Raw genomic sequence first — 57,303 nt, 5'->3', positions numbered from 1 at the left:
ACCCCGAAGGGGTTTTCAACCTGGCGGGATGGTCGCTCGGCGGCAACCTGGCGATGGATGTCGCGGCCCGGCTGGAGCAGCGTGGGCGGCAGGTGGCTTTCGTCGGCTGGATCGATGCGCCGGCACCGGTCAGGGTCGAAGCGTTCTGGAACGAGATCGGGCCGACGCCGGAGGCAGTCCCGAACCTATCCGTGGGCGAGATGCGGGTGGAACTGCTCGGTGTCATGTTTCCGGAGCGGGCCGAGCATATCGAACGGGCCTGGTCATCGATCTGCTCCGCCACGACGGACGATGAGCAGCGCTGGACGAGGATGAGCGACTGGGCGGAAGCGGAGATCGGCGCCGAGTTCGCGACACTGCGCAGCGAAATCGTACAGAGCAACGAACTGGAAGTGTCCTGGGAGTTGAAACAGATCCTCGACGAGCGCCTGAAAGCGATGGATTACCCGCGTCTGACGGCGAAGGTCAGCCTCTGGTGGGCCGCGCGCAGCACCAATGCCATCCAGCGGAGCGCGGTGGAGCGCTCGATGGCCGAGGCGATCGGGGCTGAGCGTGTCGAACCGGTGCGGGTGCTGGATACCCGGCACGACAAGATCATCGACCACCCTGAGTTTGTGCAGAGCTTCCGGGCCGCCCTGGAGTATGCCGGGCGCTGATCTCAGGTCCGTTCCGTTCAAAGCCCGCCTTCAGGCGGGCTCTTTGTTTCTGTACAGGAATCATTTGGTGTCGTGCCGACAGGCGTCTTCGGCGATGGGGCGCGTGGGGTAGCCGAGAAGCAGAACGCCCCGCATTGCGGGGCGTTCTTTTTCGCAGCCGGGCTCAGAAGTCCCAGCGAGTGCTGAACATCAGGTTCCGTGGATCGCCATAGGATGCCGAGGTGTAGAAACCGATGTTGGTGTAGTAGGTCTTGTCGAAGACGTTGTTGACGTTGACGCTGGCCGACAGCTTGTCGGTGATCTGGTAGCGGGCCATCAGGTCCACCAGCCAGTAGTCTTCCTGGGAGAACTTTTCCCAGCGGCTGCGGGGATTGTTGTAGACCATCTGCCAGCTCTTGCCCTGCCAGCGGGCGCCGCCGCCGACCGTGAGCTTGTCCAGGGCGCCCTTGAACTTGTAGCTGGTGTAGAGGCTCAACTGGTCCTGAGGCTCCCAGGTGGAAACCTTCTTGCCACTGTCGTCGCGAATGATCTTGTGGGTATAGCCAGCCTGAACCTGCCAGCCTGGCGCCAGTTCACCCGAGATTTCCGCCTCGTAGCCCTTGGTCTTGGCCTTGATGCCCTTGTAGGCGTAGGTGATGGCGGGGTTGGTCGGTTTGCTGTTGTAGAGGGCGTCTTCCTCCGCGCGGTTTTCCTCATGAATCTCGAAGTAGGCGAGACTGGTATTGAGTCGTCCGTCGAGATATTCGCCCTTGATGCCGATCTCGTAGTTCTGGCCTTCGTCGGGTTCGAGCAGTTTGTTGCTGCTGTCGCGATACCAACTGTCCTGCGGCATGAAGATGTCGGTATAGCTGGCGTAGACGGAGTAGGTATCGTTCAGGTCGTAGACCGCGCCGACGTAGGGAATGAAGCGTCCGGACTCGCGAATGGTCGGATTCAGGCCGGTTACCCGGTAGTCGACCACGCGTCCACCTAGGAACAGGTTCAGGTCATCGGTCACATTGAAGCGGGCGGTCATGTAGCTGCCCAACTGGCGGGTCTTGTCATCGATGTACTGGGAGGGGGTACCCCAATCGGGCTTGCCTATATCGCCGTCCCAGTTGATGAAGTCGTCGGTGGTGTTGTCGTAGTTGCGCAGGTTCCAGTAGCTCTTGCCCTCCCAGTGGGAGAAGGAAGCCGAGGTGCCGACCACCAGCTCGTGCTCGCGACCGAGGAACTGGAAGGGGCCGGTGAGATAGATATCCAGCGAGTTGCTCTTGGTTTCGCCGGTGTACTTCTGCGCAACGATCTTGGCGCTGTTGTCCGGTGCCGGCCAGTCGCCCATGATCGCGCCGAGGGGCGCGTGGTAGCCGTTGATCTTGTGATCGAGCTGCACCTTGCCGACCCAGCCGTTGGCGAAATTGTGCTCGAGGTTGGCGAAGACGGTGCGGGTGTACTGCTCCCAACTGCTCCACTTGGCTCCGTTGTTGAAGGAGCGGGAGACGTCGTTGCGGTTGCCCTGGCTGTCGAAGAGCGGGAAGCTGCCCGACCAGCCCGATCCCTTGGGATCGTTGTCCTGATAGTCGGCGCCGACGGTAAGCATGGTGTCGGGATTCAGATCGAACTCGAGGATGCCGTAATAGACGCTGGTTTTGCGCTCGTAGTGATCCATGAACGAGTGCTTGTCCTGGTAGGCGGCTACCGCCCGGCCGCGGACGTTGCCGGACTCGGTCAGCGGGCCGCTGACGTCCAGTTCGGAGCGGTAATTGTCCCAACTGCCCGCGCCCAGTTCGACATGGCCCTTGAATTCATGGGTAGGTTTCTTGCGGATCAGGTTGATCGTGGCGCCGAGGGACCCCGCACCGGTGAGCAGGCCGGTCGCCCCCTTGAGTACTTCCACCCGGTCGTAGATGGCCATGTCACTGAGCGTATTGCCCGCGGAGTAGCCGACGTTGCGGGCCGTCGAGGGAATCCCGTCGTACTGGAAGTTGTTGATCGAGAAGCCGCGGGCATAGTAGTTGTTGCGGTCAGTGTCGTAGGCCGAGACGGTGATGCCCGGCGTATGGCGCATGACGTCGTCGATATTGTTGAGGCCGAAGTCGTCCATGTTCTGGCGGGTGACCACGGTGATCGACTGGGGTGTCTCGCGCGGAGTCAGGACCAGGCGGGTCGCCGTGGCGATAGTGCCTGGCGTATAGGAGCCGCTGTCCTCGGTGATGGTGCCCAACTGGTTGGAGGTGATCATGGTGGCGCCGAGATCGACGCTGCTGTCCGCCGCCTCGGCGACGCTGATGGTTATCGCATTGCCCTGGAAGTCCACCGATGCGCCGGTGCCACGAAGCAGCTCGGTAATCGCCTGGTTCGGCTCAAGCTTGCCCTTGATCGCACTGCTACGCTTGTTCCGGACCTCTTCCGGGCGATACAGCACCTGGATATCCGCCTGGCGGCCGAACTCCTGGAGTGCGCTGCCCAGCGCCTGGGGAGGGATGTCGAACTCGATTTCCTGCGCCTGGACATATCCCGCCAGCGGCAGGCTCAGGGCCATGGCGAGCGAGTGGGGAAGCATCCTGCGTTGGAAGGCACGGCGCATCAAAAACGCCTTACTCAGAGGACTGAGACCGTGTGGTGCTGGCATGGGTGATTGCTCTTCTTAGGTTGGCAAGTTGCGAATGAATGAGATCGCTTCTCAATTCTCTTAGTATGACGTTTTACCCACGGAAAACCGGATGAAAAAGTTTCACGCCGTCTCGGTTTCCTTGACGACCTTGCCTGCCGAGAGCCTTATCAACTGGTCCGCCATTTCGAAATAGCGATCATCGTGGCTGATCACGATGATGGTCTTGCCCTGGCGCTTCAGGTCCGGCAACAGTTCGGTGTAGAAGACCCTGCGGAAAGCCGGGTCCTGGTCTGCGGCCCATTCGTCGAAGACCAGGACCGGCCGCTCTTCGAGCCAGGCATTGATCAGCGCAAGGCGCTTGCGCTGCCCGGTGGAGAGATCGGTGGTGCTGAAGTTGCCGTCCATGACGCTGACCTTGTGGGCGATTTCCAGGCGTTGCAGATATTGGGTCGCGTTCTGCAACGAAGCCTGCTTGCCCTGGACCAGGTCGTCGAAGAGGTAGTAGTCGGCGAAGATGGTGCTGAAGAGCTGGCGGTAATCGTCGCGGGTCTCCGCGCTGACCGGTTCTCCGTTGAGAAGGATCTCGCCGGACTGCGGGCGATAGAGGCCGAGCAGCAGCTTGATCAGGGTCGTCTTGCCGCAGCCGTTCTCGCCGACGATGAAGACGATGTCACCTTGGGCGATACGCAGATTGATAGGGCCCAGATGGAACGGTTCGCTGCCTTCGACGGCGGGGGGGCTGTAGCGAACGTCGCGCAGTTCCAGGCTGTCGACGGTCTTGTCCGGGGCCTCCTGTTCGCTGAGCAGAAGATGGGGTTCGGGAGAGGAAAAACGCTCGGAAAGTTCGGCGACCCGCTGGAAGGCGACCTGGGCGCGGCTGACGATGGGAAGGATGGTCACCACCTGTTCGAGTGGTCCCTTCATGTACAGCAGGACCATCACGAAGCCAGTGATGGCGGCCGGATTGGACGAAGGCCAGTAGGCCTGGAGCGTAAGCGCCAGACCGATCACCACGAAGAACAGCATCGAGCCGAAGGTCTTGGCCAGGATGAATATATTGATGGAGCTGATGTGGAGGTCGCGGATGTTGTTCGCGGTTTCGCTGATGCGGCCGGTGTGCATGCGATAGCGACGGGGGCGGTGGATGCGCAGTTCCTTCGCGCCCGAAGCGATGGCGGTGTAGTGCTTCTGCAATTCGTCTTCGAGATCGCGGGCGGCATAGAACCCTTTGAAACCGCGGGAGCGCGCCAGGTACTGGGCTGCCGTGCCGATGACGATGGCGACGACTGTCAGCAGGAACATCGGGACCGATAGGTAGGCGAGGTAACCCAGGCAGCCGAAAGTGATGGTCAGGGCTATGGCCAGTGGGGTGAAGGAAAAGGAGAAGTCGCTGATGGTGTCAATGTCGTGTGTCAGTACCGGAATGAGACGGTGGGTCCGGTAGCGCTCGATCTGCTCGATGGGCGCCGAGAGGACTTTCTCGCCGAGTTCCTTGCGCAGCTTCGCGATGATGTGTTGGCCGACGTAGCTGGTACCGATGTCGGAGACGATCGAACTGACCAATGCCAGCAGGCAGAGTCCGCCGAACGACAGCAGGACGCCTTGGCCGAGGCCGTTTTCCGAGTGCAAGGCGTTGTTGATGCTGGCCAGCAGCAGGGTGATGGCAAGGCCGCCGGCCATGCCCAGTGCTATGGAGACGGCCACGATCGCTCGAAAGGGCCTGAGCAGGGCGAGCAGTTCGCGAATGGCGCCGCGCTTGGGATTGGTCATAGTTGCTTCCCGGATGTACTAGGTCGGTGGGGTCCCAGGATTGTTCCATGGCCGCTCCCGGCTGGGCCGGTAGGCATGGGACGGTTGAGTGGGGTGGCCTGGCGCAGGCTTTCGTTGCGGCACTGCGAATGCGGACGGCGACCGGCTCCAGGAGCATGCGTCACCCGTCTCGGCCTCCTTGCAGACAGACGAAGCAGGATGCCCGGTATTTAGCGGCGTTCGGCGGGGCGTAGGTTCTTCCACGTAAATTGCAGGCGATGCCGTTCGTTGCAGATCAGGAAGAGGTGTCGCGCCCGCCCGTCGCAGGTCGACGCGCGCTTCGACTCGACATGGCGCTGCCTTCCTCTGGCGCTCGATCCACTCCTGGGAATGATGAAATGACGAAAAGGAAACTGGCCTATATCTGGTCCCTGAGAAACGCCGCGGCCGACAAGGCCGGCCAGTACGTGCCGTACAAGGGCGAACAGCGGTACATGAAGTCGGTACTGGAGTCCTTGGTGGAGGCGCTGAACCAGACTGCGCTGGGCGATGCCTACGAGCTCGTGGGCGTGATCTACGACGACGACGCGGAGCTGCCTCGCGACCAGGGAAAAATCAAGGATTACGGTTTCGCCTATCGTCCCGGGCAGCAATGGTTCTATCCGGCAGACCTGCAGGTGCAAGGCAAGACCCTGAACGACCTCTTGCTCAGCGTGCCGTCCACCTACCGCCGGTACCCGCGGGGTACCCCCGAGCATGTGGCCGGCAAGAGCGATTTCGAGCGACGCCTGCATGACACCCTGGTGGAGCTGGGCGCCGATGTGGTGGTATTGGACGGGCTCCTGGTCATCCTCGATGAGCTGGTACGCCCGGGCGCTCCGTTCGCACGGCGGATCATGAATATCCATCCTGGCGTGACGCGCGAGGACTCGCCTTACGAGCGTCGTGGCGCCTATGCGACCCTGGACGCGTTGTATGGAGCGCGGGGCGAGAAGGTGGTGGATTGGGCGACCATGGAAAAGGTCGCGGTCGAGCCGCTGTACTGGACCGGAGCATCGTTCCACTATGTGGACAATGGCATCGATTCCGGCGAAGTGTTCCATGATGTGCTGAAAACGGAGATTTCACCCGACGACACCATCCTCGAGCTGCGCTGGAACAACTTCAACAACAGCCTGTTCCCGGCCTTGCACGAAGGGCTGGCGCTGCTCGCCGAGAAGCTCTGAACCCGGTTCCTTCGAGGGGTTCGAAAAGGCCGGAGCGGTGTCGTCGCTCCGGCCTTCTTCATTCTGAATCAGAGTTCGCGCGCCACGCGGAAGCCGATCCAGTCGCCGCGGTCGCTGGGGGCCGCATTGTTGCGGTTGCCCGAGCGCGAGAAGATCGGCGGCTCGCCCCAGTCGTTGCCGCGGATCTGCACCAGCTCGCACTTGTCCTCCATCCACGCGCTGCCGTCGCTCGGCGCGCCGTTGTAGTGGTCGTGCCAGCAATCGGCGACCCACTCGTAGACGTTGCCGTGCATGTCGTAGACGCCGAAGGCGTTGGGCGGGAAGCTGCCCACCGGCGAGGTGAAGTTGTAGCCATCGCTGGCGCCGTAGGTGTTGGCGTGCTTGGCGATGCTGTATTCCTTGCCTTCGTCGAACGGGAAGGGGAAGGGGCCGGCGCTGCCGGCGCGGGCGCCGTACTCGCGCTCGGCCTCGCTGAGCATGCGGTAGTGTTTGCCGGTCTTCTTTGACAGCCAGGCGGCGTAGTTCTTCACGTCGTTGTAGTCGACGCATACCGCCGGCTGGCGAGGGCCTTGCTGGTAGCGCGGCTTGCCGGCGATGCATTCGCGGCCGGGGCGGGTATCGCCGTCGGCCAGCTTGACGCCGGTGGCCTTCAGGTAGGCGTCCAGTTCGCCGGCGGTGACCTGGTAGCGGCTGATGGCGAACGGCTTGGCGAAGGTCACGTCGTGCAGCGGGCCCTCGTCGGGCTGGCGGCCGACCTCGTCGTCCGGGGTGCCCATGGTGAAGCTGCCGGCGGGCAGCACGACCATCTCCGGGCAGTCCTTGCAATCCTTGAACACTGTGCCGGGCTTCTTCGCTTCGTCGGCGAAGGCGGGGGCGGTGGTGACGATCAGTGCGGCCAGGGCCAGGGGCGATAATGCGTGCATGGCGGTTCTCGTTGAGTGGCGAAAGGGGTCAGGCGAGTTGCGGGGCGAGGATTTCCAGCACCCGGTCGATCTCCGCCTCGTCGTTCAGCAGGCTCGGCGCCAGGCGCACCACCGGGCCGACATCGCGATCCACGGCGTCGCTGATTACCCGGTGCGCCATCAGGTGTTTGGCGACCGCCTCGCAATCGCGGCCTTCGACGCGGAAGAAGGTGAAGCCCGAAGACAGCTCGGGGCTGGTCGGCGTGACCAGGCGGACCTTGGGATGCTCGCCCAGGCGCTGCTTGAGGTAGGCGTTGAGCTGGTGGATACGCGCCTGGACCTCGGCCTTGCCCAACTGCAGGTGCAGCTCGAAGGCCGTGCCCAGGGCCAGGCGATGTTCGAAGGCGTGGTAGCCGCCAGGGGTCATCAGGGTGCCGAAGTTGTCGGCGCGGGAGAAGGTCGGGATGCTCGGCACCAGGTGCTCCTGGAGCTGTTCCGAGCGGGCGATGATGACCCCGGTGCCACGCGGACCGAACAGCCACTTGTGGGTGCCGGCGATGAAGTAGTCGCAGTCGAAGTCGGCGAAGCTGACGTCTTCCACGCCGAAACCATGCACGCCGTCGACCACGTAGATGATCCGGTCCTGCTCGTCGCGCTTCTGGTTGAGTTCGCGCACCAGCTTGCCGATCTCGCGGATCGGCAGCTTCACGCCGCTGCCCGACTGCACCCAGGTCATGCCCAGCACCCGGGTCTGCGGGCGGATCTGAGCGGCGATGCTGGACAGGATCTCGTCGGCGGAAACCCGATGCGGGTCCTTGAACAGCGGGAACTCGCGGACCTGGGTACCCATGCGCTTGTGCCGGTATTCCAGGGTGGTGTAGGTGGAGTAGTGCTCGTGGGAGGAGGTCAGAATCTCCTTGCCCGGCTGCACCAGCAGGCCGCCGTAGATCGCCGCCAGGCCGTCGGTGGTGCTGCCGGTGAGCGCCACCTGGCCAGGTTGCACGGCGAAGTAGCGACCTGCCCAGGCGCGAGCCTCGTCCTCGTATTTCCAGATTTCCTCGCGATGCCAGTCCACCGCTTCGCCCGGGTTGCGGTCGAAGCGGACCCGCAGGCGCTCGATGGCCTCCCGCACCGGCCGAGGGTGTGAGGTGAGGAGGAAGTTTGCGAAGTGCAGATACTGCGGGTCGAGATCGAATTGCTGGCGCAGCGCTTTCCACTTATTGCCGGCGTCGCTCGGTGCGCCTTCGGCGCGGAGCGACTGGGCAGCGGAAAGCAGCGGCAGGCCGGCGGCGAGAATGCCGGCCTGCTTGAGAAAGGTACGACGGTCGTTCATCGGGAGGTCCGTTGCGGCGTGGTCAGGGGGTAGCTGTCGGCTTGGCGCGTTTTTGCACTTCGCCCCAGGCGCGCAGGAAGTTGCCTCCCCAGAGCTTGGCGATGTCGGCATCGGAATAACCGCGGGTGATCAGTTCGGCAGTGACGTTGCGGATTTCGCTGACATCCTTCCAGCCGTCCACGCCGCCACCGTCGTTGAAGTCCGAGCTGATGCCCACGTGGTCGATGCCGACCTTCTTCACCGTGTAGTCGATGGCGTCCACCAGTTCCTTGAGGCCGGCCTTGGGCTCCTCCTCCAGGATGCCGTAGAGGGCGCTGGCGTATTCACCGAAGCGTTGTTCCGGCCAGATGGTGATGATCGGATCGCCCGGCATCAGCGCATAGTCCAGGCCTTCCAGGGGTGGCAGGTCGAAGCGCGCGCGCAGGGCGTTGAGCTTGTCCAGGGTCGGTTTGCTCAGCGGACGCAGGTAGGCGGGGAAGCCGACCACCTGGATCACGCCGCCGCTGTCCTTGATCAGTTGCATCTCGTGGTCGCTGAGGTTGCGCTTGATGTCCACCAGGGCACGCGGCGCGGAGTGCGAGGCGACGATGGGCGCGCGGCTGAGGGCGGCGACCTGTTCCAGGGCCTTGGTCGACATCTGCGAGACGTCGATGATCACCCCGAGATCGTTGAGCCGTTCGACCGCCTGCTTGCCTAGCGGGGAGAGGCCGCCCAGGGCATCCGCCGTGTCGTTGAAGAACGGCAAGGGACGGGAAGAGTCGGACCAGTCGTTGTTGCCGACATAATTGAAGCCGAACATGCGCACGCCGCGGGCGGCCCATTTGTCCAGCTGGGACAGGTCGTCGCCCAGCGGGTAGGCGTTGAGCATGCTCATGACGATGGCGAACTTGCCTTCCATGGCCAGGCGGCGGAAGTCCTCGGGGGAGTAGGCGATGCCGACCTGGTTGGGGAAGTCGCGGACCATGCCGGTGAGAATCTTGTAACGAATTTCCTGCTGGTGACGAGCCTCGTCGACGAATCCCGGGGTCGGCTTGTGTGGCGCGTTCGGGCCGTTCCACATCTCCGGCCAGCCGAAGATCGCCAGGGCAGCGCCGGACAGGCGCCCGCGGCCCGCCTTGACCAGGTCGAGCTGGTTCGGTCCGTCCTTGTCGAACTCGTTGCCTTCGGTGCCGAAGTCCGGCGGGATGGTGATCCGGCTATCGAAGGAGAGGATGCGCTCATGCAACTCCTCGGCGTGCTTCATGACCTTGCGCGGGTAGCCCGCTTCGCTCGGGCCGAAGGTCTTCCAGGCCAGCAGGCCGCCGCCGACGAGGATGAGGAAGATCGGCAAGCCGAGGTAGAGGGCCTTGCGTGTGCGTGTTCTAGTCATTGCCGTCCCAGTCAGGTTCGAGATCGAAAGCGCGGATGAGCGTCTGCCGAAGCGGACTCACCTGTCAGGGTGGGACGAGGCCGGAGCGGGAAAATTTAGCGCCGCGGGAGGGATTGTCGAGTTGCCTGTGGAACGGCATGTGGGCGGTAAATTTGCCGACGGAAGGAACGTTCTAGCTGGATAAAGCGAGCTTCACGGTTGATACAGGTAGGACGATGACGGTTTCTCGACGCGGATTCATGGCGGGCCTGGCCCTTACCGGGGCGGCGGCGCTGCCGGTGGCTTACTACACACATCGTCATCTGACCCGCGAAGAGGAGCCGCAGACGCCTGACGAGGCTTCGCTCGACCTGGCGGCTACCGATGGCATACGACTGGGCGACCGCCTGCGCGGTCTATGGGATCTGCGCCTGGTAGGCGGTGATGCCGAACTGCCCGGGCTGCCTCGGGAGGGCTTGCAACTGGTGCTGGACGTGGCACCCAAGGGACGCGGCCTGATTGGCTACCTGGATACTCCTGAACGTCTCCTCGCGGCGGAGCCGCCGCGCTTTCGTGTGCTTGGCGACTTGCTCGGAGCCAGTTCTGCAAGCATCCGCTGGCGTTTGGTGGACCAGGCGAGCGGTTCCGTGGCACCGACTCACGATTGCTCGGCGGTGTTCGACGAGGTCTGGGCAGACTATGCGAACGCGGGCGACGGAACTCTGAGCGGACGCATACAGCGCCTGGAGCGTTCGCCGCTGTCGCCGAACGAGGATTTTCGTTTCGTTGCGGTAAAGCGTCACTTCCCCCTGGCCCATGAGCGCATCGTGCTCAACGAGAAACTTCTCGGTTGGCTGGTGTCGCCGCAGCACCGACTGTTCCACCAGCTATGGCACGCTTCGCGGGACAAATGGCATCGGCTTTCGGAAAAACAACGCAATGCGTTGCGCGGAGTCGGTTGGCAGCCCGGCCCGCTGGACCGCGAACGCGATGCGCGAGGGCCACGCAAGGATCGCAACGCCTCGGGTATCGACTTCTTTTTCATGCACCGGCACATGCTGCATACCGCGCGTTCCATGCAGGACCTGCCGTCCTGGGAGCGTCTGCCGCGACCTGTGGTGCCGCTGGAGTACGATCGTCCCGGCTTCATCCGTTACTTCGACAATCCGGACGGGTTTTCCGTGCCTCCGGCCTGGGTGGCAGTGGATGACGACGAGTACAGCGAGTGGCTGCATGGCCTGAAAAGCGCCGAGGCCTACCATGCCAATTTCCTGGTCTGGGAATCGCAGTACCAGGACCCGGCGTACCTGGCGAAGTTGACCCTCGGCCAGTTCGGTTCGGAGCTGGAACTGGGCATGCATGACTGGCTGCACATGCGCTGGGCCTCGGTGACGAGGGACCCCTCCAACGGCGCCCCGGTCATGACCGACCGTTTTCCGGCCGATTTTGCCCCGCGCTGGTTCCGCCCGGAGAACGACTTCCTCGGCGACCCGTTTTCCTCCCATGTGAATCCGGTGTTCTGGTCGTTCCACGGCTGGATCGACGACCGCATCGAGGACTGGTATCGCGCCCACGAGCGTTTCCATCCTGGCGAAGTGCAGCGCCGCGAAGTGGAGGGCATCCAATGGTTCGCGCCCGGTCGATGGGTCGAGGTCGGCGATCCCTGGCTGGGTCCGGCGACCCATGGATGCGGGCTTTCGGATGTCCAGGCGAGCAGCAACTCGGTGGAGCTGGACGTGGAAACCATGAAGCTGGCTTTGCGCATCATCTTCAGCGAAGAAGATCAACTGAGCGGCTGGCTCAAGCGTGCGCCGCGGCGGCCCTGGTACGCGCGCAACCTGAAGCTGGCGCGCGACCAGCTCAGGCGCTGAACGGCGAAAGAGCGAGTAAGGATGGAGGAGGCCCGCGCAACGCGGGCCTCAGTCTTTCCGCGCGAGACCCTGGCGGTCGCTCTGCCAGCCGCCGCCGAGGGCCTTGTACAGGCCGACCGAGGCCTGCAGGCGGGCCAGTCGCAGTTGCACGGCGGCATCCTGCGCCGCGTACAGCGTGCGTTGCGTTTCGAGGACCGTCAGCAGGGTTTCCGCGCCGGCCTGGTAGCGGCTGTCGGAGAGATCGAAGGCGCGCTGCGCCTGCTCCAGCTCCTGCTGCTGCCAGTGCAGCTGGCGGTCGAGGCCGTCGATGCTGTTCAGCGAGCGTTCGGTGTCGGCAAAGGCGGTGAGGATCGCCTTGCGGTAGGTTTCCAGCAGTTCTTCCTGGCGCGCCAGGCTGCGGTCGCGCTCAGCGCGCAGGCGGCCGTGGTTGAAGATCGGGGCGAGCAGGTTGGCGCCCAGGTTGTAATAGGGGTTGCGGAAAGTGTCGGCGGCGCGGTTGGCGCCGGACGACAGCGAGGCGCTCAGGGTCAGCTTGGGGAACAGCGCCGCGCGCGCCACCTGCACGTCGGCCTGGGCCGCGGCCAGTTGCGCTTCGGCGTTGGCGATATCGGGACGGCGGCTGAGCAGTTCGCTCGGCAGGCCCGTTCCGGTCTCCGGCCAGCGCAGGCTGTCGAAAGGTCGCTCGGCCACCTGTAGCGCCTGCACCGGCTCGCCGATCAGGGTGGCCAGGGTAATCAGCGCCTCATGGGCCTGCTGCTCGAGTAGCGGCAGCTGCTTGCGCTGGCTGGCGACCAGGCTGCTCTGCTGGGCGACCTCCAGGGCGGTGGCCGAGCCCGCGGCATGGCGGGTCTCCACCAGGCGCAGGACGTGCTCGGCGTTGTCCAGGTTGAGCCTGGCGATGCGCTGCTGTTCGCGCAGCGCCAATACCTGCAGGTAGCTGTTGGCGACGCCGGAGAGCAGGGTCAGCTCTACCGTGGCGCGGTCGTACTCGCTGGCCTTGAGGCTTTCCAGGGCACTGCGGTAGGCAGCTCGGCGACCGCCCCAGAAGTCCACTTCGTAGCTGGCGCTGAGGCCGGCGGAGAAGGAGTCGACGGCATCGTTGTCGGAGGTCGCGTCGGTACCGCTATAGCCCGAGCCGCGCAGGAGTTTCTGCCGGCTGGCGCCGAGCGTCGCATTCAGCTCCGGCAGCAGCGGCGCGCCGGCGATCACCGCCGAGGCCTGGGCCTGGCGCACGCGGGCCACCGCCGCGCCGAGGTCCTGGCTGTTCAGCAGGGCGCGTTGCAGCAGGCTGTCCAGTTCCGGCGCGCCGAAGGCCTTCCACCACTGGCGGATGTCGCTGGCATCGCTGCGCCCGGCCGCCAGGTAGCGCCACTGAGGGGGCGCGGCCAGGCCGCTGTCGAGGGGCGCCGGCGTGCTGCCGCAGGCGCCGAGCAGCAGGCAGGCGGAAATCAGGGAAAGATTCTTCATGGACATGTCCGTCATTGGCTGGCCAGGGCGGCCACCGGGTCCAGCTGGGCGGCCTTGCGCGCCGGCATGAAGCCGAACACCAGGCCGGTGACCAGCGCGCAACTGAAGGCGCCGACGATGGCCGACAGGGAAAAGGCCACCGCGACCTGGCCGAGCAGCAGCACGCCGCCGATGCACAGGGCCAGGGCGATCCCGGCCAGGCCGCCGACCACCGAGAGCATCGCCGCTTCGGTGAGGAACTGGCGGAGGATATCGCCCTGGCGGGCGCCGGTGGCCATGCGGATGCCGATCTCGCGAGTGCGTTCACGCACGGTCATGAGCATGATGTTCATCACGCCGATCCCGCCCACCAGCAGGGAGATCGCGGCGATCGAGCCGAGCATCAGCGACAGGGTGTTCTGGGTCTTCGCCTCGGCCTGGATCATCGCCGCGTTGTTGGTCAGCTCGTAGTCGCGCTGGCCGCGGTGCAGGCGCAGCATCAACTGGTCGATGGCGCGTTCGGCCTGGTGCACGCGCTGGGCGTCGGCGGCGGCGATGATCACGTACTCGGGGTTGCGCGTGCCGAACAGGCGGATGCTGGCAGCGGAGTAGGGGATGGCGATGCGGTTGTCGGCATCCTTGTCGCCGGAGCTGGAGCCTTTCTCGGCGAGCACGCCGATGACCTGGAACGGCACGTTCTCGATGAGGATGTAGCGGCCGATCGGGTTGGCGCTGCCGAACAGCTTCTTGCGCACCTTGTAGCCGATCACCGCGACCGTGGTGGCGGCGTCTTCGTCGCGCTCGGTGAAGTAGCTGCCCTCGGCCACCGGCCAGTTGAGGATTTCCGGGAAGTCGGTGTTGTTGCCGCCGACGTAGGCGTGGTAGTCGATGTTGCCGTAGCGCACCACCAGCTCGCCGCCGTTCACCGGCATGACCTTCTTCACCTGGGGCAGGGTGGCGATGGCGGCGACGTCGTCGCTGCTGACGATGCCCATCGGCGCGCGCGGGTTCGGCGAGTAGCCGCTGAGATAGATGATGTTCGAGCCGAACGCGCCCATCTGCGCCATCACCTGGCGTTTGCTGCCCTCGCCGACGGCGAGCATGACCACCACCGAGGCGACGCCGATGATGATCCCGAGCAGGGTCAGCGCGGTGCGGAACCGATTGATCCACATCACCCGCCAGGCGGCGCGCACCGCCTCCAGCAGTTCGGCGCGCCAGGCCCCCGAGGGTTCGCTGCTGCCCTCGGCGAGGCGCTGGCTGAGATCGTCGGCCTGCAGGTGGCGCTCGACGCCGGCGCTCGGTTGCGCCGGGCGCTCGTCGTTGGCGCTGTCGCTGACGATCTCGCCGTCGCGCACCTCGATGATGCGCTTGGCGCGGGCGGCGACGTCGCGGTCGTGGGTGATCAGGATCACCACGTGGCCCTGGCTGGCCAGCTCGTCGAGCAGCGCCATGACTTCCGCGCCGCTGTGGCTGTCGAGGGCGCCGGTGGGTTCGTCGGCGAGGATGATATGGCCGCCGTTCATCAGCGCGCGGGCGATCGACACCCGCTGCTGCTGGCCGCCGGACAACTGGTGCGGACGGTTGGCGGTGCGCTCGGCCAGGCCCAGGCGTTCGAGCAGGGCCCGCGCGCGGGTGTGCCGCTCGCTCGCCGGGATGCCGGCGTAGATCGCCGGCATCTCGACGTTTTCCTGGGCCGAGGCGGAGGGGATCAGGTGATAGCCCTGGAACACGAAGCCGAATGCCTCGCGGCGCAGCCAGGCCTGCTCGTCGCTGTCCAGTTCGGCGACGTCGTGGCCGGCGAAGTGGTAGCTGCCGGAGCTGGGCCGGTCGAGGCAGCCGAGGATGTTCATCAGGGTCGACTTGCCGGAGCCGGAGGCGCCGACGATGGCGACGAACTCGCCGGCGTGGATCGACAGCGATACGCCCTTGAGTACCTCGACTTCCGGGGTGCCATTGCCGCCGTAGCGCTTGCGGATGTCGCGCAGTTCGATCAGGGGGACGGGGTGCGTGGCGTTTTCCATCAGCTGTCGCTGCCGTCGGGAGCGGCCATCAGCAAGCGGTCGCCTTCCTCCAGGCCGGCAAGCACCTGTACCCGCAGGCGGTCGCTGATGCCGGTCCTGATCTGGCGGCTCTGCGGCTTGCCGTTGCTGCCGACCACCCAGGCGACCTGGCCGCCCTTGCCGTCGTCGTGGATGGCGGCGACCGGCGCGGTGAGGATGTTTTCCGCGGTGGCGGCGACGAAGAACACCTGGGCGGTCATTTCCGCCATCAGTTGGTGGTCGCCGTTGTCCACGTCGACCAGCACGGTATACAGCACCACCCGGCCGCTGCCGCTCTGCCCGCCGCTGCCGCTGGTGGGGCTGCCGCCGCCCTGGTTGCTCTGGTCCAGCGGCTTGGGCGGCACCGGGAGGATCTGCCGGACCTTGCCGGTCCAGCGCCGGCCTTCGCCGCTGAGGGTCGTGAAGTAGGCCGGCATGCCAGGCTTGACCCGGCCGATGTCGGCTTCCGAAACCTGGGCCCAGACGGTCATCGGCGACAATTTGGCGATCCGCAGGATCAACGGGGTCTGCTGCTGGGCATTGAGGGTCTGGCCTTCGCGCGCATCGACCGCCACCACCGTGCCGGACATCGGCGCGTAGATGCGGGTATAGCCGAGTTCGGCTTCGTCGCTGCGCAACGAGGCCTGGGCCTGGCGGATCTGCGCCTGGTACATCTCGATCCGCGCCTGGGTGGCGAGCATCTGCGCCTGGGCGCTCTGCACGTCCTCGGTACGCGTCGCGCCGCCGGCAGCCAGCCGCTGCTGGCGCTGGTACTGCTGGCGGGCGAGGGTGTACTGGGCACGTTGCTCGGCCAGCTGGGCCTTGAGCATCTCGATCGAATAGCGGCCGGCATCGACCTTGGCCTGCTGGGTGGAGGGGTCGATCTCGACCAGCAACTGGCCTTCCGTCACATCGTCCCCGGCCTCGACGTGCAACTTGCGGATCTGCCCGGAGGCCTGGGCGCCGACGTCGACGTAGCGCCGCGGTTGCAGGGTGCCGAGCGCCGAGACGCTGCTCTCGATGCTGCCGCGGCTGACGCTCACGGTATCGAAGCTGTTGCTGCGGAACGGATAGGCCTGCCAGGCGGCCAGGGCGATCAGGGGGCTGAGGCAGACTGCGACGAGCAGTGCGCGACGAGTACTACGGGTTCGTCTCATTCGGGAATCCGGCCGGTGCGTGGAGAGACCGCCGCCGCTGGATCGGCAGGCTGGGCACTGCCAGATATACGAGGCCAGGGCGGCTAAATTTAACCTGGGTTCAGAGCTGGGCGTAACGGCTGCTGATGCGGATGCTGCCGTCCTCGCGATGTTCCAGGTCCACGGGCAGGACTTTCGGCAGGGCGTCGACCAGGCTGCGGATGTCGCGGGTGCTGTAGATCCCGCCAATGCGCAGTTTCGCAGCGCTCCTGTCGCCCAGGACCAGCGGAGCGTCGAGGTAGCGGTTGATCAGCGGCAGGGCCTTGGACAGGGGCAGGTCGTCGAGTACCAGGCGGCCCTCGCGCCAGGCCAGCGTCTGGCGGGTATCCACGGCCTCGACCAACGGTTGCAGCAGGCCCGGATAGTAGCTGGCCTGCATGCCGGGAGTCAGGCTGCTGTCGTTGCCCGAGCCTTCGCTGCGGACCTTCACCGAGCCCTCGGTGACGGTGACTACCACGTTGTCCTGGTACTTCCAGACGTTGAAGCGGGTGCCGGTGACGGTGATCGAGCCGTTGCCGGCCTTGACCACGAAGGGGTGCGCGCTGTCGTGGGTGACATGGAAGTAGGCCTCACCCCTGTCCAGGGAAACCCGGCGGATGTCCTTGAAATTGGCGAAGCTCAGCTGTGTATTGAGGTCCAGTTCGACCTCGCTGCCGTCGGGAAGAACGGCATGCCTGACGTTGCCCTCGGCCTCGTAGCGCTGGTAGCTGGAAGGAATCCAGCCTTGCAGCCAGCCGAGGTAGCCGGCCGTCGGCAACATAAGCAGGGCGAGGGCGGCGGCGCGTGCCTGGCTCTTCCAGCCCCTGCGGCGACGGCCGAACGGGCGGGTTGCGGCGTGGTTGCGAAGCTCGGGCGCCGGCGTTCGCGGCAGCAGTTCGCTGAGCGCCCAGATCTCCTCCATTTCTGCGTATTCGGCGGCGTGCCGGGGATCGGCTGCCAGCCAGCGCTGGAACTCGCCACGCTCTTCCTCGGAGAAGTCCTCGGCGTGCAGGCGCATGCACCAATGCGCGGCGTCCTGCACAAGGGTGTCGCTGTCGGCGGGAGAGGGTGTCTTCATCGAGGGTTCCAGTTATGCCTTCGGATTGCGCTGCGAGCGAAACAAGGCTTTAAAGCTTGATGAGAATTATTATAAATTTAATGATTTCATACTGCCAACGTCGCCGGCAGGCGATCCCGCCCTTGGAAGGACAGTGCCGTAGAGGCAGCGAGCAGGAGTCGTCTTGGAAAACCATTATCGGGAGCTGCTGCGATTCCTCAGTGCCAGGCTCGGGGATCGACACGCAGCGGCGGATGTCGCCCACGACGCGTATTTGCGCGTTCTGGAGCGCTCCAGTCAAGCGCAGATCGAGCATCCGAAGGCTTTTCTGTACCGGACGGCGCTCAACCTGGCGGTGGACGAGCACCGTCGCAGCCGGGTGCGCCGGGCGGAACCCCTGGAGGTCCTGGACGACGAGGAGGGCCTGGCCAGTCCCTCGCCGCAGACGGTGGTCGACCAGGGGCAGCGCCTGGACAACCTGCAGCGCGCGCTGGCCGAGTTGCCGGCCATCTGCCGCAGTTCGTTCCTGTTGCGCAAGCTGGACGGCCTGTCCCATTCGCAGATCGCCGAACATCTCAATATTTCCCGCAGCCTGGTGGAAAAGCACATCGTCAACGCGATGAAGCACTGTCGGGTGCGCATGCGCGAATGGGAAGCCGACTGATTTCGCTATTCGTGCTCGGCAACGCTTAAATTTCATTTCCCTGTCCTCGTTCCTAGTCAACAGATGGCCCTCCAGGGCTGCTCTCGACTTATCGCTCCCGCTTGAAAGGGGGCCAATCCAGAGGAACTGGAAATGACTCAGGCAACTGCAACCGCCGTGGTTCACGATCTCATCGGTGTCGGCTTCGGCCCTTCCAATATCGCCCTGGCGATTGCCCTCCAGGAACGGGCCCAGGCGCAGGGCGCCCTGGAAGTGCTGTTCCTGGACAAGCAGGGCGACTACCGCTGGCACGGCAACACCCTGGTGTCGCAGAGCGAGTTGCAGATCTCCTTCCTCAAGGACCTGGTGTCCCTGCGCAACCCCACCAGCCCGTATTCCTTCGTCAACTACCTGCACAAGCACGATCGCCTGGTCGACTTCATCAACCTGGGCACCTTCTATCCCTGCCGGATGGAGTTCAACGACTACCTGCGCTGGGTCGCCAGCCACTTCCAGGAGCAGAGCCGCTACGGCGAAGAGGTCCTGCGCATCGAGCCGATGCTGAGCGCCGGCCAGGTCGAGGCGCTGCGGGTGATCTCGCGCAACGCCGACGGCGAGGAGCTGGTGCGCACCACCCGCGCCCTGGTGGTCAGTCCCGGCGGCACCCCGCGTATCCCGCAGGTGTTCCGTGCGCTCAAGGGCGACGGCCGGGTGTTCCACCACAGCCAGTACCTGGAACACATGGCCAAGCAGCCCTGCAGCAGTGGCAAGCCGATGAAGATCGCCATTATCGGCGGCGGGCAGAGCGCGGCGGAGGCCTTCATCGACCTCAACGACAGCTACCCGTCGGTGCAGGCCGACATGATCCTGCGTGCCTCGGCGCTCAAGCCGGCGGACGATAGCCCGTTCGTCAACGAAGTGTTCGCGCCGAAGTTCACCGATCTCATCTACAGCCGCGAACATGCCGAACGCGAGCGTTTGCTGCGCGAATACCACAACACCAACTATTCGGTGGTGGATACCGACCTGATCGAGCGCATCTACGGCGTCTTCTACCGCCAGAAAGTCTCCGGCATCCCGCGCCACGCCTTCCGTTGCATGACCACCGTGGAGCGCGCGACCGCCACCGCCCAGGGCATCGAGCTGGCGTTGCGCGACGCAGGTAGCGGCGAGCTAAGCGTAGAGACCTACGACGCAGTGATCCTGGCCACCGGCTATGAGCGTCAGTTGCACCGCCAACTGCTCGAACCGCTGGCGGAGTACCTCGGCGACCACGAGATCGGCCGCGACTACCGCCTGCAGACCGACGAGCGCTGCAAGGTGGCGATCTACGCGCAGGGCTTCAGCCAGGCCAGTCATGGCCTCAGCGACACCCTGCTGTCGGTGCTGCCGGTGCGTGCCGAGGAAATCTCTGGCTCCCTGTACCAGCACCTGAAGCCCGGTACTGCGGCCCGCGCCCTGCACGAGCACGCCCTGGCCAGCTGACCGGCGCCACGCCGCCACGCCCTGTGTTGCCCGTTTCCCCGCCAGGGGATGCCCGGCACGCAGGGCGTTTTCGTTGCATGTCCCGGCCGTTCCGGCCACCACTTTGCAGAGAAACGACATCGATGGGGATGCGTACCGTACTGACCGGCCTGGCCGGCATGCTGTTGGGTTCGATGATGCCGGTCCAGGCCGATATGCCGCGGCCGACCGGGCTGGCCGCGGATATCCGCTGGACCGCCTATGGCGTGCCGCACATCCGGGCCAAGGATGAGCGCGGCCTGGGCTATGGCATCGGCTACGCCTACGCGCGCGACAACGCCTGCCTGCTGGCCGAGGAGATCGTCACCGCGCGCGGCGAGCGGGCGCGCTATTTCGGCAGCGAGGGCAAGTCGTCGGCGGAGCTGGACAACCTGCCGTCCGACATCTTCTACGCCTGGCTCAACCAACCCGAGGCGCTGCAAGCCTTCTGGCAGGCGCAGACGCCCGCGGTGCGCCAGTTGCTCGAAGGCTACGCCGCCGGTTTCAACCGCTTCCTCCGCGAGGCCGACGGCAAGACCACCAGTTGCCTTGGCCAGCCCTGGCTGCGGGCCATCGCGACCGATGACCTGCTGCGCCTGACCCGGCGCCTGCTGGTCGAAGGCGGGGTCGGCCAGTTCGCCGACGCGCTGGTGGCCGCCGCGCCGCCCGGCACGGAGAAGGTCGCCCTGAGCGGCGAGCAGGCGTTCCAGGTCGCCGAGCAGCGGCGCCAGCGCTTCCGCCTGGAGCGCGGCAGCAACGCCATTGCCGTTGGCAGCGAACGTTCGGCGGACGGCAAGGGCATGCTCCTGGCCAACCCGCACTTCCCCTGGAACGGCGCGATGCGTTTCTACCAGATGCACCTGACCATTCCCGGCCGGCTCGACGTGATGGGGGCCTCGCTGCCCGGCCTGCCGGTGGTCAACATCGGCTTCAGCCGCCACCTGGCCTGGACCCACACGGTGGATACCTCCAGCCACTTCACCCTGTATCGCCTGGCGCTGGACCCGAAGGACCCGCGGCGCTACTTGGTCGACGGTCGTTCGCTGCCGCTGGAGGAGAAATCCGTCGCGATCGAGGTGCGCGGCGCCGACGGCAAGCTGTCGCGCGTCGAGCACAAGGTCTACCAGTCGATCTACGGCCCGCTGGTGGTCTGGCCCGGCAAGCTGGACTGGAACCGCAGCGAGGCCTATGCGCTGCGTGACGCCAACCTGGAGAACACCCGGGTACTGCAACAGTGGTACTCGATCAACCAGGCCAGCGACGTCGCCGACCTGCGCCGGCGCGTCGAGGCGCTACAGGGGATCCCCTGGGTCAACACCCTGGCCGCGGACGAGCAGGGCAACGCCCTGTACATGAACCAGTCGGTGGTGCCCTACCTGAAGCCGGAACTGATTCCCGCCTGCGCCATTCCGCAACTGGTCGCCGAAGGCCTGCCGGCCCTCCAGGGGCAGGACAGCCGCTGTGCCTGGAGTCGCGACCCGGCCGCGGCCCAGGCTGGCATCACCCCGGCGGCGCAACTGCCGGTGCTGTTGCGCAGGGACTTCGTGCAGAACTCCAACGACAGCGCTTGGCTGACCAACCCGGCGAGCCCGCTGCAGGGCTTCTCGCCCCTGGTCAGCCAGGAGAAGCCCATCGGTCCGCGGGCGCGCTACGCCCTGAGCCGGCTACAGGGCAAGCAGCCGCTGGAGGCGAAGACGCTCGAGGAAATGGTCACCGCCAACCATGTCTTCAGCGCCGACCAGGTGCTGCCGGACCTGCTCCGCCTGTGCCGCGACAACCAGGGCGAGAAGTCCCTTGCCCGCGCCTGCGCGGCCCTGGCGCAGTGGGACCGTGGCGCCAACCTCGACAGCGGCAGCGGTTTCGTCTACTTCCAGCGCTTCATGCAACGCTTCGCCGAACTCGACGGCGCGTGGAAGGAACCGTTCGATGCGCAACGTCCCCTGGATACGCCGCAAGGCATCGCCCTCGACCGGCCGCAGGTGGCGACCCAGGTGCGCCAGGCGCTGGCGGACGCGGCGGCGGAGGTGGAGAAGAGCGGGATTCCCGACGGCGCGCGCTGGGGCGACCTGCAAGTGAGCACCCGTGGCCAGGAACGCATCGCGATTCCCGGCGGCGATGGCCATTTCGGGGTCTACAACGCGATCCAGAGCGTCCGCAAGGGCGACCACCTGGAGGTGGTCGGCGGCACCAGCTACATCCAACTGGTGACCTTCCCCGAGGAAGGGCCCAAGGCTCGCGGGTTGCTGGCTTTCTCCCAGTCCAGCGATCCGCGCTCGCCGCACTACCGCGACCAGACCGAGCTGTTTTCCCGCCAGCAATGGCAGACCTTGCCGTTCAGCGACAGGCAGATCGACGCCGACCCGCAACTGCAACGGCTAAGCATTCGCGAATGATAAGCAATGCCTATCAGATCTGATGGGAAAAAAACTGACGGTTTTTCCGCGCTCGTTCGTCTTTAACCATAGAGGCGGCCCACAGCCGCCCGGTTCCAGGGAACACGTGCAGGCAGCGAGCAAGGATGCTCGGCTTCGGCGGGGACCCGCTACCCACTCGTCCACGAAAGGAGCGTCACGATGACCCATTCGCCCGTCAAACAGATGTTGAAGGAGGCCGGCCTGAAGATGAGCCTGGCCCGGCTGAAAGTGATCGATGCGCTCTGGGAAGCCTCGGGGGAGCAGGGCCGGGTGCCGATCCGCACCCTGCACCGGCGTCTCTCCGAAACCGGTACGCCGCTGTCCCTGGTGAGCATCCGCCAGGTCCTCGGGCGCCTGGTGGAAAGCGGCCTGGTGACCCTCGACGAACAGGATGTCTACAGCCCCGGCAAGGCTTCCTGGGGCGGTGCCGCCGGTTCCGCGGCGCCCGAGCGCCGCGCCGCGGCCAACGAGCAGCGGCTCTGACGCGGTATCCCTGATCTCGGGCAGCGGGTAAAGTCTGCCCCATGCTCAATCCCGACGATTTCCGTTTTCCTTCCATCGAAGCGTTGCAGGCGTTCGAAGCGGCTGCCCGGCTGGGTACCTTCGAGCGCGCCGCCGAACTCCTGTCGATCACCGGCAGCGCCGCCAGCAAGCGGGTTTCCGGTCTCGAGGGGATGCTCGGGGTGAGCCTGTTGCAGCGCGACGGCCGCTCGCTGGCGCTGACCTCCCACGGCCGCGAGTACCTCGAACAGATCGCGCCGATCCTCGCCCAGCTCGCGGCGGTTCCGCTGCATCGTCGCCAGGTCCAGCGCCAGCAGCGGCTGACCCTGCGCACGCCGCCGACCTTCGCCCGGCAGATCCTGATTCCGCGCCTGGCGTCCTTCGCCGAGGCCTGTCCGGAAATCGAGCTGGAGATTCTCCTGTCGAGTCCTTCGGACGGCCAGGACCTGCCGCTGGCCGATGTCGAGGTGCGCGGCGACAGCCATGGCGTGGCGGCCGGTGAGCGGCTGCTGGAGGAGCGCGTGCTACCGATGGCCGCGCCGGGGCTGCTGCTGGGCCTGCCGCGGCCCTGGACGCCAGCCATGCTCGCCGGCCTGCCGTTGCTGCGCTCGCCGCTGGAGCCTTGGCAGCCGTGGTTCCGCGTGGCCGGGCTGGACTGGCCGGAGCCCTGCGCCGGGCCGCGCCTGCTCGATTTGGGCATGACCCTGGAAGCCGCCGCCAACGGCCAGGGCGTGGCCCTCGCGCGACCCTCGCTGGCGCGCGCCTGGCTTGCCGAGGGGCGGCTGGTGGTGCTGTTCCCGCTGCGTTCGGCGCCCACCCACCATTACCACCTGCGCAGCCACCAGGCCTCGCCGGCCAGCCAGCGTTTCGCCGCCTGGCTGGCGGCGATCTGCCGCGAGGCGGTGGCCCAGGGCAGGGAATTCCTTCCGGCGGCGGACGACTGAAACGGCGGAATTTCCTTCCGCCGATGCCGACAATTATTCCGCCTGCGGCGGTACGTCGCGCTCTACCATCCAGCCACCCCCGAAGGAGTGGACTGCATGAGCGTCATCACCGATATCGAAGACCTGCGCCGCCTGGCGCGCAAGCGCGTGCCGCGGATGTTCTACGACTACGCCGACTCCGGTTCCTGGAGCGAAGGCACCTACCGCGCCAACCAGGACGACTTCGCCGCGATCAAGCTGCGCCAGCGGGTCGCGCGGAATATCGAGAACCGCTCGCTGCGCACCCGCATGCTCGGCCAGGAGATGGCCATGCCGGTGGCCATCGCGCCCACCGGGCTGGCCGGCATGCAGCATGCCGACGGCGAGATCCTCGCCGCCCGCGCCGCCGCCGAGTTCGGCGTGCGCTACACCCTGTCGACCATGAGCATCTGTTCCCTGGAGGACATCGCCACGGAAGTCGGCCAGCCGTTCTGGTTCCAGCTCTACGTGATGCGCGACCGCGATTTCATCGAACGCCTGATCGACCGTGCCAAGGCCGCCGGCTGCGACGCGCTGGTGCTGACCCTCGACCTGCAGATCATCGGCCAGCGCCACAAGGACCTGAAGAACGGCCTCTCGGCGCCGCCGCGGCCGACCCTGGCCAACCTGCTGAACATCGCCACCAAGCCGCGCTGGGCGCTGGGCATGCTCGGCACCCGGCGTCGCGGTTTCGGCAACATAGTCGGGCACGTCAAGGGCGTCGACGACATGGGCTCGCTGTCCGAGTGGACCGCCCGCCAGTTCGACCCGCGGCTGAACTGGGGCGACGTCGAATGGATCAAGCGCCGCTGGGGCGGCAAGCTGGTGCTCAAGGGCATCCTCGATGCCGAGGATGCGCGGCTGGCCGCCGACTCCGGCGCCGATGCGCTGGTCGTCAGCAACCATGGCGGACGCCAGCTGGATGGCGCGCCCTCGACCATCAGCGCGCTGCCGGCGATCGTCGAGGCGGTGGGCGAGCGCATCGAGGTCTGGCTCGACAGCGGCATCCGTTCCGGGCAGGACGTGCTCAAGGCCATCGCCCTCGGTGCGCGCGGGACCATGATCGGCCGTCCCTATCTCTACGGGCTGGGCGCGCTGGGTCAGGCCGGGGTGACGCGGGCGCTGGAGATCATCGCTCGTGAGCTGGACCTGACCATGGCCTTCTGCGGCCATACCGACATCCGCGAGGTCGGCCGGGACATCCTGTTGCCGGGAAGCTACCCGCGATAGCCGCGAACGGCGAAGGGGAGGGAAGAGCGCAAGCCGCGCGGCTCGACGGCCGCGCGGCAAACAGGATCAGGCGGCGGAACTCCAGCGCAGGACGATGCTGCCGTCGCGCTGCGGGTCGAGCAGCCACTGGTTGGAACGGTCGAAGCTTTCCAGCAGGTGGGCCCAGTCGCCCTCGTCTTCGCCGGGCAATCGGGAAATGCAGGCCTGGCAGGCCTGTTGCGCAGCCGGGGCGTGGATGATGCGCTGGATGCGGGTGTTCAGCAGGTCATAGGCCGTGGGCAGGGCGGGGATCGATGCAGTGTGGTTCATGGGTGCCTCCGCTTGCTTTCTCGGTTATGGGTGGGTGGACAAAGGAACCCTCGGTTCCGGCGAGATACCTTTGTAGCGGAACTCGTGTGAAGAAAGTATTGCAACGTTGTCGCAGGGGCGCGCCGCAGGGATGTACGGCTCTTGGCAACGGCTCTGGCGGTAGGCGACACTGCGTCGCGAGGAAAATCGTTGCGCATTGTTTCAATTCGCGGAAAGGCGTTTTTCCAGGGATGGGCTTTGACCGGCACCCAGTGCAAGGCAAGGTGACCGGTACTTCTCGACGGATACGACTGCATGGCGTTAGAACCTTCCGATGTTTTGCTCGAATCGGTGTTTTGTCAGCTGGATGCCGACACCCCGCGTTCCCTCCATGATCTCAAGGGCGACCCCAGGGCCAACCTGCTGGCGATCCGCCTGCTGTTCCGCCAGGGCCGCATCACCGGCGTGCTGCTGGACGACCCCAGCGGTGCCGAGGACCAGCATGGGCCGTTGATCTACCACGCCGAGCGCCTGCGCGTGCGGCGCGGCTAGCGCCGTTGCCCCTGGCCGAGCCGCTCGCTTTCCGGCGAAGCGGCGAGGAGCGGGCCACCGGGAACGCGGCCTCGCCCGGGCGATTCCCGCCCGGCTTGGGTATCGTTGAATTCCATTCAACGATACGTTCAGTTCTGCCAGGTTATCCGCCGCAGTCCTCTCGCCAATAATCTCCCTTCAGTCCGATGAGAGACTCGCCGCGCCCATGGGGGCGGCGCAGTCGCCGTGCGACTCCATAACCAGAAACCAGAAAAGGCGTGCACCGATGATTACCCTGAACCTCAATGGCAAGGATCATCAGCTCGATGTCACCGAGGATATGCCCTTGCTCTGGGCCATCCGCGACGTCGTCGGCTATACCGGGACCAAGTTCGGCTGCGGCATGGGCCTGTGCGGCTCCTGCACCATCCATATCGACGGCCAGGCCACCCGTTCCTGCATCACGCCGGTGAGCCTGGCGCAGGGCAGGAAGGTCACCACCATCGACCACCTGCACACCGACAAGGTCGGCGAGGTCGTCCAGCAGGCCTGGCTGGACATCGGCGTGGCGCAGTGCGGCTACTGCCAGGGCGGGCAGATCATGTCGGCCACGGCGTTGCTGAAGAGCAACCCCGCGCCCAGCGACGAGCAGATCGAGGCGGCCATGGCCGGCAACATCTGCCGCTGCGGCACCTACAACCGGATCAAGACGGCGATCCACAACGCCTCCGCCAAGTTGCAGGAGGCCAAGGCATGAAGCGCTCGTTCCCCGACGATCTGGTCATCGGCAATCTCAGCCGCCGCGGTTTCCTCAAGGGCGTCGGCGCCACCGGCGTGCTGCTGGTGGCTGCCAACTGGGGCTGGCGCGACGCCCTGGCCGCCGAAAAGAAGGCCTTCGGCGCCGACGCCATGCCCCATGGCTGGGTGGACAACCCGAAGATCTACGTGAGCATCGACCGGGACGGCACGGTCGGCATCGTCTGCAACCGCTCGGAAATGGGCCAGGGCGTGCGCACCAGCCTGGCGATGGTGGTGGCCGACGAGCTGGAGGCCGACTGGAGCCGGGTCAAGGTGATCCAGGCGCCCGGCGACGAAGCGCGCTACGGCAACCAGGACACCGATGGCTCGCGCAGCATGCGCCATTGGTTCGAACCCATGCGCCGCTGCGGTGCGGCGGCGCGACAGATGCTCGAACAGGCCGCGGCCAACCAGTGGAAGGTTCCGCTGGGCGAGTGCCGCGCCGAACAGAACAAGGTGCTGCATGCGCCCAGCGGCCGTTCGCTGTCCTTCGGCGAACTGGCCGAGGCCGCCGCGGGCCTCGAAGTGCCGGCGCGCGACAAGCTGCTGCTGAAGAAGCCCGAGCAGTTCCGCTACATCGGCAAGGACGTGGCGCGCGCCATCGACGGCGCCGATATCGTCAATGGCCGCGCCGGCTTCGGCTTCGACGCGCGCTTCGACGACATGCTCTACGCCGTGGTCGCCCGGCCGCCGGTCTACGGCGGCAAGCTCAAGCGCTACGACGCCGCCGCGGCGCTGAAGGTGCCGGGGGTGGTCAAGGTGATCGAGATCGAGGGCCGGCCGATCCCGTCCGAGTTCCAGCCGCTGGGCGGGGTCGCCGTGGTGGCGCAGAACACCTGGGCGGCGATCAAGGGGCGCGAGGCGCTGGTGGTCGAGTGGGACGCCGGGGTCAACGGCGGCTACGACTCGGTGGCCTACCGCAAGCAACTGGAAGAGGCCGCGCGCAAGCCGGGCAAGGTGGTGCGCGACAGCGGCGATGCCGCGGCGCTATTCGCCAAGGGCGGGGATATCGTCGAGGCCGAGTACTACCTGCCGCACCTGGCCCAGGCGCCGATGGAACCGCCGGTCTCCACCGCCTGGTACAAGGACGGCGCCTGCGAGGTCTGGGTCCCGACCCAGGCGCCGCAAGTGACCCGCGAGCGCATCGCCGAGCGCCTGAAACTGCCGTTCGACAAGGTCACGGTCAACGTGACCCTGCTCGGCGGCGGTTTCGGCCGCAAGTCCAAGCCCGACTTCGTGCTGGAAGCGGCGATCCTGGCCAAGGCGTTCCCCGGTCGCCACCTGCGCGTGCAGTGGACCCGCGAGGACGACCTGCATTTCTCCTATTTCCACACGGTCTCGGTGGAGCGCCTGCAGGCCGTGCTTGGCGCCGACGGGCTGCCGCAGGCCTGGCTGCATCGCTCGGTGGCGCCGAGCATCACCGCACTGTTCGGCCCGGACAGCAAGCACCAGGGCGCCTTCGAACTGGGCATGGGCCTGACCAACCTGCCGTTCGCCATCCCCAACGTGCGCCTGGAGAACCCCGAGGCCCCGGCGCACACCCGGGTCGGCTGGTTCCGCTCGGTCTCCAACATCCCCCACGCCTTCGCCATCCAGAGCTTCGTCGGCGAACTGGCGGCGAAGGCCGGCCAGGACCCGAAGGACTACCTGCTCAAGCTGCTCGGCCCGGCGCGGCGGATCGACACCGCCGAACTCGGCGACAGCTGGAACTACGGCGAGTCGCCGGAGCGCTACCCGCTGGATGTCGGCCGCCTGCGCGGGGTGATCGAGGAGGCGGCGCGCCAGTCCGGCTGGGGCGGCGAGCTGCCCAGGGGCAGGGCGCGGGGAATCGCCGCGCACTACAGCTTCGTCACCTACGTGGCGGTGGTGATCGAGGTGGAGGTGAAGGACGACGGCGCGCTGCTGGTGCACAAGGCCACCATCGCCGCCGACTGCGGTCCGCAGATCAACCCCGAGCGCATCCGCTCGCAGCTCGAAGGCGCCTGCGTGATGGGCCTGGGCCTGGCGGCGCTGGGCGAGATCAGCTTCAAGGATGGCAAGGTCCAGCAGGACAATTTCCACCAGTACGAGCTGGCGCGCATGCCGCTGGCGCCCAAGGCGGTGTCGGTGCATCTGCTCAAGCCGGATGGCGACCTGCCGTTGGGCGGGGTCGGCGAGCCCGGCGTGCCGCCGATAGCGCCGGCGCTGTGCAACGCGATCTTCGCCGCCACCGGCAAGCGCATCCGCGAGTTGCCGATCCGCAATCAGTTGCAGGGGTGGCGGAAGGCCTAGGTCCTTCGTCCTGGTGGTCGCCTGCGTGAGTTCGCGCGAGCGCAGGCGATGGATCAGGTTCTACGCGGAAGTCGTTGTCGAAGAAGAGTTTTCCGTGCCGCCGTCCCTCCCTGGCAGAGGCCTGTCGGCGGATAACGCGCGTGGCCTCGTTCGCCCTGCGCAGCGAAGGCGGTAAGCGGATGCCAGGGCGGACAACGGGTAGCGTTATGCGCCGCCTTGTCGTTTCAACTTAAAGTGAATTCTAGTATTTTATTTATCTTATTAATCAATAGGATAAATCGTTTATTAAAAGTATTTTATAAGAAGTGGGGGTCTTCCCAGCCGCTCCAGGCCGCCTGCTTGCCGTCGAAACCTGATTGGCAATTCTCCAGGATCGACGACCCCGCGTCGTCCGTGCGCGAGGCCGTCATGGCGGTTCAGTAGATCGGCAGGTCCGGTTCGGGCAAGGCGACGATGTCGTTCGCCGTCAGCCCCAGCAGGCTCATCAGCGCCGGGTCGCGCAACGGCGACTCGCCGCGTACCGGGCCGAAGATTTCCGCCATGTGCCTGCGCAGGCTGGCCACCCGTTGGCGATCGGCCATCCAGCGGGTGAAATCGTGCACGTCGACGTTCTTCAGCGACTCCAGTGGCGGCAGCCCAGGCGCTTCGCCGACGTCAGCGCGGGCGCGCCAGCCGCCGTAGCTGGACTGGAACTCGGCCGAGCCCAGGTAGGACAGCAGCAGCTTGGCCGTGGCCGGATGACGGGCGGCCTTGAAGATCGCCGCGCGCTGGTTCCAGACGATGAACGGCTCGTCGGTCGGGATGAAGTAGCCGGCCGGCGTATCGCTGTCGGTCGCATAGCCGGTCAGGTTGCCCAGCGAACCGATGGAGTCGGTGCCCACCGAGGCCGCCGGCGCCGCCGTGCCGCGCAGGAAGTTCGGCTTCTGCGCCGCCAGGGCGCGCAGGAAACCGCTGCCGTAGCGCCGTTCCAGCTTGTCGTAGACGTACAGCACCGCATCGTCGTCATGGGGGTAGGTCAGCACCAGCTTGCCCTTGAAGGCCGGCTTCAGGTAATCGGCGAAGCGCGTCGGATAGCGCTCCGCTGGCAGCCGGACGGAAGCGTAGGTCGGCACGAAGGCGTTGTTGTAGGCCGTGACATAGGCGCCGTCGGGATCGGCGTAGCCTTTCTTCTGCCGGGCGAAGCCGATCGGCTTGTAGCGCAGCAGCACGTCGCGGGCCTTCCATTTGTCGAAATCGAAGGTGGTTTGCAGCATCGCCACGTCCGGCGTCAGGGTGCCGGCGGCGAGTTCCTGGTCGATGCGCAGGTCGTGGAACTTGGAGAGGTCCACCGTGACGTCCAGGGTCACGCCGGGAAAGCGGCTCTCGAAGGCCGTCTTCAACCAGTCCATCTGGTTCGGCGCGTCGCCGCCGGCCCAGAGCACCACCTTGCCGCCTTCGCCCCGTGCGCGGGCGTAGAGCGAGGCGAGCCTGTCGGTCTCGCCGGGGATGACCAGGGTCGCCCCCGCGGTTTCCGGCCCTAGAGCTGGCTTTCGTGGCAATTTTCCCGCCGTTTCGCCGGCGAACGAAGAAGATGCGAAGACCAGAACCCATGCCGCCATCAGCGGCTTCACCCTGTCGATCATGTGCCGTTCCTCTGCTGAAAACGAGCGTCGCCGCTCCCGGTGAGGCCGGCGCGCAGGCGCGCCCCTCATGGATGGGACTGGTCCGCCGCGACGGGCTTCAGCGCCGCGAGGAGACTTCGCGGAAAATCGCGGCAGACTTCTCGTTTCGGCATTCTCGGATGCTTGCGCGGGAACTCCGGGTACGGCCGCGTGGAACCTGCCTAGAAGCCGGCCTTCACCGCCAGCGCCGCGGCGGCCGTCCGCGTGTTCACTTCCAGGGCGCGCAGCAGCGAGGAAACGTGCACGCGCACGGTGAACGGAGAGATCGACAGCGCGCGGCCGATTTCCTTGTTCGACAGGCCATCGGCGATCAGCCGCAGTACCGCTTGCTGCCGTGGGGTCAGGGCGTCCAGGAGGGCGCGTTGCCGACTGCTGGCGCTCGACCCGCCGCGCAGGCGCACCACCGGTTCGCCGCTGCCGAGCGTCTGCAACGCCGTGCCGATCTCCCCGGCCTCCAGGGATTTGCCGAGGTAGCCGTCGGCGCCGGCGGCCAGCACCTCGTCCACCAGACGCGGGTCGTCGAGCATCGAGACGATGACGATTGCACTGTGCCGATAGGCGCGGCGCAAGCGCTCGATGGACTGGGAGGCGGCGAAGCCGGGGAGCAGCAGGTCGAGGAGGAAGAGGGCGGGAGGTTCCGGCGAGACGCTCGAGGCCAGGCGCAGCACCTCGTCGAAGCTGCCCGCTTCGCTTACGGCGGCTTGCGGGAGGTAGCGGCGGACGACCCGTCTCAGGCCATCGCGGAACAGGGGATAGTCATCGGCGACGATGACCCGTGCGGGGAGGCTTCTTGTGCTAGGCATTGTCGTCCCGTCCTTGGGGGCGGCCAGGGTGCGGCAACCCCTGCATCGACCGGCCGCAGGCCGGCCGGCGAGGGCGCTGCGGGCACCGTTCGATCCGCCGAAAATCCTTTTTCGTCGATCCCTGTCGCGGGGCTCCGCCCCGCATGACAGCGGAATTCTAGCGCCGCTGGCGACACGCATGTCGGGCACTCGTCAGAAAAACAGCAAGCCAGCCCCACGGCGAGCGCGATGGGCTGGTCTATCCTGCTACAACGCCATCGCGCTCGGGAGGACGGCATGGGCTGCCCGCAGGTCTGCGCCGGCGCCACCCTGCAATGCAGCTTCGGGGCGGCGCCGACGGTGCTCAACGTGTTGCCGCAGAACCGCACCCTGACCAGCGGGATGCCGGCGGCGAACATCATGGACCACATCCCGCTGCTGAACATTCCCACCTTCGGCCTCTGCCAGAGTCCGGCCAACCCCGTGGTGGCCGCCGCCACCGCCGCCGCCCTCGGCGTACTGACGCCGATGCCGTGCATTCCCGCCACCGCCAGCCCGTGGATCCCCGGCGGTCCGCCGACCCTGCTGCTGGGCGGGATGCCCGCGCTGGACGCCAACGGCACGCTGATCTGCACCTGGGGCGGGGTGATCAAGATCAGCGTGCCGGGACAGGTGCAGATGCTGATTCCCTGAGCGCCGCCTGGCCGATGCGCGCCTAGGGCTCCGCCAGCCTGATCCACCACCAGCGCCAGCGCGCCATGGGCCTGCCCTCGCTGTCCAGCGGCCGGCCGTCATCGGCGAACGGCTGAGCGCCGTCCAGTAGCTGGCCGTTCAGGTAGCGTCCGTCGAAGGCCAGTTGGCCATTGCCATGGAAGCGCTGGTAGACCCCGTCGCGCACGCCGTCGCGGTAATGCTCGCGCTCGGCCATCTGGCCGTTGGCGAAATAGTTGAGCGCTTCGCCGTGGAGCAGCCCGTTGCGGTAGTGCGCCTTGCGCTGCAACCAGCCTTCCGCGGCATGGAAACTGGCCGGCCCGTGCAGCTTGCCGTCGACGAAGGCGAGTTGCGCGGAGACCTTGCCGTTGGGATGGAACAGGGTGCTGGCGCCGTGCAACTGGCCCTGCCGGTAGCCGAGGCTGGCCTGCGGCCTGTCGTGCTCGTCGATGCGCAACGGACCTTCCAGGCTGCCGTCGAGCAGGTTACCAGCGAGATGGCTGTCGCCACGAACCAGGTCGAGCTTGCCGGATGCCGCCATGCGCTTCTCCTCAGTTGACCTTTACCAGACCGCCCTTGATGGTCAGCATGCCGCCGCCGTCCACCGTCTGTTCGGCGCCGGCCTTGTTGGTCAGGCTGACGCCGGCATCGTTGGTCAGGCTGGTGCCGGCCTTGTTGGTGAGGGAGGTGCCGGCCTGGTTGGTCAGCGACGTCCCGGCCTTGCTGGTCAGCGAGGTGCCGGCCTGGGCGGCGAGGTCGGCGTCGCTCTTCAGGGTCAGGCTGCCGCCGCTCTGCAGGGCGAGGGTGCCGCTGACCTTGATGGTCAGGTTGCCGTCCACCGTCAGCTCGAAGTCGCCGCTGACCTTGTGGCTGTAGTTGCCGCCGGTGCTGTGGGTCTGGTCGGCGCCCACCGTCACCGTGCGCGTGTCCTTCACATCCAGACTGTCGCTGCCGGTCTGGATGGTCACGCTGCGCTTGCCTTTCTCCAGGGTGACGGTCTCGTCGCCTTCCTTCACCGTGCGGGTGCGGGCGTTCTGCACCGTCAGGGTCTCGTTGTGGCCGATGCTGGCGGTGCTGTCGTTGAGCACGTTGACGTTGAGGTCCTTCTGCGCCTGGAGGAAGACTTCCTCGGCGTCCTTCTTGTCCTCGAAGCGCAGCTCGTTGAAACCGCCGCCGCCCTTCGACGAGTTGGTCTTGATCCCGGACTGCGTCTGGTTGTCCGGCAGCGCGTAGGGCAGGGCGTTGTCGCCGTTGTAGACGCAGCCGGTGACCAGCGGGCGGTCCGGGTCGCCGTCGATGAAGGTGACGATCACTTCCTGGCCGATGCGCGGCACGAACTGCATGCCGAAGCCCTTGCCGCTCCAGGGCAGCACCACGCGCACCCAGCAGGAGGAGGTCTCGTCGTTCTTGCCGTCGCGGTCCCAGGGGAACTGGATCTTGATCCGGCCGTACTGGTCGGTCCAGATCTCCTCGCCGGCCTTGCCCACCACCAGGGCGGTCTGGGTGTGCATGCGTGGCTTGGGCGTGACCCGCGCGGGGCGGTAGGCGGTGGCCTTGGGGATCGCCTCGAAGCGGTTGCGGTAGTGCGCGTGACTGGCGTCATGGGTGACCGAGGTCAGCACCCAGTCGATATTCAGCGAATCGTCGTCATGCCCGCTGAGGGTGAACCAGTGGCCGGGCACCAGCCAGCGGCAGTCGCTCTCGCCGATCAGGCGCGTCTCCTGGCTGCGCAGGCCGTCGATGCGTTGCTTGGTCAGGCTGTCGCCCTGGGCCTTGGCGGTGTAGCCGCCGGGGTGCTGGTAGACGCCGGCGGCGCCGGAGACCGCCTCGGCCTGGGAGTACAGCGAGGTGCTCGGGGTGGTGAACTCGTAGTCGGTGGCGCTGTAGGTCCCGGATACCGCCTGGAGGCTGTACTGCGCCGAACGCACGCCCTGCAACTCGCGCACGCCGATTCCTTGGCCCAGGTAGGCCACTTGCGGGCCGTTGGGAATCGGCGGGAAGGCGTCGTTGCTGTCGGCCAGCACCAGGGTGTGCTTGCCGGCGGCATGGGTGAAGAACCAGAAAATGCCGTCTTCCTCCAGCAGCCGCGAGACGAAGGCAAGGTCGCTCTCGCCGTACTGCACGCAGTATTCGCGGGGCTGGTAGCTGCCGCTGAGCTGCAACTGGTAGTCGCTGAAGCCGTGCTGGTCGAAGACCTGGGTGACGATGTCGCTGGTGGCCAGGTTCTGGAACACCCGGTTGTTGCTGGCCAGCGTCAGCCACCAGAGCCAGGGGCGCAACAGCACCTGGTAGCGCTCGGCGCTGGCATCGCCGGGGAGTTGGCGGATCTCCGCGACCAGGCCGTCGAGCGGACGCTGGTCGGCGTCGTTGTGCAGGGTGGCGGTGAGATGGGTGGCGATTGCGCCGTCCAGGGCTAAGGGGCTGGCGCTGTAGCCCAGCAGTTCCCAACCGGGCAGTGCGTTCAGGCGTTCTTCCCCGGCCAGACGCTCCGGGAACAGGGCTGCCAGCGCCGAGGCGGTCAGGGAGAGGCTGGTATTGCTATCGGTGGGACGGGGCATCTGGGTCCCTCGTTTCTGTCGGGACAGCGGCGACGACTACATGTAACTGATGCGTTTGCCGATGGCCTTCCTGTTCTCTGGGTCGCTTCCGGGCACCTGCTGGCAGGCATAGCTCCACCATTCTTTGCGTAGGGCATTTTCCGATAATGGTGCTTCGTCCCAGGGGCCGAGGCCGACGCAGCGGTATTCGAACAGTACCGTGGAGTAGTGGTTGTCGTCGTAGCCGGGTTGTGCGCCTCGGCAACTGTAGTAGGCATGCAGCAGCTCATGAGCCAGGCCGATTGCCGGAGGACGTATCCGGTTCAGCGGGTTGGTCGCTGTGGGGTTCCATCTCACATGGGCGGAACAGCCAGCCGAAGGCGGCGAAACGTCCTTAAGGGCAACTATGGTCGCAAGCCGCGCATGGTTCTGCTGGGCATCGCTGAGGCGGTGGGGTAGCGGCTGTCCGGCAAGCCAGGCCGCCACTTCGTGGTTGGTGATGGCGATGTTGTGGGCGGAGATACCGAAATGTCCGCTGTAGCTCTGCTCATTGAAATAGCCTTCATTGCTGTCGCTCCAGCGGAAGTAGCGGTGGTCGAACAGCAGCATCCAGCGGTTGGCATACTGGCGGGCGCGCTCTAGATAGCCGTAAAGGCCACCACCGTTGCCCGGCACGCCGTCCAGGGCCCAATGCGGCGAACTGTTGATGACATAGGTCAGCCACTGGGTCTGCGCCTGCGGGGCGATGCCTGTCTGATTGAGCGCGATCTGGGTCTGGGGGCCGGGACCGGTTCCTACGATGATTTCTCTGGCGACCTGATTGAGCGCCATGGGCTGATTGGTGGACTGGACATTGTTGCCCAGCGACGAGGGGGTGATGTCGACGAAATTGTTCGTCGTGTAGAGGTTCCAGAGCAGCGATGCGCCCGTCGGCGTAGCGTTTATGTAGTTCAGCGCGCGATACACCTGTCCCTTGAAGGCGGAGGGATACGGGCTTTCCTCGTAGAAGCCGGTGGCTTCGTTGAGCACCTCCCAATCGCTGTCCTGGGTCAGCACGGCGATTCCGGGCGGGGTCGCATGATACAGGCCGTTCGTGGGGCGCCAGTATTCGATGGTTCGGGGCATGACGGCAGTCCTCGAAGGTGGGGCAGTTCGGCGGGCGTTCAGCGTCGGTAGAACACCAGCCCGGTGGGTGCGAAGAGGAAGATGGTGTTGTCGGGGGCGCCGTCGTAGCCGTCATCGCTGGAGACGACGATAGTATGTGGTCCGTTCTGGGCGAGCTGGCGGTAGCCGGCGCGGCAGCGCGTACAGGGTGCGACGCTCTGGCGCACGATGATGTTGCCAACGATGGCGTTGATGCGACCGACCAGGGCATCGTTGAACAGTGTGTTCTCGTAGCACACGGCGGAGCCGGCTTTCTGACCGACGAACTGGCTGGTGATGGTCAGAGACGCGCCACCGGGCACGTATTGGGCGATGTGGAAGGAAATACCGTCGGACACACCACCGCGCCTGGTCCTCGGGGCCTCGGTCAGACGTAGGGCGTCGGCAGCGTTCATCATGGCGGTCAGCGTCGCGCCGTTGGGCATTCCGGTCCTTCCACGTCGGTCGTGGTCGACGCCGGGACCGACCAGGGTCGGGATGTCTATGGCTTTTCCGGCTACCGTGTTTATTCCGCAAAGATCGTTCCAGTTCATGAATTCGTCCGCTGTTCTCTAGCCGATACGTTCTCCATCGGAAACGGGCGGATGCCGCGATGCCTCGGGACGCTCATTCGAGTACCCACTCCGCCAACTTCCCCGTCACCTGCGCCATCAGCACGTTCTCGATATCCCGCGCGCCCGCCGCGCTGCACTTGGCGAGCACGGCCTTGACGATGGCCGGGTCGAAGTCGAACTGTTTGCCGGTAGCGGCCTTGTAGCGTTCCCGCAGTTTTTCCAGCTTGGCCACGACGATGCCTTCCAGGGTGGCTTCCTCCAGCGGCCGGTAAGGCACCACGGTCATGCGCGCGAGGAACGCCGGGCGGAAGGTTTGCAGCAAGACTTTGCGCAGGCGCTCGTCGAAGGCCGGGGTGGCGACCTGTTCGGCCGGGCTGTCCAGCAGCAGTTCGGCGCCGACGTTGCTGGTGGCGAGGATCACGGTGTTCCTGAAGTCCACCACCAGGCCGGTGCCGTCTTCCATCACACCCTTGTCGAACACGTTGTAGAAGGCTTCCAGCACGTCCGGATGGGCTTTCTCGATCTCGTCCAGCAGCACCACCGAATAGGGCTTGCGGCGCACCGCTTCGGTGAGCACGCCGCCACTGCCGTAGCCGACGTAGCCGGGCGGGGCGCCCTTGAGCTGGCTGACGGTGTGGGCCTCCTGGTACTCGGAGAGGTTGATGCTGATCAGGTTGCGTTCGCCGCCGTAGAGGGCGTCGGCCAGGGCGTAGGCGGTCTCGGTCTTGCCCACGCCGGTGGGGCCGGGCAGGAGGAATACGCCGACCGGCTTGGCCGGGTCGCTGAGTCCGGCGCGATAGGCCTGGATGCGCTGGGCGATGGCGCCCAGGGCGGCCTCCTGGCCCATCACCCGCTGGCCCATTCGTTGCGCCAGGGAACGGATGGCGTGGGCTTCGTCGGCGAGCATCTTGCCCACCGGGATGCCGGTCCAGCCGGCGATCACCGCGGCCACGGTACGCGAGTCCACCTGCTCGGGAACCAGCGGGTCGTCCTGGCGGATGGCTTCGAGGCCGGCCGCCAGGCGCGCCAGTTCGGCGGCCAGGTGGTCGATGCGACCGTCCAGTTCCTCGTCGGGCTTGGCCGCGTCGGCGCTTTCGCTGAGGGCCAGCAATTCGCGGCGGGTGTCGAGCAGTTCGCGCACCGCTTCGCGTTCCTCGTCCCAGCGGGTCTCCAGCTCGCGGATGGTCCGGCGGTTATCGCCCGACTCGCTTTCCAGGGCGGTGATACGCGCGCTGTGGTCGAGGCCGGTGGCCTGTTCCCGGCGCAGCCGCTGCAATTCCTCTTCCAGCGCCTGCTCGCGGTGGCGCAGGCTTTCCAGCGGCGGCGGCACGTCGTGCTGGCCGAGGGCGACCCGCGCGCAGGCGGTGTCGAGCACGCTGATCGCCTTGTCCGGCAACTGGCGGCCGGAGATGTAGCGGTGCGACAGCTTCACCGCATCGACGATGGCCGCGTCCATGATCTGCACGCCGTGATGCTGTTCCAGCTTGCCGGCGACGCCGCGCAGCATCTCCACGGCGGTGGCCTCGTCCGGCTCCTCGACCTGGACCAGTTGGAAGCGCCGGGTCAGCGCCGGGTCCTTCTCGAAGTATTTCTTGTATTCCAGCCAGGTGGTGGCCGCCAGGGTGCGCAACTCGCCGCGCGCCAGGGCCGGCTTGAGCAGGTTGGCGGCGTCGCTGCCGCCTTCTGCGCCGCCGGCGCCGATCAGCGTGTGCGCCTCGTCGATGAACAGGATGATCGGCTGCGCGCTGTTGCGCACGGCGTCGATCACGCCCTTGAGGCGCTGCTCGAACTCGCCCTTCATGCTGGCGCCGGCCTGCAACAGGCCGAGGTCGAGCACCCGCAGGATCACCTCCTGCAACGACGGCGGCACTTCGCCGGCGGCGATGCGCAGGGCCAGGCCCTCGACCACCGCGGTCTTGCCGACGCCCGGCGCGCCGACCAGGATCGGGTTGTTCTGCCGCCGGCGCAGGAGGATGTCGACGCACTGGCGGATCTCCCCGTCGCGCCCGACTATGGGGTCGATGCGCCCGGCGCGGGCTTCGGCGGTGAGGTCCTGGGTGTACTGGTCGAGCAGCGGGTCCGGGGCGCTTTCCGGCTTGTCGCCGCCTGCCGCCGGGCGGTTCGGCGCGGGCGGCTGTTCGCGGGAGGTCTGGATCCACTCCAGCAGGTTGGCCTGCAAGGCCTCGTGGGGAATCCGCAGTAGCGACGACGCGCTGTTCAGCAGCAGGGCGCGGCGCTCCTCGCGGTCGAGCAGGGCGAGCAGCAGCAGGCCGGAACGGATCTGCGCCTGGCCGAGCACGCTGGCGTGGACCACGGCGTCCTCGAGCAGGCCGATGGTGTGCGCGGACAGCGCCGGAGTGCGGGTATTGCCGGCCTTGAACAGCTCCAGCGACAGGTTGATCTCGGCGACCAGGGCGTCGCGCTCCAGGCCGAAGCGCGGCAGCAGGCAGGCGAAGTCGCCGCCGTCGATGTCCAGCAGCTCCAGCAGCAGGTGCTCGATCTCTACGTAATGATGGGTGCGTTGCAGGCAGCGTTGCGCGGCGCGCTCCAAGGCGCGGCGACAGTCCGGGTTGAGGCGGCCGATCAGGGCGGCGAGTTCCATTTCAGGCTACCTCCGGCTGCCGCAGGTCGAGATCGATGCGCTGCCGCTGGCCGTCTTCGACGCGCCGCAGGCCGGTGTTCCAGCTCAGCCTGGGCGGTGCACCGCGCTCCAGGCGCAGCGGCGCGCCGCCGCTCACCAGCAGGCTCAGGCGACAATCCAGGTCGGGGCCGAAGTACAGCGCGGCGAGGCTGGCCAACTGGCCATGGGCGTCGCCGTCGGGGAAGAAGCGGGCGGCTTCGCGGGCATCCAGCGGACCGAGACTGAGGGCGATGCCGGCGTGCTCGTCCCAGGTGCGCGTGCCGGCTATGGCGTCGCGACCCAGGCGCAGGTTGCGTCCGCCGCGTTGCAGCCGGCTGCGGCTGGCCGCGGGGATTTCCTTCCAGGCGCCCTGGTAGGCGTCCAGCCGTGCCTCCACGCCGAAATGCTGGCGCACCAGGCCGGCGAAGCCGGCCAGGGAGCGACGCCCGCCGGCGAACAGCGCGGTGCGTGCCAGTACCGCGCTGTCCGGCAGCGCCAGGCGCTCTTGCAGGGCTTTCGGCAACAGGCCGCTGAGGGCGCGTAGCTGCGCCTGCACCGGGGTCGCCGCCGGCACCGCGAAACCGAGCGCCACGCGATGCTTGCGCAGCACCCGGTAGAGCAGGCTGAGCAGGCGGTGCTGGAACAGGTCGAGGAACTCGGCGGGGGCATGGTCCTTCTGCCGGGAACGCTGTTGCAGCCATTCCTGGTAGGCATAGGGCAACGGGCCGTCGGGGCCGCCGAGGCCGAACACCGGGGTGGACAGCACCGGTTGCTGCGGGTCGTCGAGCAGGCTTTCCACCTCGCTCGAGGCGAACAGCGGCAGCAGCGGCCCGCGCAGGCGCAGGGCCTCCGCCCGCGGCGCGTTGCCGGTGCCCAGCGGCAACGCCTGGGGACGCTCGCGTTCGAGCAGCAGCAGCGCCTGCAACAGTTCGAAGCGCTGCGGCGTGCGGCGCAGCCGTTGGCTCAGAGGGAGAGCGGCGAGCCGGCCTGGGGTTGCCATGTCTTCACCTCCTTGTCGGCTTCCACCAGGACCGTGCGCACGAAGCGGTTGGCGGTGGCATACAGCGAGAAGAACTGCGCCAGCACGGCGGAGAACAGCACGCCGCTGGCGCCGACGAAGTGTTGCGGATCGAGTCGCAGGCGGATTTCCAGGCCATTGCGCCAGCCGCGCCAGGCATCCTCGCCGACGTGCGCCACCACCCGCTGGCAGTCGAGTTGCCGCAGCCCTTCTATCTGCCGGCGGGCGCTGGCGTCGTCGCGCAGGTTGTGCAGGGCGAGGATTTCCCGCAGGGCTTCGAGGGCGCGCGGACCTTCCACCAGCGAGAGGTGGTTGAGGGTCAGCTGCGAGACCAGTCTCCAGCGCGACTGGCCGTCCAGGCGCGGCTGGCTCTGCGCGCTGGGCGCGTTGCGCAGGCGTGCGGCGGCGACCGGCCCGGGCCGTTCGAAGCCCAGCGCGGTGCCGGCACCCAGGCGCTCGGCCAGATAGCGATTGGTGCATAGCAGCTCGGCGGTCAGGCTGAAGGCCGGGGCCTCGCGCAACGGGTCGAAGCCGGTATCCACCAGGCTCAGCAGCAGGTCGCTGCCCAGCCGGTTCGGGGTCAGCCCGGCGATGCGCCGGGCGTGCCAGTAGAGCGTGCCGAGGTGGCTGTCGTGGCGGCAGCCATAGTAGGCCGGGACTGGCTGCACGGTGCTCCCGGCAACCGAGCGCACGGCGCGGATGCTATGGATTTCCACGCTGTTCTCGCGGTGACTGTCGGCGACCAGGCGGTACTCGCTGCGGGTGCCGTCCGGGCGCAGCGGCTCCGAGGTCCGCGGAAAGAGGTTGATCGCCGGCGCGCAGCCGAGCTGGAAGTCTTCCGCCTGCAAATGCAGGCGTGCCGTCGGTGCGCGATCGAAGACCAGGTACAGGTAGAGCGTCTGTCCGTCGGCGAGCGCGCCGGACAGCGGCAGGTCGAAGAAGTGGAACTTGTCGGGGAAGGCGAAGTACTCGGCGAGCAGGCGCAGGCCCGGATGTCCGCCGTCTTCCTCCGGCAGCAGCGCCTCGTCGGCGGCGAAGCCGACGATCTCCGGCAGTCCGCGGAGCGCCGCCGGCGGCGTGCCGGGCGCCCCCGCCATGACCTGCACGGCATGCGCGGCGAGCAGGTCGTAGAGGATCGCGCAGCCCATCGGCGAAGCCGCCAGGTGGATGCGCAGGCGCTCGATCGACAGTTCGTCCCAGCGGTACTCGCCCAGGCAGCGCAGGCTCAGGCGCAACGCCGAGCGGGCGGCGCCGACTCCGGTCAGGGCTTGTGCCTCCTCGCCGCCGAGCAGGGTCGCCTCGTCGATCGCCAGCGGCCACAGGGTCGCCTCGGCGCTGCTGCGGAAATGCACGCTGTCGCCGCCACGGGTGGTGACGAACAGCGCGGTGTCGCGCGGCAGCCGGTAGCCCTCGGCGAGGTTGCCCTGGGTCGGGTCCGGTTCGAACTGGACGATCGCGCAGGACGGCAGCGGGCGCAGCGCCAGGGGGTAGAGCTGTTCGAGGAGGGCGTCGCTGAACTCTGCGTAGTCGTCGTCGAGGCGCCGTTGCAGGCGCGCGGTGAGCAGCGAGAAACCTTCCAGCAGACGCTCGACGTGCGGGTCGGGGCATTCGCCGGGGGCCAGTTGCAGGCGCCGGGCGACCTTCGGATAGCGCTCGGCGAAGGCGCCGCCGGCGTGCCGTAGCCAGGTCAGCTCGCGCTGGTAGTAGTCGAGCAGGTCGGCATCAATCGAATCGCTCATGGCGCACCTCGAGGCCATCGTTGCCCTGTTCGATGACGAATAGCGCAGGCATCAGGCGCGACCCGCTGCGCAGGCGGCCACCGAGCTGGATACGCAGGCGCTGCGGATTGCCCGGGTCAGGTTCGACCTCGACCTCGGCCAGTTGCAGGCGCGGCTCGAAATGCTCGACCGCCGCCCGCACCTCGCGTGCCAGCTGGCGCCGGTCCTCGGCGCGCAGGCGTTGCACGGCGGTCCAGTCGGCGAGCCCGTAGGCGAGGATGCCGCTGCGCGCATGCGCCGGGCGCCGTGTGTTGAGCAGGCGCAGCAGCTCGCCGCGGACCGACTCGGCCAGCGCCCGGTCGTCGAACGCGGGACGTTCGTCGGCCTCGGCGCTGAGGCGCTCGAACAGCGGCGGCAGGGCTCCGGACATGTCGGCGCCCGGTCACTTGACCAACTGGTTGGCGGCCAGGTCCCAGGTCGAGGCGGCCGTGCCTTCCTTGGTGCCGTCGTCCTTCTGCGCGGTCAGCTCCCACTTGATCTTGGTGAAGTTCAGCGACAGGGTCTCCACCGGCTTGCCGCCGGCGCCGCCGCTGACGCTGACGTTGGAGAGCACCACGTTGTTCAGGGTGTAGACGATGAAGGGCATGATCTGCCCGTTGCCCTCGGCGGCGTTGCGGCCGATGGTGATGGTCGCCTCGGCGATCGGCTTGCCGGCGCAGCAGTATTCGTTGAGGGTCGGGGTCGAGGTGTCGATGAACTTGGTGAGGGTGAATTCGCCGACGTGGGGTTTGCCGGAGGTGCGCTCCGAGTTGCTGACGTCGTTGGTGACCTGCATCGCCACGTTGTGGCTGTAGGACATGATTTCGATCTTGTTTTCGTAGCCGACGAGCAGGCTGTCGCCTTTGATGTCGCTGCCGAAATCGAGAATGATCGCATCCATCGCATCTGACTCCTGGAGAGGGGCTGTCTGGAACGGGAAGGGCGCCCCGCCGGCGCTGCCGGCGGGGGCGGACTCACGCCGCTACCGGCGGCGGCAGGTTGGCGACCAGGCGGATCGACGCGCTGAGTTCCTCGAGCTGGAAGTGCGGCCGGAGGAACACCGTGGCGCGGTAGGCCCCCGGTTTGCCGGCCACCTCGCTGACATCCACCCGCGCCTCGCGCAGCGGGTACTGCGCCTTGATTTCCTGCGGTGCGTTGTCGTTGATCAGCACGTAGTCGGCGATCCAGTTGTTCAGGTAGGTCTGCACGTTGTCGCGGGTCATGAAGCTGCCGACCTTGTCGCGCATGATCACCTTCAGGTAGTGGGCGAAGCGCGATGCCGCCAGCACGTACGGCAGCATCGCCGACAGGCGCGCGTTGGCGTTGGCCTCGTTGGTGTTGTAGAGCCTGGCCTTGTTGGTGGTCTGGCCGCCGAAGAACACCGCCACGTCGCTGTTCTTCTTGTGGCACAGGGAAATGAAGCCGAGATCGTTGAGTTCCTTCTCGCGGCGGTCGGTGATCGCCACCTCGGTCGGGCACTTCAGCGACAGGTCGCCGGAGCTGGTGCGGAACGTGTGCGCCGGCAGGCCCTCGACCGCGCCGCCGCCTTCCGCGCCGCGGATCGCCGCGCACCAGCCGTACTTGGCGAAGGCCTCGGTGATGCGCTGCGCCAGGACCCAGGCGGCGTTGCCCCAGAGGTACTTGGAGTGGTCGGTGCCGTTGACGTCCTCGACATAGTTCATGCCTTCCACCGGGCGCGTCTCCGGGCCGTAGGGCAGGCGCAGGAGGAAGTTCGGCAGCACCAGCGACACGTAGCGCGAGTCCTCGCTCTCGCGGAAGGCGCGCCACTTGATCAGCTCCAGGCTCTCGAAGATCTTGGTCAGGTCGCGCGGCACGGCCAGTTCGGTGAAGCTGTTCATGTCGAACAGGCGTGGGCTGGCGGCGGCGATGAACGGCGCGTGGGCAGCCGCGGCGACGTTCGACAGCTTCTCCAGCAGGCCGATGTCCTGCGGATGGCGACCGAAGGTGAAGTCGCCGATCAGCAGGCTGAAGGGCTGTCCGCCGAAGGTGCCGTATTCCTCTTCGTAGATCTTCTTGAACAGTGCGCTCTGGTCGAACTCGACCGCCTTCTCCAGGTCGTTCTGCAGTTCGTTCTTGCCGACGTTCAGCAGGCGCAGCTTGAGCCGCGCGCTGGTCTCGGTGTTGCTCACCAGTTGGTGCAGGCCGCGCCAGGAGGCTTCCAGCTTCTGCAACTCGGGGTGGTGGATGATCTGGTTGAGCTGGTCGCTGATCAGCGCATCGATCTGGCTGATGCGGTCGTTGATCATCGCCACGGTGTCCTTGTCGACGGCCATGCCCTCGTCGAGGACCTGGGTGGCGAATTCCGCGAGCATGTCGCGGGCATAGTCCTGCTGGCTGTCGTCGTGGGCCATGCGGCCCTTGGCGATGATCTCGTCGAGCAGGGACAGGGTCTGGGTCGAACTCTCGCCGGATTGTTCGGCGGCGGATGACTTGGGCATGGCGGCTTCTCCGGGAAGAGGGTCAGGCCGGCTGGTCGGCCGGGGGTTCGCTGTCGCCGGCCGGGGCCGCTTCGGCTTCCGGGCGGGCCGCTTTGATTTCCTGCAGGCCTTCGGTGTTGGCCACCACGTCCTGCAGCAACTGGTCGAGGTCGTCGTTGCCGTCGAGCTTGGTCAGCAGGTCGCGCAGGCGCTGGCGCGCTTCGAACAGGCGACGCAACGGGACCACCTGCTTCACCAGGTTGACCGGGTCGAAGTCCTCGATGTGGTTGAAGCGCAGCTCGACGTTCAGCTTGCTGTCGTCGCCGCTGATGGTGTTGTCGACCTGCAGGGTGGCGCGGGGAGAGATGGAGGAGAGGATCTCGTTGAAGTTGTCGCGGTCGATGTCGACGAAACGCCGTTCGACCAGCTTCGCCGGCGGGGTATCCGGCTTGCCGGAGAGGTCGGCGAGGATGCCGACCACCAGGGGCAGCTCCTTCTTCTCGATGGCGTTGCCGATCTCGACGTCGTAGGTGATCTGCACGCGCGGCGGGCGCACCCGGTCCAGCTTGTGCTGCGTACTCTCGGCCATGGCGGCTGACTCCGATGCAATGGTGGGGGCGCAATGCATCGGGGGATGCCCTGATCATCGCAGTCCCTTGCTGGATCACAGGCATGACAGGGAAAACGGCGCAGAACCTGTCCTTGGCGATCCCTCTGGTCCGTCACTGGCGACGAACTACAAAAGACGCTAGAACAGGTCTATGGATTTGCAAAATAAAATTTTCGTTGGACTCCCATGAAGCACGGATGTTTCACCATATGTCGGAAATTCTCCCTGGCGCTGGCGATCCTGGCGCTGGCCGGCTGCTCGTATTTCTTCGCGCCGCGGGTCGAGTTGCAGCGGCTGACCCTGGATGTCGCCGCGCGCGCCAACGACGACTCGCCGATCGCCGTGGACTTCGTCGCGGTGAAGGATGCGGAGCTGTTCAAGGAGCTGGCCGGACTGCCGGCCAGCCAGTGGTTCGCCAATCGCGAGCAGTACCGCCGCGACTACCGGCAGCAGTTCGCGGTATGGAGCCTGGAGCTGGTCCCGGGGCAGTTCATCGAGTCGGAGTCGTTCCCCTTGCGCGGCGACCGCGCAACTGGACTTTTGGTCTTCGCCGGCTATAACACACCCGGCGCGCACCGCTTGCGCCTCGACCAGCAGCAGCGCGTCTGGCTGCGTCTGGATACCCGGGAAATGCGACTGGTCAACGATCCCGCCGCGCCCTAGCGAAGGGGCAGGCGAGCGACCGTCGTGCACGACAACGTAGGACGTCGAAGGGGAGTCGTATGAGTGTTCTGCCTGACGCGGTGTGCTGGCACGAAGGGATGCAACTGCTTCCCCAGCATTTCCAGTTGCAGGGATTGCGTGCCGAGGCGCTGGCGGCGCGCACCGGACAGGCCTGCAACCCTTGGTTCTGGGGCGTGACCGCCCTGGAACTGGACCCCTCGGCGTTGTGCGCCGGCCAAGTGCGGATCCTGCACCTCGAAGCGATCCTGCCCGACGGCCTGCCGGTGAGCGTGCAGGCTGGTGTCGACGCACCGCTGGAGTTCGACCTGGAGACTGCGCTGGCGGCCGCCGAAGGGCCGCTGCTGAACGTCCACCTGGCGGTCAGTCCGCTGTGGCGGGCGGGTCAGTTGCTGCCGCTGAAGGGCCGTCTGCAATCGCGGGTCGGCGCGCCGCTGCCGGACCTGGCCAGCGGCGAGCACCCCGAGCCGATCACCGTCTGGCGAGCGTCGCTGCGGCTGGTCGGCGACGACGGCAAGGCCGACTCCGTGTGCCTGCCGTTGCTGCGCGTGGCGAAGGAGGGCGGCGCCTATGTCAGCCTGCCCTACGTCCCGCCGACGCCATTGGTGCTGCCGGAGTCGCCCCTGGGCAGGCGCGTGCAGTCGCTCTGCGCGCGGGCCCGGGAGAAGGCGCTGTTCCTCGGCGGGCGCCTGCGCCTGGCGCAGCAGGCGGGCAACCAGGACGACGCGGTGGAAGTCCGTCGCCAGCTCGCCGCGCTCTGGACCCGCCTGCCGGAGGTGGAAGGCCTGCTGGCAAGCCGCGCGGCCTCGCCGCTGGCCCTGCACGGCAGCCTGCTGGGCCTGGCCGGGGCCTGGGCGGCGCTCGATCCGCTGGCCGGCGTGCCGGCCTTCGAAGCGCTCGACTTCCTCGACCTGCGGCGTGGCTACGAGCCGCTGCTGGACTGGCTGGAGCGCGCCATCGAGTCGATCCGCGCGGGCTACCGCTGCCTGCCGTTCGAGCAGGAGGAACAGGTATTTTCCGTGCGCCTGCCCGATCCGGCGCCGCGTCAGCGCCTGGTGGTCGGCCTGCGGATGCCCGCCGGCGCCGGCGAACAAGCGGCGGCTGACTGGCTGGAGCGCGCCATCGTCGCCTCCGACCCGCACCTGCCGTTGCTCGCCCGGCAACGCATGAGCGGGCTGGCGCGGCAGCCGATGAATCGCCAGGAACAGGTGGCCTACAGCGTCGGCGACGACACCCGTTTGTTCGTCGTGCAGGGCGTCGGCGACTGGTTCGATGCCGGCCAGCCGCTGCGCATCGTCGCGCCGGTCAGCGGGGTCGCCAGCAGTCCCTGGCAGATCGTGCTGTTCGTCGCCGACGGCAGCGACAACACCTAGACAGGAAGGAGCCGCCAATGCCCGAAGGGAGTGCAGGGCCTTTTTCCCAGGCGTACCAGGAGCAGCCGCTCAGCACGGCATTCCGCCAGGCCTGGCAGGAATGGCTGGAGGCCTGGGGCGCCCTCGACCGCGACGCCCAGGATGTGCCACGGATGGTCGAGCGCGCCCTCGAACTGTCCACCCGCATCACCCGGCGTCTGTGGCGCAGCGCCTTCGCCAGCGTCGGCGACGCGGCGGGCGTGCAGGTCAAGGCGATGGTCTATGCCTTCGTCGCCCTGGTCGACGAGACCCTGGTCTTCAGCGCCTGGCCGGGGCAGGGCGCCTGGCAGGAAAAACCGCTGGAGTCGCATCTCTACGGCAGTCGCCAGGCGGGCGAATACCTGCCGCTGGCGATCAAGCGCCTGCTCGACGAACGCGCCCCGGCCAGTCGCGACCTGGCCAACGTCTACCTGCAATGCCTGATCCTCGGCTTCCGCGGTCGCCTGCGCGGGCCGCGCGGCGAGGCGCTGCACGAGAAGTGGCGGCAGGCGCTGTTCGCCTTCGCCTGGCAGCGCGAGGCGGACGCCGCCGACCTCGGCCGTCGCCTTGAGCAGCCTGCCGCCGCGCCGCCACGGCGCCTGCCGGTGCGCGCGGCGCTGCCGGACGGTTTCCGCCTGGGCCTGGCGGTGCTCGGCCTGGTGCTGCTGATGAGCGGCATCGGGCACCTGTTCTGGCGCGACATCCAGCATGAAATGGCGGCGGTGACCCACCTGGCCGATGCGGAGCAGGCGCCATGAGCGGCGCGACGCTGTTCATGCTGGTTCTCCTCCTGCTGCTGCTGGCGCTGCTGCTGGGGGCGCTGGGCTGGTGGTGGCGGACCCGGGGCGGTACGGAGATCCGCAGCTTCTACGCGGCGGTCCGGCAGATGGAGCGCGAGCAGGGCTGGCAGGGCCGCTACGAAGCGCCCTGGCTGCTGATGCTCGGCAACGAGACCGAGGGCGAGCAGTTGTGCGCTACCTGGCGCCTGCTGCCGGTGGCGCGTCCGGCCTGGTTCGGCCGCTGGTGGTCGGACGGCGAGGGGGCGATCCTGCTGGTGCCCGAGTCGGTGTTCCTGCCCGACGAGGGCCTGCGCCGGCAAAGCGGCGCCTGGCTGCGCCTGTTGCGTCTGTTCCTGCGCCTGCGCGGCAGGCGCGCGCTGGACGGGGTGGTCTGGAACATTCCGCTGGCGCGGTTGCAGGATGGCGAGCAGGCGGCCGCCCTCGGCCTCGCCGCCCGTCGTCGCTGCGTGGAGCTGACCCAGCGCCTTGGCCTGAGCCTGCCGGTGTACGTGGTGATCACTGGCCTGGAAGACCTGCCGGGTTTCCAGGAACTTCTCGCGGCGCTGCCCGAGGAGGCGCGCGAGCGCGCCCTCGGCTGGTCCTCGCCGTTCGCCGCCGAGGCGGCCTGGCAGTCGCGCTGGTGCGAGCAGGCGCTGGAGGAAATCACCGCCACCCTGACCGAGTCGATCGTCGAACTCGGTACCTTGCGCGGCCAGGTGAACAACGACCTGTATTGCCTGCCGCCACGCCTGGAAAGCCTCCGCGGTTCGTTGCAGGCGCTGCTCGAACCGGTCTTCCAGGGCAACGCCAGGGGTGAGGCGCCGCGCTTTCGCGGTCTCTACCTGAGCGGCAGCGAGGCGGCGGGGGCGGCAAGCGACGAAGCCCTGCCGGCGGTCGACGCGCCGCGTCGGCGCAGCAGCTTCGCCAGCCAACTGTGGGCACGGCGGATCCTTGCCGAGGAAGGCCTGGCCCAGGCGGTGCCGCGCATCCTCCAGCTGCGCCAGCGCTGGCAGCGCGGTATCGGCCTCGTTGCGCTGTGCCTGTGCCTGCTCTGGGGCGGCCTGATGACCTGGGTCTGGCGTGACGCGCTGCGCGACGCCGGCGAACTGTCGCAACTGCTGCATGGCGCCAGCGAGCGCTACCAGCCGCTCGACGACGACACCCGGCGCGCCGCCCAGGTCCGGCAGAACGTCCAGGCCTGGTGGCAACTGGTGGCACAGGCGCCGCGCTGGCGCTTCACCTCGCTGGCGTTCCCCAGTTCCTGGTTTTCCTCCCTGGATGCACGTATCGACAGCGCGTATCGCCGCGTTTCCGAGCGCCTGCTGGTGCGCCCGCTGCGCAGCCTGCTGGAAGGCGAGGCGAGCGACCTGCGGGCGATCCGCAGCGACGGCCAGCCCGGCCTGAAGGAGGGCGACGACCCCAGCCAGTGGAAGGACTACCTGGCGGCGAAGGACCTGGTCGCCCGCGCCACTACCCTGGAGCGCCACAATCGCCTGTTCGCCCAGGCCATCGACAACCGCAAGACGCCGCTCGACGATCTCCTGCAACTGAGCAACGACGCCCTGGGCAGCAGCTACAACGGCGGCAGCCTGGCGCGCCTGGCCTACTACAACCGCACGCTGTTCGCCGAGCGTCCGGCCGATCTCGCCGCCCTCGACCTGGGCCGGGTCGGCGCCACGGCGGCGGATAACTTCCATGACCTGATGGCACGCTGGCTGAACGCCTACTTTCTCACCGACAGCCTGGAACGCACCGGCAATGCCCTGACCCAGGAACTCGCGCAGCTCGGCCAGGAACGAGATGCCACGGCGGCCCAGTTGCTGGGGGTCGGCGAATTGATCAACCACCTGCAGCAGCAGGTCAACCGCATCAACCTGATCTGGGGCAATGGCGTCGGCCAGGATCTCGTCCCTGGCTACCAGAACCTGCTCAAGAGCGCCCAGCAAAGCAGCCTGCTGGGAGATCGCGTGGAGGAACTGCAGAACCTCACGGTGCAGTTGCAGCAGCAGTTCCGCAGCGAATGGATCGCGCCTCCGGAGGCTGCCGGCGACGGCCTGCTGGTGAAACAGGGTGCGACGCTCAAGCTGGCCGATGACCTGCTCGGCCTGAAACGCGCCATCGATGACCTGAAGACCAAGGACTTCGTCTCCGTGGCCCTGGCCGGCAAGACACTGGCGGAGCACTCCTTGCTGAGCATCGACGACATCGGCGTGACTCAGGCGTTGAGCTTCTTCAACGACTTCAGCGGCTACTACGAGAGCACCCTGCCGTCGCTCAACCCGCGCTATCGCTACTCGGTCCTGCACGCCGCCGCCAGCGCGACGACCGAGGCCATGTGGCAGAGCCTCGGGCCGCGCAGTCGCAGCCTGACCAGCCGCAATGCCTCGCGCTTCGACGTGCAGGTCAAGCAGGTCCAGGCATTGCAGGCGGCGCTGCTGGAGTTGCAGGACATGCAGGCCGGCGCGCGCCTGCTGGCCAGCCTCAACGCGCTGGCCGTGGCCGATATCGGCCAGGCCCTGCGCGACATCGACGAGCAGGCGGTGCTGCGCGAGCCGGTCGATTTCAGCCGTTGGTCGGGCGCGCCGAATTTCGGCCTGCAGGCGTTCCGCGCCCAGGACAGCGCCGAGCTGAAGCAGAGCCTGACCAGCCAGTTCAATGCCATGGCCGCGGTCGCCGAGCGCCACGCCCCGGCGCTGGAGTGGCTGCAGGCGCAGCAGTCCAGCCTGGCCACCGCCGACTACAACGCGTTCGTGCGCTTCAGCGCGCTCAACGCCGAACTGCAGAAATTCAAGGCCGACAACCCGGCGAGCACCGCGGCGCAGCTGGCGAAGCTGGTGGGTAACGATTTCAACCAGATGGACATCGGCAGTTGCGCCGACATTCTCAACGGCGTGCTCCTGCCGTCCAGCCGCAGCGACCTGGCGACGCGCCTGGTGGACCTGCGCCAGGGCGCGCTCGGGCGCTGCCAGTCGTTGCAACAGCAGCAGGCGGCGCAGGCCTGGAAGGACCTCGCCGACTACTTCAACCAGTACCTCGCCGGACGCTTCCCGTTCGCCTACAGCCTGGAAGCGGCCGATGCCGAGCCGGGGCGGGTGCGGCACCTGCTGAAGCTGATGGAGACGCGCTTGCCGCAGGTGCGCGAAGGGCTGGCCCAGGTTCGCTCGCCGGACCTGCCGGCCGCCGAGGACTTCGTCCGCCGCCTGGAGCAGGCGCAGCGCTGGCTCGGCCCGCTGTTCGAGCGCGACAAGTCGGGCCTGCTCGGCGTCGCCCTGGACATCGACTGGCGCAGCGACCGCAGCCTGGAACGCGGCGCCGACCAGGTGATCGCCTGGAGCCTGTACTCGGGCGACCAGGAAAGCCGGTTCCCCGGCGCGCAGGACAAGGGCCTGACCTGGAACGTCGGCGATCCGCTGAAGATCATGCTGCGCTGGGCGAAGAACGGCTCGCAGCGTCCGGCAGACGACCCGCGCCAGGCCAGCCTGGCGGTGGCCGACCTCGAGGCCGGCTGGAGCTACCAGGGCTCCTGGGCGCTGCTGCGCATGATGCGTGCGCACTTCTCCCGGCAGCGCCCGCCGAACGTCGACTACACGGAGTTTCCGCTGGTCCTGCAACTGCCGGTGTATGCGCCCTACAGCCCGGAAAACGAGGCGCGGATGTTCCTCCGCCTGTCGTTGATGAGCCTGGGCGGCAAGACCCCGCTGTCCATCCAGCCGCTGCCGGTGCGCGCGCCGCAATCGCCGTTCGCGACGCTGTTGCCGGCCACCGTCGCCAGCACCGGAGGTATCCCATGACCCTGCCTCTTTCCGGCAACGCCCTGTCCCTGGAAGTGCTGCTCGAACCCATCGCCCCAGAACAGCCGTGCGGCCCCAGCCTGCGCTACGACCCGGACTACGACCGCCTGCGCGAGTTGCGCCGGGAGGACGACAGCAGCCTGCCGACCGGCGTCTGGCAGGCGGAGGCCAAGCGCGCCGACTGGGCCGCGGTGGAGCAGTTGGCCAGCGAACTGTTGCAGCGGCGCAGCAAGGACCTGATGCTCGCCGCCTGGCTCGGCGAGGCCTGGCTGCAACGCGGCGGGCTGGGCGGATTGCAGCGCGCGCTGGTGCTGCTGGCGGAACTCTGCGAGCGCTACCCCGAGGAGGTGCATCCGCAAGCCCAGGACGGCGACCAGTCGTGGCGGGTGCCGCCCATCGACTGGCTGTTGCGCCGCTATGCCGAGCTGCTGCACACGCGCCTGCCGCTGATGGGGCAGGGCGCCTTCGCCGAGATCACCCTCTATGCCTGGCAGAGGTTGCAGCGCCAGCAGGTCGCCAGCGGCGACAGCAAGAGCGCCAAGGCGGCGCTGGAAGCGGCGCAACTTCAGCAGAAGAAGCTCGACGAAGCGTTGCGCGCGGAGCCCCTGGTGCAATGGCAGCGCAAGCAGGCCAGCCTGCTCGCCTGCCAGCAGCAACTGCAACGCCTGGAACAGTGGTGCGACCGCTGCCTGGGCGAACTCGCCCCCAGTTGCCAGCCGCTGCGCGAGGTCATCGCGCAATGGCTGGCCTTGCTCAAGGAGTTCATCGCCATGCACCCGCAAGCGCCGCTGCCCGAAGAACAGCCACCGGTCGCAGAGGCGGACGCCGCCGAAGGCGACGCGGACGGCGAGGAAAGCGTCCCGGCGAGCGCGCCGAGCGGGCCGGCTGGCGCGCCGACCAGTCGCGAGGACGCCTACCGGCAACTGCTGCTGATCGCCGACTACCTGGCGCGCACCGAGCCGCACAGCCCGGTTCCCTACCTGATCAAGCGCGCGGTGGAATGGGGCAACAAGCCGCTGAGCGAGCTGCTGGCGGAGCTGATCAATGCGGACTCGGAGGCGCGCCGGGTCTGGTCGCTGCTTGGCGTACTGCCCTAGGAGGTGGGGCTATATCTTTTATTCGAATATATAAATACGAATTCAGAATTTTTTAATCTATGGGTTCCTGGGGCAAGATGGGTGCACATTTCCCGGCTCGGAACCCAGCATGTCCGTCATCACCCATCCCCACGCCCGCGAGCTGACCAAATCGGTGCGCGCCACCGTGCTGGTGTTCAACGACCCCCGTTCCCGCGAGCTGCTGGAGCGCATCGAGCGCCTGGCGCCCAGCGAGGCCAACGCGCTGGTCATCGGCGAGACCGGCACCGGCAAGGAGCTGGTGGCGCGCCATATCCATGCCCTCAGCGGACGCAGCGGCGGCCCGTTCGTCGCGGTCAACTGCGGTGCTTTCGCCGAGAGCCTGGTGGAGAGCGAGCTGTTCGGCCACGAGAAGGGCGCCTTTACCGGTGCGTTGCAGAGCAAGGCCGGCTGGTTCGAGGCGGCCAACGGCGGCACCCTGTTCCTCGACGAGATCGGCGACCTGCCGCCGAGCATCCAGGTCAAGCTGCTGCGCGTGCTGCAGGAGCGCGAGGTGGTGCGGCTCGGTTCGCGCCGGCCGATCCCCATCGACGTGCGGCTGGTGGCGGCGACCAACGTCGACCTGGCCGAGGCGGTGGTCGCTGGGCACTTCCGCGAGGACCTGTTCTACCGCCTGCACGTGGCGACCATCCAACTGCCGCCGTTGCGCGAGCGCCGCGGCGATATCCTGCCGCTGGCCGAGTACTTCATCGTCGAGCACTGCCGGCGCCTCGGCTACACCAGCGCGAGCCTGAGCCCGGAAGCCGAGCGCAAGCTGCTCGGGCACTCCTGGGCGGGCAATATCCGCGAGCTGGAGAACGCCATCCACCACGCGCTGCTGGTCTGCCGCAACCGCCTGATCCAGCCGGCCGACCTGCACCTCATCGACATGCGTGCGCGCCAGGAGCCGAGCGGCTTGCGCCGTGCTCCCGAGAGCGCCGCCGGCTCGGCGCTGGAAGCGGCGCTGCAGGCGCTGTTCGAGGAAAACCGCGAGGATCTCTACGAGCACATCGAGGAAACCGTGTTCCGCGCCGCCTATCGCTTCTGCCACGGCAACCAGTTGCAGACCGGACGCCTGCTGGGGATCAGCCGCAACATCGTGCGCGCCCGCCTGGAGAAGATCGGCGAGCTGGAAACCTCGCCACGACACAACGTGGTCTCGCTGGTGGGCAAGTGAGCGCGGCGCTTTACAGTCTTTCACAATTCCCCCACAAAACCGGCAAGAACCCGGACGGCGGCTGTTCTACAACGGAGCGATGAATCTCGTTGGCTGGACCAGGGACGTCGCCATGCCTCGCTCCGCTCGCCCGTGTCGCTCGCTCCCGGTAGCCGCTTTCCCGGCCGCGCCGAGTCCGCCTGGTCCTCCAGTCACAGCAACCTTGGTTTCCCGACCCGGCGAAGAGGATCGCTGCATGCCGTACTGTTCGCCGGAACAACTCGCCGACCTCGGCCCGCTGCTGGATTGCCTGCGCCGCTGGCCGCGCATCCGCGAGCCGCGGCCGGGGGTGTTCTACCTGGGCGACCAGCCGTTCTGCCAGTTCCATTCGCGCAATGGCCAGCGCTGGGCCGACGTCAAGCGCCGCAAGGGGCGCCTGCCGCCGTTCGTCCTGCCACCGGGCGACCAGCATTCGGCGCGGGCATTCCAGATATTCCTGCTCCAGGCCTACAAGCTGAACTGAACTGTTGCCCGGGCAACAGTCGGACAGCAGCGCTGTTGCGTGGCTGACAGGCCGAGGCCGGAAACCCGCCGCAACTGCCCGGAAAACGCACATTTCCCCGTTGGTACGGCCCTTGCTCCAGGGCACTGCACCTAGCGCAACAGTCCACAGGGAAATCCCATGACCAGCCCCTTCAAAGTCGTCGCCGTCTCCGGCGGCACCTATCGCCCGTCCCGCACCCTGGTACTCACCCAGGCCCTGATCGCCGAGCTTGGCCAGTCGCTGCCGATCGACAGCCGGGTCATCGAGCTGACCGACATCGCCGCGCCGCTGGGCGCTACCCTGGCGCGCAACCAGGCGCCGGCGGAACTGCAGGCGGTGCTCGACGAGATCGAAAGCGCCGACCTGCTGCTGGTCGCCTCGCCGGTCTACCGTGGCTCCTATCCGGGCCTGCTCAAGCACCTGTTCGACCTGATCGACCTCAACGCCTTGATCGACACCCCGGTGCTGCTCGCCGCCACTGGCGGCACCGAGCGCCACGCGCTGGTCCTCGACCACCAGTTGCGCCCGCTGTTCAGCTTCTTCCAGGCGATCACCCTGCCCATCGGGGTCTACGCCAGCGAGGCCGACTTCGACAACTACCGGATCGTCAGCGAGCCGCTGAAGGCGCGCATCCGCCTCGCCGCCGAGCGCGCCGCGCCGCTGTTCGGCGGACGCTCCGAACTGTTGAAGATCGCCTGAGGTGCGCCGATGAACGTGTTCTGGTTCCTCCCGACCCACGGCGATGGCCACTTCCTCGGCACCAGCCAGGGCGCGCGGCCGGTCTCGCTGCCTTACCTGAAGCAGGTGGCTCAGGCGGCCGACAGCCTCGGCTACCACGGCGTGCTGATCCCCACCGGACGCTCCTGCGAGGACTCCTGGGTGGTGGCCTCGGCGCTGGCGCCGCTGACCGAGCGCCTGCGCTTCCTGGTGGCGATCCGTCCGGGAATCGTTTCGCCGACCGTCTCGGCGCGGATGGCGGCGACCCTCGACCGCCTGTCCGGCGGGCGCCTGCTGATCAACGTGGTCACCGGCGGCGATCCCGACGAGAACCGCGGCGACGGCATCCACCTCGGCCACGCCGAGCGCTACGAGGTCACCGACGAGTTCCTTCGGGTCTGGCGGCGCGTCCTGCAGGGCGAGGCGGTGGACTTCCACGGCAAGCACATCCACGTGGAGAACGCCAAGGCGCTCTATCCGCCGCTGCAACGGCCGTATCCGCCGCTGTACTTCGGCGGTTCCTCGGAGGCCGCCCACGAACTGGCCGGCGAACAGGTGGACGTCTACCTGACCTGGGGCGAGCCGTTGCCGGCGGTGGCGGCGAAGATCGCCGACGTGCGCCAGCGAGCGGCTCGCCATGGGCGTACGGTGAAGTTCGGCATCCGCCTGCATGTGATCGTCCGCGAAACCGCCGAAGAAGCCTGGCGCGCCGCGGACAGGCTGATCGAACACATCTCCGACGAGACCATCGCCGCCGCGCAGCAGTCCTTCGCCCGTTTCGACTCCGAAGGCCAGCGACGCATGGCCGCGCTGCACGGCGGCCGCCGCGATCGCCTGGAGATCCAGCCGAACCTCTGGGCCGGGGTCGGCCTGGTGCGCGGCGGCGCCGGCACCGCGCTGGTCGGCGATCCGCGGCAGGTGGCGGAGCGCATCGGGGAGTACGCCGAGCTTGGCATCGACAGCTTCATCTTCTCCGGCTATCCGCACCTGGAAGAGGCCTACCGCTTCGCCGAACTGGTCTTCCCGCTGCTGCCCGAACCCTACGCCAGCCTGGCCGGCCGTGGGCTGACCAATCTGACCGGGCCGTTCGGCGAAATGATCGCCAACGACGTGCTGCCGGCTCGCGCCGGCGCTTGAGCGGCCGTGCCCCCAAGGAGAAACGCCCTGTGAATGCGAAGACCCGCCCCGAGGCGCAAACGCCGTTGCAGATTGCCCGGCGCCTGGCCGCCGATTTCGCCGAGAACGCCGCCGAGCGCGACGTCGCCGGCGGCACCCCGAAGGCCGAGCGCGACGCGTTGCGCCGCAGCGGCCTGTTGTCGCTGATCATCCCGCGCGAATACGGCGGCCTGGGGGCGAGCTGGAGCGAAACCCTGCAAACCGTGCGCGAACTGGCCCGGGTCGATAGCTCGATCGCCCACGTCTACGGCTTCCAGCACCTGATGCTGGCCACCGTGCGCCTGTTCTCGCGGCCCGAGCAATGGCAGCCGTGGTTCGAGCTGACCGCGCGCAACCGCTGGTTCTGGGGCAACGCGCTGAACCCGCTGGACAACCGTACCGTGGCCCGGCGCTTCGACGGCTGGCGCGAGTTCTCCGGGAAGAAGAGCTTCTGCTCCGGCGCCCGCGATTCGGAGATGCTCATCGCCTCGGCGCTGGACGGCGAGGGCGGGGCGCTGCTGATCGCCGCCATCCCCACCGCGCGCAGCGGTATCAGCCTGGGCCAGGATTGGGACAACATGGGCCAGCGGCAGACCGACAGCGGCAGCGCGATCTTCGAGCGGGTGCGGGTGGAGGAGAGCGAGTTGCTGCTCGATCCCGGGCCGCTGAGCACGCCGTTCGCCTGCCTGCGGCCGCTGATCGCCCAGTTGATCTTCACCGAGGTGTTCCTCGGCATCGCCGAAGGCGCCTTCGAGGAGGCTCGCCAGTACACCCTGCGCGAAGCGCGACCGTGGTTCCGCTCCGAGGTCGCCGAGGCCAATGCCGACCCCTATGTGCTGGCGCGCTACGGCGAATTCTGGGTCGGCCTGGAAAGCACCCGGGCGCTGGTCGAGCGCGCCGCGCAGCGCCTCGACGCCGCCTGGTCCGAGGGCCCGGCGCTGGACGCCAGCGAGCGCGGCCAGTTGGCCCTGGCCATCGCCGCCGCCAAGGTCGCCGCGACGCGCAACGGCCTCGACCTGTGCAACCGCATGTTCGAAGTCACCGGCGCCCGCTCCACTCACGCCGCCCTGCGCCTGGACCGCTACTGGCGCAACCTGCGCACCCAGACCCTGCACGACCCGCTGGACTACAAGATCCGCGAGCTGGGCGACTGGGCGCTGAACCAGTCACCGCCGCAACCGACCTTCTACTCATGAACGCTTCTACCCATACTCCCGACCGGCTGCTGACGCTGCCACGTTCGCCGAGCCTGGCGACCTCGATCCGCGCCACCGCCCAGGTCTTCGAGGACCCGAAGTCCCAGGCCCTGCTCGAACACCTGCGCCAGGTGGCGCCGAGCGAGGCCAGCGTGCTGGTGATCGGCGAGACCGGCACCGGCAAGGAACTGGTGGCGCGGCATATCCACAACCTCAGCGCGCGGCGCAACGGCCCGTTCGTGGCGGTCAACTGCGGGGCCTTCTCCGAGTCACTGGTGGAAGCCGAGCTGTTCGGCCACGAGAAGGGCGCCTTTACGGGCGCCCTGGCGGCCAAGGCCGGCTGGTTCGAGGAAGCCAACGGCGGCACCCTGTTCCTCGACGAGATCG

Annotated in this window: 47 protein-coding genes (1 of these 47 running past the window's edge); 24 read left to right on the top strand and 23 right to left on the bottom strand. The window is 67.3% G+C overall.

All coding sequences use genetic code 11. From position 1 onward, the window contains the following. Positions 1-656: part of an alpha/beta fold hydrolase coding region (locus tag HMPREF2581_RS20920; RefSeq protein ID WP_049266394.1), annotated on the top strand (this coding region is incomplete at its 5' end). Its footprint begins 384 nt before the window's first position; the window shows 656 of its 1,040 annotated nt. A gap of 163 nt (positions 657-819) precedes the next feature. Here the strand turns inward: HMPREF2581_RS20920 and fpvA are convergent. Together fpvA and pvdE are read right to left on the bottom strand one after the other, a co-directional pair. After that, on the bottom strand, positions 820-3,267 hold the full coding sequence (gene fpvA, locus HMPREF2581_RS20915; protein WP_003139291.1) for a ferripyoverdine/pyocin S3 receptor FpvA: 2,448 nt from the start codon (positions 3,265-3,267) through the stop codon (positions 820-822). A 102-nt stretch (positions 3,268-3,369) separates the two neighbouring features. Beyond that, positions 3,370-5,019, bottom strand: coding sequence for a pyoverdine export ABC transporter PvdE (gene pvdE / locus HMPREF2581_RS20910; protein WP_003103601.1), 1,650 nt, complete (start codon positions 5,017-5,019; stop codon positions 3,370-3,372). Positions 5,020-5,396: 377 nt separating this feature from the next. On the opposite strand from pvdE, the gene pvdF reads away from it, so the two are divergent. Further along, a complete protein-coding gene (pvdF, locus tag HMPREF2581_RS20905) occupies positions 5,397-6,224 on the top strand; it encodes a pyoverdine biosynthesis hydroxyornithine transformylase PvdF (RefSeq protein ID WP_003114501.1) in 828 nt (275 codons plus the stop codon). A 68-nt stretch (positions 6,225-6,292) separates the two neighbouring features. Here the strand turns inward: pvdF and HMPREF2581_RS20900 are convergent, their stop codons facing one another. From HMPREF2581_RS20900 to pvdM, 3 genes are read right to left on the bottom strand one after another with little or no spacing between them, the layout of a single operon-like run. Further along, positions 6,293-7,147, bottom strand: a complete 855-nt coding sequence (locus HMPREF2581_RS20900; RefSeq protein WP_003139292.1) for a dihydropyoverdine dehydrogenase — start codon at positions 7,145-7,147, stop codon at positions 6,293-6,295. Positions 7,148-7,175: 28 nt separating this feature from the next. Continuing rightward, a complete protein-coding gene (gene pvdN, locus HMPREF2581_RS20895; RefSeq protein WP_003122677.1) occupies positions 7,176-8,459 on the bottom strand; it encodes a pyoverdine-tailoring periplasmic protein PvdN in 1,284 nt (427 codons plus the stop codon). A gap of 22 nt (positions 8,460-8,481) precedes the next feature. Beyond that, positions 8,482-9,828: a pyoverdine-tailoring dipeptidase-like protein PvdM gene (pvdM, locus tag HMPREF2581_RS20890; RefSeq protein WP_003103610.1), complete on the bottom strand. Its 1,347-nt coding sequence runs from the start codon at positions 9,826-9,828 to the stop codon at positions 8,482-8,484. Between the two features lie 215 nt (positions 9,829-10,043). Between pvdM and pvdP the strand changes: the two genes are divergently transcribed. Continuing rightward, positions 10,044-11,678 (top strand): pyoverdine maturation tyrosinase PvdP, encoded by a 1,635-nt coding sequence (gene pvdP, locus HMPREF2581_RS20885; RefSeq protein ID WP_003139293.1) that lies wholly within the window; start codon positions 10,044-10,046, stop codon positions 11,676-11,678. A gap of 48 nt (positions 11,679-11,726) precedes the next feature. Here the strand turns inward: pvdP and ompQ are convergent, their stop codons facing one another. From ompQ to fpvR, 4 genes are all read right to left on the bottom strand, one after another. Further along, a complete protein-coding gene (gene ompQ, locus HMPREF2581_RS20880; RefSeq protein WP_003139294.1) occupies positions 11,727-13,151 on the bottom strand; it encodes a pyoverdine export/recycling transporter outer membrane subunit OmpQ in 1,425 nt (474 codons plus the stop codon). Between the two features lie 5 nt (positions 13,152-13,156). Further along, entirely contained in the window at positions 13,157-15,148 is a 1,992-nt protein-coding gene (gene pvdT / locus HMPREF2581_RS20875) for a pyoverdine export/recycling transporter ATP-binding/permease subunit PvdT (RefSeq protein ID WP_003139295.1), read from the bottom strand. Further along, positions 15,148-16,323, bottom strand: a complete 1,176-nt coding sequence (gene pvdR / locus HMPREF2581_RS20870; protein ID WP_003089547.1) for a pyoverdine export/recycling transporter periplasmic adaptor subunit PvdR — start codon at positions 16,321-16,323, stop codon at positions 15,148-15,150. Before pvdR ends, pvdT begins: the two co-directional genes overlap by 1 nt. A 100-nt stretch (positions 16,324-16,423) precedes the next feature. Then, positions 16,424-17,419: a pyoverdine signaling pathway anti-sigma factor FpvR gene (gene fpvR, locus HMPREF2581_RS20865; protein ID WP_003139296.1), complete on the bottom strand. Its 996-nt coding sequence runs from the start codon at positions 17,417-17,419 to the stop codon at positions 16,424-16,426. 163 nt (positions 17,420-17,582) lie between these two features. Between fpvR and fpvI the strand changes: the two genes are divergently transcribed. From fpvI to lldA, 6 genes are all read left to right on the top strand, one after another. Further along, entirely contained in the window at positions 17,583-18,062 is a 480-nt protein-coding gene (fpvI, locus tag HMPREF2581_RS20860; protein WP_003103620.1) for a pyoverdine signaling pathway sigma factor FpvI, read from the top strand. A 132-nt stretch (positions 18,063-18,194) separates the two neighbouring features. Next, complete coding sequence (pvdA, locus tag HMPREF2581_RS20855; RefSeq protein WP_003114509.1) at positions 18,195-19,526, top strand: L-ornithine N(5)-monooxygenase PvdA; 1,332 nt, start codon at positions 18,195-18,197, stop codon at positions 19,524-19,526. A 122-nt stretch (positions 19,527-19,648) separates the two neighbouring features. Then, a complete protein-coding gene (gene pvdQ / locus HMPREF2581_RS20850; RefSeq protein WP_003139299.1) occupies positions 19,649-21,937 on the top strand; it encodes a bifunctional acylase PvdQ in 2,289 nt (762 codons plus the stop codon). A gap of 180 nt (positions 21,938-22,117) precedes the next feature. Then, positions 22,118-22,441: a transcriptional repressor gene (locus HMPREF2581_RS20845; protein ID WP_003089535.1), complete on the top strand. Its 324-nt coding sequence runs from the start codon at positions 22,118-22,120 to the stop codon at positions 22,439-22,441. Positions 22,442-22,482: 41 nt separating this feature from the next. Further along, on the top strand, positions 22,483-23,403 hold the full coding sequence (locus tag HMPREF2581_RS20840; protein WP_003124571.1) for a LysR substrate-binding domain-containing protein: 921 nt from the start codon (positions 22,483-22,485) through the stop codon (positions 23,401-23,403). A gap of 96 nt (positions 23,404-23,499) precedes the next feature. Continuing rightward, a complete protein-coding gene (gene lldA, locus HMPREF2581_RS20835; protein ID WP_003104946.1) occupies positions 23,500-24,651 on the top strand; it encodes an L-lactate dehydrogenase LldA in 1,152 nt (383 codons plus the stop codon). 66 nt (positions 24,652-24,717) lie between these two features. Here the strand turns inward: lldA and HMPREF2581_RS20830 are convergent, their stop codons facing one another. After that, positions 24,718-24,960, bottom strand: coding sequence for a DUF1654 domain-containing protein (locus HMPREF2581_RS20830; RefSeq protein WP_003089526.1), 243 nt, complete (start codon positions 24,958-24,960; stop codon positions 24,718-24,720). 294 nt (positions 24,961-25,254) lie between these two features. Here HMPREF2581_RS20830 and HMPREF2581_RS20825 point away from each other — a divergent pair, with 294 nt between their 5' ends. From HMPREF2581_RS20825 to HMPREF2581_RS20815, 3 genes are all read left to right on the top strand, one after another. Then, complete coding sequence (locus HMPREF2581_RS20825) at positions 25,255-25,491, top strand: hypothetical protein (RefSeq protein WP_003104944.1); 237 nt, start codon at positions 25,255-25,257, stop codon at positions 25,489-25,491. A gap of 265 nt (positions 25,492-25,756) precedes the next feature. Beyond that, positions 25,757-26,227 (top strand): (2Fe-2S)-binding protein, encoded by a 471-nt coding sequence (locus HMPREF2581_RS20820; RefSeq protein ID WP_003089521.1) that lies wholly within the window; start codon positions 25,757-25,759, stop codon positions 26,225-26,227. Beyond that, entirely contained in the window at positions 26,224-28,539 is a 2,316-nt protein-coding gene (locus HMPREF2581_RS20815; protein WP_003139301.1) for a xanthine dehydrogenase family protein molybdopterin-binding subunit, read from the top strand. The genes HMPREF2581_RS20820 and HMPREF2581_RS20815 overlap by 4 nt, the downstream gene beginning before the upstream one ends. 416 nt (positions 28,540-28,955) lie before the next feature. Here HMPREF2581_RS20815 and HMPREF2581_RS20810 read toward each other — a convergent pair whose 3' ends face one another. Beyond that, positions 28,956-30,161, bottom strand: a complete 1,206-nt coding sequence (locus HMPREF2581_RS20810) for an ABC transporter substrate-binding protein (RefSeq protein ID WP_003089517.1) — start codon at positions 30,159-30,161, stop codon at positions 28,956-28,958. A 200-nt stretch (positions 30,162-30,361) separates the two neighbouring features. Beyond that, on the bottom strand, positions 30,362-31,003 hold the full coding sequence (locus tag HMPREF2581_RS20805; protein ID WP_003139305.1) for a LuxR C-terminal-related transcriptional regulator: 642 nt from the start codon (positions 31,001-31,003) through the stop codon (positions 30,362-30,364). Positions 31,004-31,279: 276 nt separating this feature from the next. Between HMPREF2581_RS20805 and HMPREF2581_RS20800 the strand changes: the two genes are divergently transcribed. After that, positions 31,280-31,675, top strand: coding sequence for a DUF4280 domain-containing protein (locus HMPREF2581_RS20800; RefSeq protein WP_003089513.1), 396 nt, complete (start codon positions 31,280-31,282; stop codon positions 31,673-31,675). 22 nt (positions 31,676-31,697) lie between these two features. On the opposite strand, the gene HMPREF2581_RS20795 is transcribed toward HMPREF2581_RS20800, so the two are convergent. From HMPREF2581_RS20795 to tssB, 11 genes are all read right to left on the bottom strand, one after another. After that, positions 31,698-32,234, bottom strand: a complete 537-nt coding sequence (locus tag HMPREF2581_RS20795; RefSeq protein ID WP_003139307.1) for a toxin-antitoxin system YwqK family antitoxin — start codon at positions 32,232-32,234, stop codon at positions 31,698-31,700. A 10-nt stretch (positions 32,235-32,244) separates the two neighbouring features. Then, positions 32,245-34,251: a type VI secretion system Vgr family protein gene (gene tssI, locus HMPREF2581_RS20790; protein ID WP_023098963.1), complete on the bottom strand. Its 2,007-nt coding sequence runs from the start codon at positions 34,249-34,251 to the stop codon at positions 32,245-32,247. Between the two features lie 36 nt (positions 34,252-34,287). Next, positions 34,288-35,355, bottom strand: coding sequence for a type III secretion system effector protein (locus tag HMPREF2581_RS20785; RefSeq protein ID WP_003124577.1), 1,068 nt, complete (start codon positions 35,353-35,355; stop codon positions 34,288-34,290). Between the two features lie 38 nt (positions 35,356-35,393). After that, positions 35,394-35,927, bottom strand: a complete 534-nt coding sequence (locus tag HMPREF2581_RS20780) for a hypothetical protein (RefSeq protein ID WP_003089506.1) — start codon at positions 35,925-35,927, stop codon at positions 35,394-35,396. Positions 35,928-36,000: 73 nt separating this feature from the next. Beyond that, entirely contained in the window at positions 36,001-38,550 is a 2,550-nt protein-coding gene (gene tssH / locus HMPREF2581_RS20775) for a type VI secretion system ATPase TssH (protein ID WP_003139311.1), read from the bottom strand. Position 38,551: 1 nt separating this feature from the next. Continuing rightward, positions 38,552-39,568 carry a type VI secretion system baseplate subunit TssG gene (tssG, locus tag HMPREF2581_RS20770; protein WP_003139313.1) on the bottom strand — a complete coding sequence of 339 codons (1,017 nt, stop codon included), beginning with the start codon at positions 39,566-39,568 and terminating at the stop codon, positions 38,552-38,554. Beyond that, the gene (gene tssF, locus HMPREF2581_RS20765) at positions 39,532-41,325 is read right to left on the bottom strand and encodes a type VI secretion system baseplate subunit TssF (RefSeq protein ID WP_003089497.1); all 1,794 of its coding nucleotides are present in this window, start codon (positions 41,323-41,325) and stop codon (positions 39,532-39,534) included. Before tssF ends, tssG begins: the two co-directional genes overlap by 37 nt. Then, positions 41,309-41,734, bottom strand: coding sequence for a type VI secretion system baseplate subunit TssE (gene tssE / locus HMPREF2581_RS20760; protein WP_003089496.1), 426 nt, complete (start codon positions 41,732-41,734; stop codon positions 41,309-41,311). The genes tssF and tssE overlap by 17 nt, the downstream gene beginning before the upstream one ends. 12 nt (positions 41,735-41,746) lie before the next feature. Continuing rightward, the gene (locus HMPREF2581_RS20755; RefSeq protein ID WP_003089495.1) at positions 41,747-42,244 is read right to left on the bottom strand and encodes an Hcp family type VI secretion system effector; all 498 of its coding nucleotides are present in this window, start codon (positions 42,242-42,244) and stop codon (positions 41,747-41,749) included. Between the two features lie 73 nt (positions 42,245-42,317). Continuing rightward, positions 42,318-43,802, bottom strand: a complete 1,485-nt coding sequence (gene tssC, locus HMPREF2581_RS20750; RefSeq protein WP_003139317.1) for a type VI secretion system contractile sheath large subunit — start codon at positions 43,800-43,802, stop codon at positions 42,318-42,320. Positions 43,803-43,824: 22 nt separating this feature from the next. Further along, complete coding sequence (gene tssB, locus HMPREF2581_RS20745; RefSeq protein ID WP_003089493.1) at positions 43,825-44,370, bottom strand: type VI secretion system contractile sheath small subunit; 546 nt, start codon at positions 44,368-44,370, stop codon at positions 43,825-43,827. A 207-nt stretch (positions 44,371-44,577) separates the two neighbouring features. Between tssB and HMPREF2581_RS20740 the strand changes: the two genes are divergently transcribed. The 11 genes from HMPREF2581_RS20740 to HMPREF2581_RS20690 all read left to right on the top strand — a co-directional run. Continuing rightward, positions 44,578-45,054 (top strand): hypothetical protein, encoded by a 477-nt coding sequence (locus HMPREF2581_RS20740; protein ID WP_003089492.1) that lies wholly within the window; start codon positions 44,578-44,580, stop codon positions 45,052-45,054. A 59-nt stretch (positions 45,055-45,113) separates the two neighbouring features. Then, on the top strand, positions 45,114-46,445 hold the full coding sequence (gene tssK / locus HMPREF2581_RS20735) for a type VI secretion system baseplate subunit TssK (protein WP_003139318.1): 1,332 nt from the start codon (positions 45,114-45,116) through the stop codon (positions 46,443-46,445). Positions 46,446-46,462: 17 nt separating this feature from the next. After that, positions 46,463-47,221 (top strand): DotU family type IV/VI secretion system protein, encoded by a 759-nt coding sequence (locus tag HMPREF2581_RS20730; protein ID WP_003131567.1) that lies wholly within the window; start codon positions 46,463-46,465, stop codon positions 47,219-47,221. Next, positions 47,218-51,033, top strand: coding sequence for a type VI secretion system membrane subunit TssM (locus HMPREF2581_RS20725; protein ID WP_070867377.1), 3,816 nt, complete (start codon positions 47,218-47,220; stop codon positions 51,031-51,033). Before HMPREF2581_RS20730 ends, HMPREF2581_RS20725 begins: the two co-directional genes overlap by 4 nt. Continuing rightward, positions 51,030-52,130, top strand: a complete 1,101-nt coding sequence (tssA, locus tag HMPREF2581_RS20720) for a type VI secretion system protein TssA (RefSeq protein WP_003139323.1) — start codon at positions 51,030-51,032, stop codon at positions 52,128-52,130. Before HMPREF2581_RS20725 ends, tssA begins: the two co-directional genes overlap by 4 nt. Positions 52,131-52,239: 109 nt before the next feature. After that, a complete protein-coding gene (locus HMPREF2581_RS20715) occupies positions 52,240-53,325 on the top strand; it encodes a sigma-54 interaction domain-containing protein (protein ID WP_003139325.1) in 1,086 nt (361 codons plus the stop codon). Positions 53,326-53,560: 235 nt separating this feature from the next. Further along, a complete protein-coding gene (locus tag HMPREF2581_RS20710; RefSeq protein WP_003104712.1) occupies positions 53,561-53,827 on the top strand; it encodes a hypothetical protein in 267 nt (88 codons plus the stop codon). Between the two features lie 159 nt (positions 53,828-53,986). Then, complete coding sequence (msuE, locus tag HMPREF2581_RS20705) at positions 53,987-54,547, top strand: FMN reductase (RefSeq protein WP_003089470.1); 561 nt, start codon at positions 53,987-53,989, stop codon at positions 54,545-54,547. 9 nt (positions 54,548-54,556) lie between these two features. Next, positions 54,557-55,702: an FMNH2-dependent alkanesulfonate monooxygenase gene (gene ssuD / locus HMPREF2581_RS20700; RefSeq protein WP_003104713.1), complete on the top strand. Its 1,146-nt coding sequence runs from the start codon at positions 54,557-54,559 to the stop codon at positions 55,700-55,702. A gap of 29 nt (positions 55,703-55,731) precedes the next feature. Then, positions 55,732-56,916: an acyl-CoA dehydrogenase family protein gene (locus tag HMPREF2581_RS20695; protein WP_003139331.1), complete on the top strand. Its 1,185-nt coding sequence runs from the start codon at positions 55,732-55,734 to the stop codon at positions 56,914-56,916. Beyond that, the coding region (locus HMPREF2581_RS20690; protein WP_049265516.1) for a sigma-54 factor interaction domain-containing protein at positions 56,913-57,303 on the top strand (391 nt) is incomplete at its 3' end. The genes HMPREF2581_RS20695 and HMPREF2581_RS20690, both read left to right, overlap by 4 nt.

The sequence above is a fragment of the Pseudomonas sp. HMSC057H01 genome (assembly GCF_001836405.1).
Classification (GTDB): Bacteria; Pseudomonadota; Gammaproteobacteria; order Pseudomonadales; family Pseudomonadaceae; genus Pseudomonas; species Pseudomonas aeruginosa.
The sequence above is the reverse complement of the archived record's forward strand: the minus strand, read 5'-3'. Positions and strand labels throughout refer to the sequence as shown.

Coding starts and splice junctions, on each gene's coding strand:
- fpvA (WP_003139291.1), bottom strand. CDS start 3,267: ATGCCAGCACCACACGGTCTCAGTCCTCTGAGTAAGGCGTTTTTGATG.
- pvdE (WP_003103601.1), bottom strand. CDS start 5,019: ATGACCAATCCCAAGCGCGGCGCCATTCGCGAACTGCTCGCCCTGCTC.
- pvdF (WP_003114501.1), top strand. CDS start 5,397: ATGACGAAAAGGAAACTGGCCTATATCTGGTCCCTGAGAAACGCCGCG.
- HMPREF2581_RS20900 (WP_003139292.1), bottom strand. CDS start 7,147: ATGCACGCATTATCGCCCCTGGCCCTGGCCGCACTGATCGTCACCACC.
- pvdN (WP_003122677.1), bottom strand. CDS start 8,459: ATGAACGACCGTCGTACCTTTCTCAAGCAGGCCGGCATTCTCGCCGCC.
- pvdM (WP_003103610.1), bottom strand. CDS start 9,828: ATGACTAGAACACGCACACGCAAGGCCCTCTACCTCGGCTTGCCGATC.
- pvdP (WP_003139293.1), top strand. CDS start 10,044: ATGACGGTTTCTCGACGCGGATTCATGGCGGGCCTGGCCCTTACCGGG.
- ompQ (WP_003139294.1), bottom strand. CDS start 13,151: ATGTCCATGAAGAATCTTTCCCTGATTTCCGCCTGCCTGCTGCTCGGC.
- pvdT (WP_003139295.1), bottom strand. CDS start 15,148: ATGGAAAACGCCACGCACCCCGTCCCCCTGATCGAACTGCGCGACATC.
- pvdR (WP_003089547.1), bottom strand. CDS start 16,323: ATGAGACGAACCCGTAGTACTCGTCGCGCACTGCTCGTCGCAGTCTGC.
- fpvR (WP_003139296.1), bottom strand. CDS start 17,419: ATGAAGACACCCTCTCCCGCCGACAGCGACACCCTTGTGCAGGACGCC.
- pvdA (WP_003114509.1), top strand. CDS start 18,195: ATGACTCAGGCAACTGCAACCGCCGTGGTTCACGATCTCATCGGTGTC.
- pvdQ (WP_003139299.1), top strand. CDS start 19,649: ATGGGGATGCGTACCGTACTGACCGGCCTGGCCGGCATGCTGTTGGGT.
- HMPREF2581_RS20845 (WP_003089535.1), top strand. CDS start 22,118: ATGACCCATTCGCCCGTCAAACAGATGTTGAAGGAGGCCGGCCTGAAG.
- HMPREF2581_RS20840 (WP_003124571.1), top strand. CDS start 22,483: ATGCTCAATCCCGACGATTTCCGTTTTCCTTCCATCGAAGCGTTGCAG.
- lldA (WP_003104946.1), top strand. CDS start 23,500: ATGAGCGTCATCACCGATATCGAAGACCTGCGCCGCCTGGCGCGCAAG.
- HMPREF2581_RS20830 (WP_003089526.1), bottom strand. CDS start 24,960: ATGAACCACACTGCATCGATCCCCGCCCTGCCCACGGCCTATGACCTG.
- HMPREF2581_RS20825 (WP_003104944.1), top strand. CDS start 25,255: ATGGCGTTAGAACCTTCCGATGTTTTGCTCGAATCGGTGTTTTGTCAG.
- HMPREF2581_RS20820 (WP_003089521.1), top strand. CDS start 25,757: ATGATTACCCTGAACCTCAATGGCAAGGATCATCAGCTCGATGTCACC.
- HMPREF2581_RS20815 (WP_003139301.1), top strand. CDS start 26,224: ATGAAGCGCTCGTTCCCCGACGATCTGGTCATCGGCAATCTCAGCCGC.
- HMPREF2581_RS20810 (WP_003089517.1), bottom strand. CDS start 30,161: ATGATCGACAGGGTGAAGCCGCTGATGGCGGCATGGGTTCTGGTCTTC.
- HMPREF2581_RS20805 (WP_003139305.1), bottom strand. CDS start 31,003: ATGCCTAGCACAAGAAGCCTCCCCGCACGGGTCATCGTCGCCGATGAC.
- HMPREF2581_RS20800 (WP_003089513.1), top strand. CDS start 31,280: ATGGGCTGCCCGCAGGTCTGCGCCGGCGCCACCCTGCAATGCAGCTTC.
- HMPREF2581_RS20795 (WP_003139307.1), bottom strand. CDS start 32,234: ATGGCGGCATCCGGCAAGCTCGACCTGGTTCGTGGCGACAGCCATCTC.
- tssI (WP_023098963.1), bottom strand. CDS start 34,251: ATGCCCCGTCCCACCGATAGCAATACCAGCCTCTCCCTGACCGCCTCG.
- HMPREF2581_RS20785 (WP_003124577.1), bottom strand. CDS start 35,355: ATGCCCCGAACCATCGAATACTGGCGCCCCACGAACGGCCTGTATCAT.
- HMPREF2581_RS20780 (WP_003089506.1), bottom strand. CDS start 35,927: ATGAACTGGAACGATCTTTGCGGAATAAACACGGTAGCCGGAAAAGCC.
- tssH (WP_003139311.1), bottom strand. CDS start 38,550: ATGGAACTCGCCGCCCTGATCGGCCGCCTCAACCCGGACTGTCGCCGC.
- tssG (WP_003139313.1), bottom strand. CDS start 39,568: ATGGCAACCCCAGGCCGGCTCGCCGCTCTCCCTCTGAGCCAACGGCTG.
- tssF (WP_003089497.1), bottom strand. CDS start 41,325: ATGAGCGATTCGATTGATGCCGACCTGCTCGACTACTACCAGCGCGAG.
- tssE (WP_003089496.1), bottom strand. CDS start 41,734: ATGTCCGGAGCCCTGCCGCCGCTGTTCGAGCGCCTCAGCGCCGAGGCC.
- HMPREF2581_RS20755 (WP_003089495.1), bottom strand. CDS start 42,244: ATGGATGCGATCATTCTCGATTTCGGCAGCGACATCAAAGGCGACAGC.
- tssC (WP_003139317.1), bottom strand. CDS start 43,802: ATGCCCAAGTCATCCGCCGCCGAACAATCCGGCGAGAGTTCGACCCAG.
- tssB (WP_003089493.1), bottom strand. CDS start 44,370: ATGGCCGAGAGTACGCAGCACAAGCTGGACCGGGTGCGCCCGCCGCGC.
- HMPREF2581_RS20740 (WP_003089492.1), top strand. CDS start 44,578: ATGAAGCACGGATGTTTCACCATATGTCGGAAATTCTCCCTGGCGCTG.
- tssK (WP_003139318.1), top strand. CDS start 45,114: ATGAGTGTTCTGCCTGACGCGGTGTGCTGGCACGAAGGGATGCAACTG.
- HMPREF2581_RS20730 (WP_003131567.1), top strand. CDS start 46,463: ATGCCCGAAGGGAGTGCAGGGCCTTTTTCCCAGGCGTACCAGGAGCAG.
- HMPREF2581_RS20725 (WP_070867377.1), top strand. CDS start 47,218: ATGAGCGGCGCGACGCTGTTCATGCTGGTTCTCCTCCTGCTGCTGCTG.
- tssA (WP_003139323.1), top strand. CDS start 51,030: ATGACCCTGCCTCTTTCCGGCAACGCCCTGTCCCTGGAAGTGCTGCTC.
- HMPREF2581_RS20715 (WP_003139325.1), top strand. CDS start 52,240: ATGTCCGTCATCACCCATCCCCACGCCCGCGAGCTGACCAAATCGGTG.
- HMPREF2581_RS20710 (WP_003104712.1), top strand. CDS start 53,561: ATGCCGTACTGTTCGCCGGAACAACTCGCCGACCTCGGCCCGCTGCTG.
- msuE (WP_003089470.1), top strand. CDS start 53,987: ATGACCAGCCCCTTCAAAGTCGTCGCCGTCTCCGGCGGCACCTATCGC.
- ssuD (WP_003104713.1), top strand. CDS start 54,557: ATGAACGTGTTCTGGTTCCTCCCGACCCACGGCGATGGCCACTTCCTC.